This is a genomic window from Pseudomonas sp. 37 R 15, assembly GCF_900004865.1.
Lineage (GTDB): Bacteria > Pseudomonadota > Gammaproteobacteria > Pseudomonadales > Pseudomonadaceae > Aquipseudomonas > Aquipseudomonas fluorescens_AM.
Genome location: NZ_CVTV01000049.1, coordinates 332,279 through 389,949 on the forward strand (window position 1 = coordinate 332,279; position 57,671 = coordinate 389,949).

At 60.2% G+C, this 57,671-nt stretch carries 47 protein-coding genes (1 of these 47 cut by a window edge); 20 read left to right on the forward strand and 27 right to left on the reverse strand.

Going from position 1 to position 57,671, the window contains the following annotated elements:
• Positions 1-213 precede the first annotated feature (213 nt).
• A complete protein-coding gene (locus tag BFQ04_RS16835; RefSeq protein ID WP_065951776.1) occupies positions 214-1,344 on the reverse strand; it encodes an OpgC family protein in 1,131 nt (376 codons plus the stop codon).
• Between the two features lie 174 nt (positions 1,345-1,518).
• Positions 1,519-3,138, reverse strand: coding sequence for an FMN-binding glutamate synthase family protein (locus BFQ04_RS16840; protein WP_065951777.1), 1,620 nt, complete (start codon positions 3,136-3,138; stop codon positions 1,519-1,521).
• Positions 3,139-3,250: 112 nt separating this feature from the next.
• Between BFQ04_RS16840 and BFQ04_RS16845 the strand changes: the two genes are divergently transcribed.
• Complete coding sequence (locus BFQ04_RS16845; protein WP_139111939.1) at positions 3,251-3,805, forward strand: hypothetical protein; 555 nt, start codon at positions 3,251-3,253, stop codon at positions 3,803-3,805.
• 106 nt (positions 3,806-3,911) lie between these two features.
• Positions 3,912-4,184: a type B 50S ribosomal protein L31 gene (locus BFQ04_RS16850; protein ID WP_065951779.1), complete on the forward strand. Its 273-nt coding sequence runs from the start codon at positions 3,912-3,914 to the stop codon at positions 4,182-4,184.
• Positions 4,185-4,203: 19 nt separating this feature from the next.
• Here BFQ04_RS16850 and BFQ04_RS16855 read toward each other — a convergent pair whose 3' ends face one another.
• The 4 genes from BFQ04_RS16855 to BFQ04_RS16870 are packed head-to-tail and all read right to left on the reverse strand — an operon-like array spanning position 4,204 to position 10,268.
• Positions 4,204-5,583: an ATP-binding protein gene (locus BFQ04_RS16855; RefSeq protein WP_065951780.1), complete on the reverse strand. Its 1,380-nt coding sequence runs from the start codon at positions 5,581-5,583 to the stop codon at positions 4,204-4,206.
• Positions 5,580-7,406, reverse strand: a complete 1,827-nt coding sequence (locus BFQ04_RS16860) for a DAHL domain-containing protein (RefSeq protein WP_232790535.1) — start codon at positions 7,404-7,406, stop codon at positions 5,580-5,582. Before BFQ04_RS16860 ends, BFQ04_RS16855 begins: the two co-directional genes overlap by 4 nt.
• Positions 7,403-8,371, reverse strand: a complete 969-nt coding sequence (locus BFQ04_RS16865; RefSeq protein WP_065951782.1) for a cytochrome-c peroxidase — start codon at positions 8,369-8,371, stop codon at positions 7,403-7,405. Before BFQ04_RS16865 ends, BFQ04_RS16860 begins: the two co-directional genes overlap by 4 nt.
• A gap of 19 nt (positions 8,372-8,390) precedes the next feature.
• A complete protein-coding gene (locus tag BFQ04_RS16870; protein ID WP_065951783.1) occupies positions 8,391-10,268 on the reverse strand; it encodes a putative bifunctional diguanylate cyclase/phosphodiesterase in 1,878 nt (625 codons plus the stop codon).
• 201 nt (positions 10,269-10,469) lie between these two features.
• Here BFQ04_RS16870 and BFQ04_RS16875 point away from each other — a divergent pair, with 201 nt between their 5' ends.
• Entirely contained in the window at positions 10,470-11,783 is a 1,314-nt protein-coding gene (locus BFQ04_RS16875; RefSeq protein ID WP_065951784.1) for an HD domain-containing phosphohydrolase, read from the forward strand.
• Here BFQ04_RS16875 and BFQ04_RS16880 read toward each other — a convergent pair whose 3' ends face one another.
• Positions 11,784-15,887: a dermonecrotic toxin domain-containing protein gene (locus BFQ04_RS16880; RefSeq protein ID WP_065951785.1), complete on the reverse strand. Its 4,104-nt coding sequence runs from the start codon at positions 15,885-15,887 to the stop codon at positions 11,784-11,786. It lies immediately after the preceding gene.
• A 265-nt stretch (positions 15,888-16,152) separates the two neighbouring features.
• Here BFQ04_RS16880 and BFQ04_RS16885 point away from each other — a divergent pair, with 265 nt between their 5' ends.
• Positions 16,153-16,563 (forward strand): NUDIX hydrolase, encoded by a 411-nt coding sequence (locus tag BFQ04_RS16885; protein ID WP_065951989.1) that lies wholly within the window; start codon positions 16,153-16,155, stop codon positions 16,561-16,563.
• The gene (locus BFQ04_RS16890; protein WP_065951786.1) at positions 16,560-17,066 is read left to right on the forward strand and encodes a GNAT family N-acetyltransferase; all 507 of its coding nucleotides are present in this window, start codon (positions 16,560-16,562) and stop codon (positions 17,064-17,066) included. Before BFQ04_RS16885 ends, BFQ04_RS16890 begins: the two co-directional genes overlap by 4 nt.
• Positions 17,067-17,091: 25 nt before the next feature.
• Here BFQ04_RS16890 and metR read toward each other — a convergent pair whose 3' ends face one another.
• Both metR and BFQ04_RS16900 read right to left on the reverse strand, forming a co-directional pair.
• Positions 17,092-18,009, reverse strand: coding sequence for a transcriptional regulator MetR (metR, locus tag BFQ04_RS16895; protein WP_065951787.1), 918 nt, complete (start codon positions 18,007-18,009; stop codon positions 17,092-17,094).
• Between the two features lie 78 nt (positions 18,010-18,087).
• Positions 18,088-23,574 (reverse strand): dermonecrotic toxin domain-containing protein, encoded by a 5,487-nt coding sequence (locus BFQ04_RS16900; RefSeq protein WP_256544585.1) that lies wholly within the window; start codon positions 23,572-23,574, stop codon positions 18,088-18,090.
• 301 nt (positions 23,575-23,875) lie between these two features.
• Here BFQ04_RS16900 and BFQ04_RS16905 point away from each other — a divergent pair, with 301 nt between their 5' ends.
• The 5 genes from BFQ04_RS16905 (at position 23,876) to BFQ04_RS16925 (ending at position 27,522) form a co-directional block, all read left to right on the forward strand.
• The gene (locus tag BFQ04_RS16905; RefSeq protein ID WP_065951990.1) at positions 23,876-24,895 is read left to right on the forward strand and encodes an alpha/beta fold hydrolase; all 1,020 of its coding nucleotides are present in this window, start codon (positions 23,876-23,878) and stop codon (positions 24,893-24,895) included.
• A 55-nt stretch (positions 24,896-24,950) separates the two neighbouring features.
• Positions 24,951-25,604: a DsbA family oxidoreductase gene (locus tag BFQ04_RS16910; protein ID WP_065951789.1), complete on the forward strand. Its 654-nt coding sequence runs from the start codon at positions 24,951-24,953 to the stop codon at positions 25,602-25,604.
• 219 nt (positions 25,605-25,823) lie between these two features.
• The gene (locus BFQ04_RS16915) at positions 25,824-26,744 is read left to right on the forward strand and encodes an arginase (RefSeq protein ID WP_065951790.1); all 921 of its coding nucleotides are present in this window, start codon (positions 25,824-25,826) and stop codon (positions 26,742-26,744) included.
• Positions 26,741-27,121, forward strand: coding sequence for an EamA family transporter (locus BFQ04_RS16920; protein ID WP_065951791.1), 381 nt, complete (start codon positions 26,741-26,743; stop codon positions 27,119-27,121). The genes BFQ04_RS16915 and BFQ04_RS16920 overlap by 4 nt, the downstream gene beginning before the upstream one ends.
• Positions 27,118-27,522, forward strand: a complete 405-nt coding sequence (locus BFQ04_RS16925) for an EamA family transporter (RefSeq protein WP_065951792.1) — start codon at positions 27,118-27,120, stop codon at positions 27,520-27,522. The genes BFQ04_RS16920 and BFQ04_RS16925 overlap by 4 nt, the downstream gene beginning before the upstream one ends.
• A gap of 157 nt (positions 27,523-27,679) precedes the next feature.
• Here the strand turns inward: BFQ04_RS16925 and BFQ04_RS16930 are convergent, their stop codons facing one another.
• Positions 27,680-28,450: a MipA/OmpV family protein gene (locus tag BFQ04_RS16930; RefSeq protein ID WP_065951793.1), complete on the reverse strand. Its 771-nt coding sequence runs from the start codon at positions 28,448-28,450 to the stop codon at positions 27,680-27,682.
• Positions 28,451-28,679: 229 nt separating this feature from the next.
• Here BFQ04_RS16930 and BFQ04_RS16935 point away from each other — a divergent pair, with 229 nt between their 5' ends.
• The 6 genes from BFQ04_RS16935 (at position 28,680) to BFQ04_RS16960 (ending at position 36,057) form a co-directional block, all read left to right on the forward strand.
• On the forward strand, positions 28,680-29,384 hold the full coding sequence (locus BFQ04_RS16935; RefSeq protein WP_065951794.1) for an MtnX-like HAD-IB family phosphatase: 705 nt from the start codon (positions 28,680-28,682) through the stop codon (positions 29,382-29,384).
• Positions 29,377-30,771 (forward strand): aspartate aminotransferase family protein, encoded by a 1,395-nt coding sequence (locus BFQ04_RS16940; RefSeq protein WP_065951795.1) that lies wholly within the window; start codon positions 29,377-29,379, stop codon positions 30,769-30,771. The genes BFQ04_RS16935 and BFQ04_RS16940 overlap by 8 nt, the downstream gene beginning before the upstream one ends.
• Positions 30,768-31,631, forward strand: a complete 864-nt coding sequence (locus BFQ04_RS16945; protein WP_065951796.1) for an alpha/beta hydrolase — start codon at positions 30,768-30,770, stop codon at positions 31,629-31,631. Before BFQ04_RS16940 ends, BFQ04_RS16945 begins: the two co-directional genes overlap by 4 nt.
• Positions 31,632-31,767: 136 nt before the next feature.
• Complete coding sequence (locus BFQ04_RS16950; protein ID WP_065951797.1) at positions 31,768-32,892, forward strand: GNAT family N-acetyltransferase; 1,125 nt, start codon at positions 31,768-31,770, stop codon at positions 32,890-32,892.
• Positions 32,892-34,670, forward strand: a complete 1,779-nt coding sequence (locus BFQ04_RS16955; protein ID WP_065951798.1) for a sensor histidine kinase — start codon at positions 32,892-32,894, stop codon at positions 34,668-34,670. Before BFQ04_RS16950 ends, BFQ04_RS16955 begins: the two co-directional genes overlap by 1 nt.
• Positions 34,660-36,057: a sigma-54-dependent transcriptional regulator gene (locus BFQ04_RS16960; RefSeq protein ID WP_065951799.1), complete on the forward strand. Its 1,398-nt coding sequence runs from the start codon at positions 34,660-34,662 to the stop codon at positions 36,055-36,057. The genes BFQ04_RS16955 and BFQ04_RS16960 overlap by 11 nt, the downstream gene beginning before the upstream one ends.
• 121 nt (positions 36,058-36,178) lie before the next feature.
• Here the strand turns inward: BFQ04_RS16960 and BFQ04_RS16965 are convergent, their stop codons facing one another.
• From BFQ04_RS16965 to BFQ04_RS17015, 11 genes are all read right to left on the reverse strand, one after another.
• Positions 36,179-36,517 (reverse strand): GlpM family protein, encoded by a 339-nt coding sequence (locus BFQ04_RS16965; RefSeq protein ID WP_065951800.1) that lies wholly within the window; start codon positions 36,515-36,517, stop codon positions 36,179-36,181.
• Positions 36,517-37,854, reverse strand: a complete 1,338-nt coding sequence (locus BFQ04_RS16970) for a sigma-54-dependent transcriptional regulator (RefSeq protein WP_065951801.1) — start codon at positions 37,852-37,854, stop codon at positions 36,517-36,519. Before BFQ04_RS16970 ends, BFQ04_RS16965 begins: the two co-directional genes overlap by 1 nt.
• On the reverse strand, positions 37,851-39,752 hold the full coding sequence (locus BFQ04_RS16975; protein ID WP_065951802.1) for a sensor histidine kinase: 1,902 nt from the start codon (positions 39,750-39,752) through the stop codon (positions 37,851-37,853). Before BFQ04_RS16975 ends, BFQ04_RS16970 begins: the two co-directional genes overlap by 4 nt.
• Positions 39,753-39,923: 171 nt before the next feature.
• Entirely contained in the window at positions 39,924-40,658 is a 735-nt protein-coding gene (locus BFQ04_RS16980; RefSeq protein ID WP_065885987.1) for an amino acid ABC transporter ATP-binding protein, read from the reverse strand.
• The gene (locus BFQ04_RS16985) at positions 40,655-41,326 is read right to left on the reverse strand and encodes an amino acid ABC transporter permease (RefSeq protein ID WP_025856886.1); all 672 of its coding nucleotides are present in this window, start codon (positions 41,324-41,326) and stop codon (positions 40,655-40,657) included. The genes BFQ04_RS16980 and BFQ04_RS16985 overlap by 4 nt, the downstream gene beginning before the upstream one ends.
• Positions 41,326-42,072, reverse strand: a complete 747-nt coding sequence (locus BFQ04_RS16990; RefSeq protein ID WP_065951803.1) for an amino acid ABC transporter permease — start codon at positions 42,070-42,072, stop codon at positions 41,326-41,328. Before BFQ04_RS16990 ends, BFQ04_RS16985 begins: the two co-directional genes overlap by 1 nt.
• 193 nt (positions 42,073-42,265) lie before the next feature.
• Positions 42,266-43,192, reverse strand: coding sequence for a glutamate/aspartate ABC transporter substrate-binding protein (locus BFQ04_RS16995; protein WP_065951804.1), 927 nt, complete (start codon positions 43,190-43,192; stop codon positions 42,266-42,268).
• A gap of 378 nt (positions 43,193-43,570) precedes the next feature.
• Positions 43,571-45,109, reverse strand: a complete 1,539-nt coding sequence (glpD, locus tag BFQ04_RS17000) for a glycerol-3-phosphate dehydrogenase (protein ID WP_065951805.1) — start codon at positions 45,107-45,109, stop codon at positions 43,571-43,573.
• Positions 45,110-45,386: 277 nt separating this feature from the next.
• Entirely contained in the window at positions 45,387-46,142 is a 756-nt protein-coding gene (locus BFQ04_RS17005; protein ID WP_057724781.1) for a DeoR/GlpR family transcriptional regulator, read from the reverse strand.
• An 83-nt stretch (positions 46,143-46,225) separates the two neighbouring features.
• The gene (gene glpK / locus BFQ04_RS17010) at positions 46,226-47,731 is read right to left on the reverse strand and encodes a glycerol kinase GlpK (RefSeq protein ID WP_065951806.1); all 1,506 of its coding nucleotides are present in this window, start codon (positions 47,729-47,731) and stop codon (positions 46,226-46,228) included.
• Between the two features lie 81 nt (positions 47,732-47,812).
• On the reverse strand, positions 47,813-48,670 hold the full coding sequence (locus BFQ04_RS17015) for an MIP/aquaporin family protein (RefSeq protein ID WP_065951807.1): 858 nt from the start codon (positions 48,668-48,670) through the stop codon (positions 47,813-47,815).
• A gap of 326 nt (positions 48,671-48,996) precedes the next feature.
• On the opposite strand from BFQ04_RS17015, the gene ybaK reads away from it, so the two are divergent.
• Positions 48,997-49,467, forward strand: a complete 471-nt coding sequence (ybaK, locus tag BFQ04_RS17020) for a Cys-tRNA(Pro) deacylase (RefSeq protein WP_065951808.1) — start codon at positions 48,997-48,999, stop codon at positions 49,465-49,467.
• Positions 49,468-49,548: 81 nt separating this feature from the next.
• Here ybaK and BFQ04_RS17025 read toward each other — a convergent pair whose 3' ends face one another.
• Positions 49,549-50,592 carry an ABC transporter ATP-binding protein gene (locus BFQ04_RS17025; protein ID WP_065951809.1) on the reverse strand — a complete coding sequence of 348 codons (1,044 nt, stop codon included), beginning with the start codon at positions 50,590-50,592 and terminating at the stop codon, positions 49,549-49,551.
• Positions 50,589-51,509: an ornithine carbamoyltransferase gene (gene argF / locus BFQ04_RS17030; RefSeq protein ID WP_065951810.1), complete on the reverse strand. Its 921-nt coding sequence runs from the start codon at positions 51,507-51,509 to the stop codon at positions 50,589-50,591. Before argF ends, BFQ04_RS17025 begins: the two co-directional genes overlap by 4 nt.
• Before the next feature lie 433 nt (positions 51,510-51,942).
• On the opposite strand from argF, the gene BFQ04_RS17035 reads away from it, so the two are divergent.
• Positions 51,943-54,051 carry a molybdopterin oxidoreductase family protein gene (locus BFQ04_RS17035; RefSeq protein WP_065951811.1) on the forward strand — a complete coding sequence of 703 codons (2,109 nt, stop codon included), beginning with the start codon at positions 51,943-51,945 and terminating at the stop codon, positions 54,049-54,051.
• 99 nt (positions 54,052-54,150) lie between these two features.
• On the forward strand, positions 54,151-54,489 hold the full coding sequence (gene grxD, locus BFQ04_RS17040; protein ID WP_065951812.1) for a Grx4 family monothiol glutaredoxin: 339 nt from the start codon (positions 54,151-54,153) through the stop codon (positions 54,487-54,489).
• Between the two features lie 81 nt (positions 54,490-54,570).
• Here grxD and bfr read toward each other — a convergent pair whose 3' ends face one another.
• Both bfr and BFQ04_RS28680 read right to left on the reverse strand, forming a co-directional pair.
• Positions 54,571-55,041: a bacterioferritin gene (bfr, locus tag BFQ04_RS17045; RefSeq protein ID WP_065951813.1), complete on the reverse strand. Its 471-nt coding sequence runs from the start codon at positions 55,039-55,041 to the stop codon at positions 54,571-54,573.
• 200 nt (positions 55,042-55,241) lie between these two features.
• Complete coding sequence (locus tag BFQ04_RS28680) at positions 55,242-55,460, reverse strand: bacterioferritin-associated ferredoxin (RefSeq protein WP_083216687.1); 219 nt, start codon at positions 55,458-55,460, stop codon at positions 55,242-55,244.
• Positions 55,461-55,703: 243 nt separating this feature from the next.
• On the opposite strand from BFQ04_RS28680, the gene BFQ04_RS17050 reads away from it, so the two are divergent.
• Positions 55,704-56,306 (forward strand): peroxiredoxin, encoded by a 603-nt coding sequence (locus BFQ04_RS17050; protein ID WP_057724790.1) that lies wholly within the window; start codon positions 55,704-55,706, stop codon positions 56,304-56,306.
• A 62-nt stretch (positions 56,307-56,368) separates the two neighbouring features.
• On the opposite strand, the gene rnt is transcribed toward BFQ04_RS17050, so the two are convergent.
• Together rnt and pyrC are read right to left on the reverse strand one after the other, a co-directional pair.
• Positions 56,369-57,043 carry a ribonuclease T gene (gene rnt / locus BFQ04_RS17055; RefSeq protein ID WP_065951814.1) on the reverse strand — a complete coding sequence of 225 codons (675 nt, stop codon included), beginning with the start codon at positions 57,041-57,043 and terminating at the stop codon, positions 56,369-56,371.
• A protein-coding gene (gene pyrC / locus BFQ04_RS17060; RefSeq protein ID WP_065951815.1) for a dihydroorotase crosses the window boundary here: on the reverse strand, positions 57,040-57,671 show its 3' portion. It continues 415 nt past the right edge of the window; only the last 632 of its 1,047 coding nucleotides appear in the window; its start codon lies beyond the right edge, outside the window; the stop codon is at positions 57,040-57,042. Before pyrC ends, rnt begins: the two co-directional genes overlap by 4 nt.

The window sequence follows — 57,671 nt, forward strand, 5'->3', positions numbered from 1 at the left end:
TGCCGGGTTACCCACGAATTCAAGCCTGCGTTCGGCCAGCGTGGTTTAACGGGGCGCCTAAGATCAAAAGCAGATCAAGATCAAGATCAAGAGCAAGAGCGACTCGCTTCGCATCGTGGTTACGGTTGAGCGCTACGGGGTTGTCGATACCTATGTTTTGTTCGCTTAACTACTGGCATTAAGGCTTGCCCGCTCCCATTTTGGAAAGAGCCGCTAGACAGCCGGCGGCTGGAGCGCAGCGGCCCTGCGCTGGTCCAGTTGCTTGTTGAAGTCCAGCCACGCGGCAAACGCAATCATCATGGCGGCCCCGACCAGCGCGGTGAATACCTGCAGGGCGAAGGTATCGCCGGTCAGCGCATTGACCATGTCCGCCAACGGCGCCAGTACCACACCCAGGCAAAATACTTCCAGGGAATAGCGCCCCATTCGCGCCAGTTGCCGTGCCAACCACTGTTGCGTCCAGCCGACACCGGGGAGCAATTTCGCGGTGACATAAGCCAGCGCCAGGAAGTGCAGCAAACGCGCGGGTGACAGGTCGGTCTTGCTGATGGGGTACAGCCATTCGCCGATCAGGCGCGGCATCCAGGCATCGTGCACTTCGGGCCAGCGCCACGACAGGGTGATCAGGCACGTCGTCACCACATAAGCCGCAGCCGCGATGAACAACGGTTGACGCAGCAGGGGGCGCTGTTCAATCGGGCGCGCCGCACGCAAGGCCGCTGCGCCGCCAAGGATAAACAGGCATTGCCAGGTGATCGGGTTGAAATACCACACCCCGCCGTTGCTGGCCGGCAGGTTCCAGCCCTGCCAGGGCGCCAGCAGGTAGACCGTCACAGAAATGCCCACCGCCACCCTGGGCACACGCAACAGCAAGGGCAGCGTGAGCGGCAGGCTGAGAATCAGCACGATATACAGGGGCAACGGGTCGGTCAGGTTGGGTTTGAAGCGCAGCAGCAACTCATCGACCAGGGCCTGCTGGGTATTGTTGAGGAAATACTCCAGGCCCATCTCCTGCACCAGGTCACGGGTTTCGATATGGCTGTTGGCGAAAATCACGATGCCCATCAACAGCGCCAGCAGAAAAATATGCACCACGTAGAGCGTCCACACCCGGCGCAGGATTTTCAGGCAGGCGATGAGGTAGCCGTCGCGCTGCAGGATCTTGCCGTACGCCAGCACCGCCGCGTAGCCGGCCAGGAAGACGAAGATTTCGGCGGCGTCACTGAACCCGAAGTTCTGCACGGTGACATTGGCCAGGGGGTTGTGGGGCACGTGATCCCAGAAAATGAAGATCAACGCCAGGCCACGAAAAAAATCGATGCGCGGGTCGCGTCCGTTCAGCATGGCTGCGGGCTCTTGAACAAGTTGTTGAATGAAGATTAGCGAGCGCAGGCGTTTTTGTACGCCACGCGTCGGGCGGGCGCAGGTTGGCGGTATTTGTAAGCAATTGCAAAGGCTGGGTATTACCGAATGTCTCGATGGCCTGCCCGGCGTCCGGGCAGGCATCCACTGGATGAATCAGGCAGCGGCCACTTCATGCGGCTCAAAGCTATCTGCCCGCGCCATCTGCCACATCCGCGAATAGAACTCGCCGTTGACCTCGCCGGTGAGCAACTCGCCCGGTTTGAGGAACACATGCAACTGCGAGAACAGTTTGATCTCGGTTGCCGACATGCGCCGCACCAAGTGCTTGGCCGACAGCTGCGACGGATGATCCAGCCCGGCGGCGGCGAGCATTTCCGCCAGGGCATGGAGGGTGTTGCGGTGGAAGTTGAATACCCGCTGGGCCTTGTCCGGCACCACCAGCGCTCTTTGGCGCAGCGGGTCCTGGGTGGCGACACCGGTCGGGCATTTGTTGGTGTGACACGACTGCGACTGGATGCAGCCGATGGCGAACATAAAGCCGCGCGCCGAGTTGGCCCAGTCGGCGCCGATGGCCAGCACACTGGCAATGTCGAAGGCACTGACGATCTTGCCGCTGGCGCCGAGCTTGATCTTGTCGCGCAGGTTCAGGCCCACCAACGTGTTGTGCACGAATAGCAGGCCCTCGCGCAGCGGCACGCCAATGTGGTCGGTGAACTCCACGGGGGCGGCGCCGGTACCGCCTTCCTTGCCGTCGACCACGATAAAGTCCGGAAGGATGCCGGTTTCGAGCATGGCCTTGGCAATGCCCATGAACTCCCACGGGTGGCCCAGGCAGAACTTGAAACCCACCGGTTTGCCGCCGGACAGCTCACGCAGTTGGGCGATGAATTGCATCAGCTCGATGGGCGTGGAAAATGCACTGTGGCGCGACGGTGAAATACAGTCTTCGCCCATCAGGATGCCGCGGGTGTCGGCGATTTCCCGGGTGACTTTGTGCTTGGGCAAAATCCCGCCATGACCGGGCTTGGCGCCCTGACTCATCTTGATTTCGATCATGCGCACTTGCGGGTCCTGCGCTTGCACGGCAAAGCGTTGCGGGTCGAAACGGCCATCGCTGGTGCGACAGCCGAAGTAGCCGCTGCCCAGTTCCCACGTGAGGTCGCCGCCGTTTTCGCGGTGGTAGGGGCTGATGCTGCCTTCGCCGGTGTCATGGGCGAAATTACCAAGTTTGGCGCCCTGGTTCAGCGCGCGGATCGCATTGGCACTGAGCGAGCCGAAGCTCATCGCCGAAATATTGAACACCGACGCCGAGTACGGCTGTGTGCACTGCGGGCCACCGACTATCACGCGAAAGGCGCTGGGGTCGCTCAACGGTGCGGGCCGCATGGAGTGGCCGATGAACTCGAAGCCCGACTGATACACATCGATCAAGGTGCCGAATGGTTTATCGGCGGTTTCGTTCTTGGCACGCGAATACACCAGCGAGCGCTGGGCCCGGGAGAAGGGCAGGGCATCGCTGTCGGATTCGAGCAGGTACTGGCGGATTTCCGGGCGGATGGCTTCCACCAGGTAACGGATATTGCCCAGGATCGGGTAGTTGCGGCGCACGGCGTGGGGGCTTTGCAGCAGGTCGAAAATGCCGATCAGGCTGAGGAGTCCGGTGATTATCGTGATGGGCCACAGCCACTCGTGTTCGATAAAGGGCAGGCTGGCCAGGGTGAATATGATGCATGCGGCAAAGAACGCGTAACGGCTTAGTAACGACAGGCTCATACGGTTTTTTCCTTGGTTCGGACTCTTGAGGTCGATCCGGCATTCTGCGCCTGTACCCAAACAAGCGACAAGGATTGAAGGCCCTGTCGCGGCAGGCGCACAGGCGCAAGCCATGGAACTGTTGGGGGGACCGCGGCCACTATCGGTACAGGACGCCCGCTTTTTCATGCATCTGGAGTCATCGCCCATGCCGATCTCGTCTGCTGTTTCCGCCCCTCCCATTGTCAATCAAGGCCTGCCTCTGGCGATCGGCCGTGAACAGTCTGTCGCTCAACCCGAGCAGCGGAACAAACCTGCTCCAGACGAGGCTTCCCGCGTGAACCGCGACGGCACTCAACCGGGAAAACTTCAGCGGTTTGCCGCCGAGGCCGGCAAGAATCTGTGGTTTATCCCAGGCATGAGTAACGTGTTGTTGGGCATTGCAAAGGCCAAGTCCAACGGCGAAAGCGCTGTCAGTGGCGCACTGGCCGGGTTCAACAAAACCTGCGCAGATGGTTTTGACCAGGCGCTTGTCGGCGCGGCCACAGGGGATTACAAGGCCGTAGCCAAAGGCTACTTCGACGCGGTGAGAAAGAACGACGCCACGCCCAGCGCCGTCAAAACCGGATTGCACGAGGCGTCGGACGCGGTAGGCCTGGCCACTGCGCTAAGCGCCAAAAAACCGTGACAACAGGTTCGATCGGGCAATGGGCTATTGCAATCCGTTCTCGTTTAGGTGTTTAATTAGTGTTACTGTATAACATATTAAAACACCCAGACGCCCCGGAGGCCTAATGAAAGCTGGTATCCATCCCGACTACCGCACCGTGCTGTTCCACGACACCGCCGCCGACGTGTTCTTCCTGATCGGCTCCACCGCCGACAGCGATCGCACCCATCAACACAGCGATGGCAACACCTACCCGTACATCCCGCTGGACGTCTCGAGTGCTTCACACCCGATCTATACCGGCCAGCAACGCAAGACCCAGGTCGAAGGCCGGATCGCCGGGTTCAACAAGCGCTTCGCGTCGTTTGGCTCGAGCCCGAAAAAAGCCGACGAATAAGAACGGCCGGCGGCGTGCCCTACGCCGCCGTCTGCCGGATCGGCAGCACCACGCGAAATGTCGTCCCTTTGCCCAGCTCACTGCTGACCGAGATATCCCCCCGGTGTTTCTTGACGATGCCGTAGGACAGTGAAAGTCCCAGCCCAGTGCCTTCGCCCACCGGCTTGGTGGTGAAGAACGGGTCGAAAATCTTCTGCACGGTGTCGGCGGCAATGCCGCAGCCGTTGTCCGCCACTTCCAGCCAGATAGTGTCGCCCTCCACGCCGTTGCTGATGGTGATGGTGCCGCGCTCCGGCCCCATGGCCTGGGCGGCGTTGATCACCAGGTTCATCACCACCTGGTTGAGCTGCGAGGCCAGGCATTCGATGTCCGGCAGCGGCGTGTAGTGCTTGATCACATCGGCCTTGTACTTGAGTTCGCTGGCGACGATGTTCAGCGTCGAATCGATGCCGTGTTGCAGGTTGGCGAACTGCCACGTCTGGTCGTTATCCACCCGCGAGAAGTTCTTCAGGTCCTTGACGATCTGTACCACGCGGCCAATACCCTCCTTGGACTCACGGATCAGCACTGGAATGTCTTCCCTGAGAAAGTCCAGTTCCAGCGCCGTGCGCAATGCCTCGAGCCGGTCGCGCGGGTCCTGTTGCACGATCAACGCTTCGCTGTGCTGATACGCCTCCAGCATCTGTTGCAGCTGGTTGAAATAGCGCTCCAGGGTGCTGAGGTTGGATGAAATGAAACCCACCGGATTGTTGATCTCATGGGCGACGCCAGCGGCAAGTTGCCCCAGCGATGCGAGCTTCTCCGACTGCACCAGTTGGCTTTCCAGGTGCTTGCGCTCGTTGATTTCCAGTTGCAGCGCCTGGGTGCGTTGTTCCACCAGTCGCTCCAACTGCAGCGTTTGCAGGGAAGCACGCCGGGCCATGTCCCATTTATTGGCCAGGGTATTGGCCATTTGCTGGACTTCAATGTTGTCGAACGGTTTTTTCAGGATCAGCAAGCGGTCATAAGCGTGCAGGCGAGACAGCAGGTCGTCCCAGGAGTAATCCGAGTAGGCGGTGCATACCACCACTTGCAGGTCAGGGGCGACTTTCCACAGTTGCTCGATGGTCTTCACGCCGTCCCAGCCTTGGGGCATGCGCATGTCAACGAAAGCCAGCGCATAAGGGCGCTGCTGCGCCATGGCGCTCATCAGCAAACCCAGGCCCTCTTCGCCGCCATAGGCACAATGCAGTTCGAACGCCTCGGCTTGCGGTGTGGCGGTGTCGCCGAACAGCGCCAACTCCATATCGTCCAGCGCCTGGTTGGTTGGCGCGCTGGGCATCAGGATCTTGCGAAAATCCTCATGAATGGAGGGGGTGTCATCGATCAGCAGGATGCGCCGGTTGGGAGGCTGGTTCATACGGTACTTCCTGCAAGGGTCAAGGGAATCGTCAAGGTAAACACCGCGCCAAGGCCCGGCCCGTCGCTGTGGGCTGTGAGCTGGCCGTGCATTTCCACGGCGGCCAGCGCGCAGCTGTGCAGGCCGAAGCCGTGGCCTTCCTTGCGGGTGGTAAACCCGTGGGTGAAGATCCGCGTCATGTTCTCGGCCGGTATGCCTTCGCCATCGTCCTTGACACTGATCTGAAGCCTGGCGTCAGCTGTCTGCTCGACCGTCAGGGTGATTTGCCGTGGCCGTTCGGACAGCGTGGACATGGCGTACTTGGCGTTGCTGATCAGGTTGACCATGATCAGCAGCAGCCGATGTTTGTCTCCCAGGATCTGCGGCACCGGCGCGTACTGCTTGACCACCGTGACATGGTGGCGGCTCAGCGCGCCGGCGTTCATGCGCAAGGCGTCGTCCATCAGCGCGCCGATATCGACCGGTTCAAGCAACGAGGAAGCGCCGGCATAGGATTGTTGGGTTGAAACGATGTCCTTGATGTGGTCGACGCTCTTGCTCAGTTGCGTCAACTCCTCGCTCATGCCGTGCTGCTCGATGGCAATCGCCTCCACCAGTTGGTTGAGGTAGCCCGGCAGCAATTTGCCCTTTTCATCCTCGGTGAGAAAGGTGCCCAGGTCGCCCTGATGCGCGTTGATCAGTTGCATGGCTTTGCCCAGGCCCTGGGCCTTGCTGCTGCGCAGTGTGCGGCTGACCAGGTCGGCGGAAATATTCACACTGTTGAGCACGTTGCCGACGTTGTGCAGCACATTGGTGGCGATCTCCGCCATGCCCGCCTGGCGGGCACTGTCCAGCAGCTCGCTCTGGGCATCCTTGAGTTGTTGCGTGCGGCGTTCCACCCGGTGCTCCAGGGTTTCGTTGGCCGACTGCAAGGCGCGGTTGACGCGGTTGATCTCGGCGAAACTGCGCAGCAGGCGCACGGCCAGGTAGAGCAGCAGCACCACCAGCAACGTCGAGAACACTAAAAGGTAGCGATGGTATCGATGATTGACGAGGTCGGTGGCCTGCTGCTCCTGATTGAGGTGGGTGGTCAGCGCGTCGAGGCGCTCGGCCACGGGCACGGCGGCAATCCGCTCAAGCAGGCTGTTGACCACCGGCTGTTCGCGCAGGATCAGCGAAATATGGTTGCTGAGGATATCCACCGGCGCCTGGAACTCACTGGGCAGGCTCTGTTTGTTGATCGCCAGTTTGCCCAGGCCCACCAGGATATCGGCGGCGCGCTCGTCGCTGGTGACCTGGGCGAACTCCAGGCTGCTGAGCAGCAGGTCGTAGGTGTCGGTGGCCACGCCTTGCAGTTGCAGCCGGCCTTCATCGTCAATGGCGTTGAATTGGGCCTGGATGTCATCTTCGGCGGTCGGCAGAAACGCCAGTGAGTTGCGCAGCACGGCGTTGTGGGATTTGAACTGGTCCACCAGCCGGGCTTTTTCCTGGATGGCCGTCTGATACGCCGCCCGGCTGGCCTGCCAACCCGGCAGGTCGGTAGCGCTGTGGTAGGTGTCGCGACTGTCGAGTTCTGCCCAGATGCGGGTCATTTCCGTCAGTGGCATGACCAGCGGATCGTAGTCGTGAGTGATTGCGATCCGCGCCTTGAGCACTTCGCTGTCCCATTGCGCATTGAGCTGCTGGAGCTGGCGGATCAAGTCCCGTGACTGGGTGTAGGTGGCCGCCTGGTCGCGTGAGGACTTGAGGTACAAAAACACCAGCGTGGAGGCGAGCAACAAGGTCATCAGGCCCAGCAACACTTGGCTGGCGCGGCGGCGATACAGGCGTGTCAGTCGTCTCATAGCGGCTTGCCCGCCCATTCGCCGGTCAAGGTCTTGAGAAACTGCACAATCAGGTCCTTGTCTTCCTGGGAAGGGGTGCGCCCCAACTGGTACTTGAACATCACGTCAACCGCTTCTTCCAGGGTCTTGGCCGAGGCGTCGTGGAAGTAGGGGGCGGTGACGGCTACATTGCGCAGGCTGGGCACCTTGAACACATGGCGGTCCTCTTCGTCCTGGGTCAGCAGGTAGCGGCCCAGGTCCGCCTCGACCGGATTGCCGCGGGCCGTGAAGTAATCGCCCATCACGCCGAATTTCTGAAACATGTTGCCGCCGATGTTCACGCCCTGGTGGCAGGCGATGCAGCCATAGTCCTTGAAACGCTGGTAGCCGTACTTTTCCCGCGTGGTCAGGATCTCGGTGTTACCCAGCAGGTATTGGTCAAACCGCGAATTGGGCGTCAGCAGCGTGCGCTCGTAAGTTGCCAGTGCGTTTTGCACATTGGCGGCGCTGACGCCATCGGGGTACGCCTGCTTGAATGCGTTCTGGTAGGCGGGCAGGGCAGAGAGATTGCGCACTACGGTTTGCCAGTCGCTGCCCATTTCCACCGGGCTGATCACGACTTGTTCGACCTGGGCTTCCAGCGTGTCCACCCGACCATTCCAGAACTGTTTGAAGTTCAGGCTGGCGTTGAATACCGATGGGGTGTTGAGCTCCACCGGTTTGCCGTCAAAGCCGATGGAGAACGGTTTGTTGTCGGCCCCGCCCGCTTCCAGCGAGTGGCAGCTGGCGCAGGACAACCTGTTGTTGACCGACAAGCGCGGCTCGTTGAACAGCTGGCGACCCAGCTCGACCTTGGCCGGGTCCAGTACTGGCACCGTCGGCAAGGGCTTGAGCGCTTCGTTCAGCGGCGCGGCTGATAGCGGCGCGCCGGTGCCCACGCACAACACCAGCATCAGACCCAAACGGTGATTGGAAATGTTGCTCAAGCGAGCACTCCTTGCAGGCCTAGGGCGATTGATCGGGCATCAGTGTCGCGCAGTCCGCTTGCAGCAACTGGACGAAATCGTTGGACGGCAACGCCTTGCTGAAGAGAAAACCCTGAGCTTCTTCACAGTGCCTGGCTTTCAGGAAATTCAGTTGTTCGACGGTTTCCACGCCTTCGGCAATGATGTTCAGCTCCAGGTTCTTGCCCATGCCGATGATAGCGCTGATCAGTTGTTCATCCTGGTTATTTACACTGAGTCCGCGCACGAAGGACTGGTCGATTTTCAGCACATCGATGGGAAAGCGCCGCAAGTAGGTGATGCTGGAGTAGCCGGTGCCGAAATCATCCAGGGCCAGGCGCACGCCCATGGCCTTGATCTTTTGCAGGGTATCGACGGTTTCGTCGACATTCTGCATCAGCACGCTCTCGGTGATTTTCAGTTCCAGTTGAGTGGGCGGCAGGCCGGTCTCTTTCAGGATGGCAACCAGGTTATCGACGAAGTCCCGTTGGCGAAGGTCGATTGCCGAGATATTCACCGACATGCACAGCGGCGCCAGGTCCATCTCGCGCCAGGCTTGGGCTTGTAGGCAGGCCTGGCGCAGTACCCACTGGGTCAGGCGCACGATCAGACCGCTGTCTTCGGCGATCGGAATGAATTCGGCCGGGCTGACCCAGCCGGTGGGTCGGCACCAACGTGTCAGCGCCTCCGCGCCGACGATGCGCCCGGAGTCCAGATTCAGCTTGGGCTGGTAGTGCACCACGAACTCATCGCGTTCCAGCGCCTGGCGGATCGCGCTCTCCAGGTTTTGCTGGTGCCGGGCGCGCAGGTTCATGTCTTCGGTATAAAAACTGAAGTCATTCTGGCCGCGTTCCTTGCAGGTGCGCATGGCGGTTTCAGCCTGTTTGACCAACCCCACCGCGTTGCTGGCGTCGTTGGGGTAAATGCTGATCCCCACGCTCGCGGTCACGCTCAGGTCATGGCCCGCGACGTGACGCGTCGTGCTGACGGCATTGAGTACCTTTCGCGCAATAAGCTGGGTTTGCTGGGGATGCAGGATGTCGTTGAGCACAATCACGAACTCGTCGGCGCCGTAGCGAAACACCGAGTCCGACGCGCGCACCGTGGCCACCAGGCTTTGGCTCACTTGTTGGAGCACCTCGTCGCCCGCCGGGTAACCCAGGGCATTGTTGATGCGCTTGAAGCGGTCGAGCCCGATAAACATCACCGCCAGTTGCGTGTCATGCCGCCGGCCCAGGGCGATGGCCTGGGTCAACCGATCACCGAGCAGCGTGCTGTTGGGCAGCTCGGTCAAGGCGTCGTAGTGCAACAGGTGCGAGACCTTGAGCAGTTCCTGTACGCGTTCTTCGATGGTGCATTCCAGGCCGATCACCTTGAGCGCGGCGTCCTGGGCCAGTTGCCATTTCCAGGTCAGCGCATTGGCCATCTGGCGGATTTCCAGAGCGTCGAAGGGTTTTTTCAGGATCAGCCACTGATCTTCGTATTTCAGGCGCGCTTCGATGGCCTCGAAGGAGTAGTCGGAATAGGCGGTGCACAACGCTATTTGCAGGTTGGGATCGACGTCCCACAGCTGTTCGATGGTGTGCAGCCCATCCCAGCCGGGGGGCATGCGCATGTCGATAAACACCATGGCGTAGGGAGCCTTGGCCTCCAGTGCCTTGTTTACCAGCGCAAGCGCTTCCTGGCCCTGGTAGGCGGAGTCCAGCTCAAAAGCCTGGCGTACTGGCGCGGCAGTGCCGAACAGGGCTGATTCCAGGGCATCGAGGGAGGGCTCGCCATACTCGTCGGCACAGAGGATTTTGCGAAAGTCCTGGTGGATCGAAGCGGTGTCATCGACGATGAGTATGCGACGGTTGGCGCGTGCCGAGTCCGGATTCATGGCGCGCTCCGCAGCTGCAAAAGGTTCGAAGGCATAACGATTCCTTCCGTGGTGCTACAGCTGAACGACGTGCACATCTGCTGTGACAGCATAGTTGAGTTACCTTGATATCGACGCCTACTTCGCGTCAAATCGACACCGTATACGTGTTATAGCGGTTCAATTTCGCGTAACTTGATTTAATTTGAAGGCAGAGTCGCCATGGATGAACCACTCGCTACCAAGCCCGCCGTTCTGCTGGTCGACGATGAAGAGTCGATCCTCAACAGCCTGCGCCGCCTGTTGCGCAGCCAACCCTACGACGTCGTGCTGGCCACCAGCGGCGCCCAGGCGCTGGAGATCATGGCAACCCGGCCCATCGACCTGGTGATGAGCGATGCGCGCATGCCCGGTATGGACGGGGCCACACTGTTGGCCGAGGTCCACCGTCTGTACCCGGGCGCCCGCCGCATTCTGCTCACCGGTTATGCCGACTTGACCACCATCGTCAAGGCGATCAACGACGGCCAGATTCACCGCTACATCAGCAAACCCTGGAATGATGAAGAGTTGCAGTTGATCCTGCAGCAAACCCTCGAACACCAGCGGCTCGAGCGTCTCACCCATGCGCAGAACGACCAGCTCAAGGCGCTCAACGCCACGCTGGAAAAGCGCGTGACGGCGCGCACCGCCGAATTGCAACAGACCGCCGACATGCTCGACCTGGCCTACGACGAGCTCAAGCGCAGCTACGTGACCGGTACCGAAGTGTTTTCCCTGCTGGCCAACCTGCGCCTGCCCAAAGACAAGCAGACCAACCGCGCGTTGATCGAATTGATCCGCGTGTACTGCGCCGCCCAGTCCATCGATGAAGCCAGCACCCGCGACCTGACCATGGCCGCCGCGCTGTACAACATCGGCAAACTGAGCTGGAACGACAGCATGATGCTTGCGCCATCGGACAAGCTGCACAGCACCGACCGCGGCCTGTATCGCGAATACCCGACCCAGAGCGAGTCGTTGTTGATGACCCTGGAGCCGATGAAGGACGCGGCGCGCATCATTCGTCATCACCAGGAGCGTTGGGACGGCTCGGGGTTTCCCGACCACCTCAAGGGCGACGCGATCCCGCCCGGTTCGCGGTTGTTGAAGCTGGCGGTGGATTTCATCGAATTGCAGAAGGGCCTGATCCTGGAACGGCACCTGAACAGCGACGAAGCGCTGCTGTATATCCGCAAGTACGCCGGGCGCCTGTATGACCCGGAGCTGGTGGAGGATTTCGTGCAGGCCTGCGCCACCTTTCTCAGCGATGTGACCCTGGGTGATCCTACGGTCAAAGCCCTCACCACCCGCGAGTTGGAGGACGGTATGGTGCTGGCGCGCAACCTCAATGCCGACAACGGCATGTTATTGCTCAATGCCGGCAAGGTGCTGAACCTGCCGCTGGTGGACAAGCTGATCGCGTTCGAGACCATGGAGGGCGCCAAGTACACTGTATTTATCAAGACGCCCGACGAGGTGCCGCCCAGCGCGTAGCTAGACGCCCCAGGCTACGTGCTTGCTGCCGTGGTAATCAAAGATGCCCCTGATGAAGTAGACATCTTTGCCACCTTCTTTGCCGTTCCGTTCAATTGCCACGCGCCAAGGACTACGGCCCGAGCCGGCCTGTACCTGGGGTAAATCGACATAGGTGTAGTTGCCTATTCGCTTGCGGCTGAGGCGGCCGGCTTGGATATCCTGGGTGATTTCCTCAAGTTTGGCCGTGGCAGGGGCGGGCAGGAGTTTTTTCTGGGTTTGCGCCAGGTCATCCAGCTTCACCAGGTTGATGAGCGGATCGCGAGTGGGCGGCACTTGCGCAACGCCAGGCAGCGCTGGCACTGGCCTTTCAACCCTGTGGGTTTGAGCGCGGGGGACTTCAAACTCCAGGGGTGTTGAAAACTTGGGCAGGGTATTTTCGAATGCTGTGACGTCTCGACTGTCCACCATGGCTAAGCCCGCGTCTGCACCAGGCTGGCCTCGGGATAGGGCGATATAGGGAATGCCGGATTTTTTGAAATCTTCTGAAAAGGAGGCGACGTTAAGTTTGGCGATTTTTGCCTTGAAGGTATCCGTCAGGAATGCATTCAGGGTTTCTTGCGTCTCAGGCAGCAAAAAGAATCGGTGCGCTGCCTCTTGGGGGGTAACGCCCAGAGTCGAGGCGAGTTCATGAATGCGTGTGCGGCGGTCGGGGTGGTTTGCAAACGCTGAGAGCGCAGCGTCTTGCCAGGTAGGAAGTTCATATTTTGCCGAGAACTTATTCATCGCCGTCTGGTGTTTGTTCGTGATGGCGTACCCTACAAATTGTGCGCCTGTATCGGGGTCGGCAACGGCAATCGATGTTCTGATCTGTTTGTCGAAGTTGTCGTTTTTGCCAATGAGCCTTTTGACTCTTTTAAACAACTCCTCCTTGTCCAGCGCAGACAGAGGTCGCGCAAATGCGTGTGTCGACAGGTGGATATGTTCAAGCGTGGTCAGCTCGAACCGCAGGTTCAACAGGGTACTGCGTAATTTCTGTTGATTGGCTTGGCTCAAGCTTCTCTGGTTCGATAGCCAGCGGCGAAATTCAGCTTCATCCAGGGCGCCGAGTTGGTGTCGGGCGCGAGTGATCAAATCGAGTTTCTGGGAGGCGCCGGTTTGTTCTATGACGCGCTCGAAATCCCGCATTTCCCCTTCTGTTGCGAAAAGCCGCATGGCCGCGATCAGGTCCGCATCCACCTGCTGTTCAGGCGTCAGAGGACGCAGGGAGCCCAGAATAGAACCTCCGCCCCACGTGTTTTTCTCGAAACGCGGCTTCCAGCCTCTCTCGTCGCCCGGTACGACCATAAAGTCCATTCTGTTGCCGGCTGGATCTTTCACATAGCGTACGTTGTCCTCTACATAGGACTGATACAGGTGATAGTGGCCGGCTTCATCACGCATTGCGATAAATTGGTTGTTGTACTTGTCAAGAAAGTACGGTGCGCTGCCTGTTGAGTGCCTACGCAGATAATTGTTGCTTTTGGCAAACGCTCCTACGTCAAAGAATGCGTCAAGCTGATTCGGCAGTCGATACGGTTCGACATTGAGCCAGGCCGGTTCCAGCGGTCGGATTGAAGCCTCTGATAGTGCGATGTTGGGTTTTTGGCCCGCATCGATTTTTTTGACAAGCCCCGGGATCCGGCGCTTCCGCTGATGGGCCAGGTTCAACCCTCGGTTGATGCTGCGGCGCAAAAGCGCCAGGGTGGTCTTGCCGGGTATCACGCCGAGCAGGAAATCGGCGACTTCGACCCCAAACATAAAGGCGTTCACTGCCGATTCGCGGAAAATCTGCGCATTACTCCGTGAACGGTGATCGGCGTGCGCAAGTTGAAACCCCAGTTGCGCCGAATACAGGTACGCATGCAAATTGCCGGTGATCGGCGTCAAGGTATAACGGTGCACACCGCGGGTATCGTTGAAAATCCGCGTCATCTCTTTTGTATCTTTGGTCGCCATGCGCGGGATGAAATAGGCCTGCCATTCAGGTTTTGCTTTGAGCGTGTCCAGCTCCACCAACCCGTTGACCAACTCTCTGAAGGGAACGCCATCTGGAGCATCCGGGGTATACAGCACACTGACTCCGTCAGGCTTGGTGTCTTTGCGATGAATGACCAGGACGTGATGGATGACCTGCCCCCCTTGACCTCTTGCCTGCGCGGCGCCCAGCACCAGTAGGTTGACCTCTATCTCGCGCTCACTGACCCGGGGGCGGGTGGTTGAGTCGGGGTGCTCCGTGATTGCCTTTATCCAGTCAAGCCCACTGCCGGGTGTTTGGAATATAAACAGTTTGGCGGCGTCAGGGTTGAGTCGGCTCTCCAGGGCATCCTTGTTCATTTTTGCCGCGTTGGCGCGCTGCCAGGCTGTTGCGAAGGTGCTTGCCTCGCCGCCCTGCGAGAAGGTTGACCTCAGATAGGCATCGTATTTCTGGCCAATGTCGGCCTCCTGGGCGAGCGCGTGCAAATCGTCATTGCTGAGTTTGCCCCGCAGTTTTCCGGCCGTGTCGATAATGTTCGCGGTGGCGTGGATCGTTCTGTGTACCTCATGCACCGACCAAGGGTCGACGTTACGTTGGGCATAACTTCCCAGGGTTCGCAGATCCACGACGACCTGGGTACGCCAGGTGCCCCACGTCAGTTTTTTGCCCGGCAGAAACTGCGGGATGTTGATTTTGCGATCTTCGCTGATATAGACCGTGGCGCTTTCCTCGTCACGATACCCGGTCACCTCGGCTGACCGGGAGGTGGTTGACACACGCAGGTGGACCAGGCTTCTGTAAGGGGCAATATCCACGTTGGCATAGGTCGGCTTCTGGGTTTTGAGCACCTTGTCGGTTTCTATCCGAGAGAACGCTTCCAGCGTCAAGATCTTCTCAAGAAACGGCGTGAGCGCCGCATGGCTGTCAATCAGCTCTTTTTCCAGTTGCCTGTACCGGACCTGATCTTGCGAATCGGCGGTTTTCAACCACGCAGGTTCGGCTGCCAGCAGGTGCAGGCTGCGGGCCACAAAGGCCTCTGCGATATCCAATTGCGGTGCCAGGTCCGCGGCCAGGTCGAGTTCGGCTGCCGATGGCAAAGTCTCCTTGCGCATCGCCTCGCGAATGGAAAAAAACTGCCGAATCCGTACTGAGCGGACACTGTCTGCGATCACGTCAGCGGTTATCTGCGTCGGGTTGCCTGTAAGCACGGGCAAGCCGCTCAGTGCTGTGCGTGCTGCCGTCGGCAGGCTTGCGATCAGGAGCTTGCCTGCCGATCCGCCGCCCTGTACACGGGCCGCGACGGTTTCGTTCAAACGCGCCAGGCTGGCATGTTCCTCAAACCCCGTGCTCGGGCTATAAAGCATCACGCTGCCCGACACAGGCGTCTTGATCGAGGGACTCAGGATGAAGGCGCCGGCGAATTCACTGCCATCCTCCAATGCCAGTCGATACACTGCGGGCCTGTTGTCGACGCTAAACGCCCGTTCCCGTGCCGCAGCACTTGGGTACTTGAGCACGTTGTCCGCCAGCGTGCGCCCATTGGCCGACAACGTGCCATCAACTGAGCTCAATGCCAATTGATGGGCCAGCACCTGTCGGCGCAGTGCGACCAGTTGCTCCTCCCGGTTGGGTTGCGCACCCTGTCCTGTCCTCCAGAATGCATTCAGGCTTACGGTTGTCGCTAATTCCAATGCGGCGGCCAGGGTTGCAGTCGAGCCGACTGAAGCGAGGCGTTTGTCCGTTTCCAGCGTGTTACATTCGCGGAAGAACGCGCCGGTCTCCTGGGTCAGGTAGGCCTCTGCGTTGGGCGCACGCAAGGTTTTCAGGAGCTTGCCCAGTGTTTCACAGGACACAAGTTGCGTTTGCCCCTGCGTGTCCTCCCTGTATCGACTGTAGAAAATCTGGTTTGGATTGATGGGCCGATGCACGTCGGGAAAGATCCCGGCCAATTGCTCCTGGTACACGCTGCCCAGGCTCGGCTGTTGCTGCAGCAGTTGGTCGGTTTGGGCGCTGAGCTTGTCAAGCTCCCTGATCAGGTGTGCCTGCTGTTTGTCCAGCGCTAGCGAAGCAGGCACCTCCACGGGTAGCGTCATGGGCTGCAAGGACATCGAAGAAGTGCTCCCGCCCTGGAGGGGTTGCGGGTCATCAGCCTGTGGATTCATGGGGGGAGGCAATGAAGTGTGCATGGGTCGACTCTTATAACGGGGGCATGGTGCACCACAGGTGCAGCACGCCGGCTGAATAGGAGTTGGTGAGTGTGGGGGCGCCGGTATTGGCTTGAGTGGTACTTGTATGTGACTCAGCACAAGCCCGTTGCCAGCGCCTGGGATGTGTATGATCCTGGTGTTTTTTTCAATCCGAGGCGTTTATTTCATGTCCATGACAATTCGCATTGCTGCGGCCCTGTTGATCGGCCGCGACGGTCAAACCCTGCTGGTGCGCAAGCGCGGTACTCAGGCCTTCATGCAGCCCGGCGGCAAAGTTGACGCTGGCGAACAACCCATCGAAGCGTTGTCCCGTGAATTGCAGGAAGAACTGAACCTGCGTATCGATCCAACGCACGCGGTGTATCTCGGCCAATTCTCGGCGCCTGCCGCCAATGAGCCGGGCTTTACCGTACAGGCCGAGTTGTTCCAGGTGACAATCGACGCAGCCGTCTTCCCCGCTGCGGAGATTGAAGAGGTGCGCTGGATCGATCCGATGAGCGACGGTGGCTTGCATCTGGCACCGTTGACGCGTGACTTCATCCTGCCGTTCTATCGCGATTCGCTGGCGACCGCATGATGATCCGCCAGTTGCTCAGCAGCGATGCGCAAGCCTATCGCGCGTTGATGCTCCAGGCGTACGGCGCTTATCCCCAGGCGTTCACCTCCAGCGTGGCCGAACGCGCAGAGATGCCGTTGAGCTGGTGGCAGAAGCGCCTCGACAGCCCACTGGATCGGCTGCTTGGCGCTTTCGAGGACGATCAACTGGCGGGTATTGTCGGCTTGGCGTTCGAACCTCGGGAAAAGGCGCGGCACAAGGTGACCTTGTTCGGTATGTACGTGACCCAGGCTCACCAGCAAAGAGGCTTGGGCCGGCAACTGGTAGAGGCGGCGCTGGCAGAAGCCCGCCGGCATCCGCGCCTGACGTTGATCCAACTGACGGTGACTGCCGGCAACGATGCAGCGTTGGCGCTTTACCAGCGCTGCGGTTTCATTCAGTACGGCCTGGAGCCGTTGGCCGTGCGGGTAGGTGACGAGTATTTCGACAAGATCCACCTGTGGCGGGAATTGGCGGATCAGTGACCTCCCACAGGGTTGCCTGCGGCGCTTAGCGCACTGCACTGACCCCATCCAGGGTGGAAAACGACGTGTCCTTGGCCGTCAGCAAAAAGTCGCGCATGTACGGCGCATCCAGCATGTCCGCCCGAATCCCCGCATACAGCGTTGCAAACAAACCTTTCTCGCCCAACCGCTTGGCCTTCACATACCCGCGTGAGCTGTATTCATGCAGTGCCCAATGCGGCATGCCGCACACGCCACGGCCGCTGGCCACCAATTGCATCATCATCACCGTCAGTTCCGAGGTGCGTACCTGGGCCGGTTCCACATCGGCGGGCTCCAGGAAGCGGGTGAAGATGTCCAGGCGGTCGCGTTCCACCGGGTAGGTGATCAGGGTTTCAGTCAGCAGGTCTTGCGCAACGATGTACGACTTGTGCGCCAGCGCGTGCTGGTTGGCCACCGCCAGCATGGCTTCATAGGTAAACAGCGGCACATAGGTGATGCCCGGCAACTCCAGGGGGTCGGAGGTCACCACCAGGTCCAGGTCGCCACGGGCCAGGGCCGGCAGTGGGGCGAAGGCGAAGCCCGAGGCCAGGTCCAGCTCCACTTCCGGCCAGGCATCGCGGAACTGGTCGATGGTCGGCATCAGCCATTGGAAGCAACTGTGGCATTCGATGGCCATGTGCAGCCGCCCGGCGGTGCCGCCGGCCAGGCGTGCGATGTCTCGCTCGGCGCCGCGCAGCAAGGGCAGGGTGGCGTCGGCCAATTGCAGCAGGCGCAGGCCGGCGCTGGTGAAGCGCAGCGGCTTGGTCTTGCGCACGAACAGCGGCATGCCCAGGCGTTCTTCCAGTTCCTTGAACTGATGGGACAGCGCCGACTGCGTCAGGTGCAGGCGTTCGGCGGCTTCCACCAGGCTGTCGGCTTCGCGCAGGGCGTGCAGGGTTTTGAGGTGGCGGATTTCCAGCACGGCGGCCTCCATGAATAAAATTTGTGCTTAATGATAAGGCATTGAGCACTATTCATGTTGCCCGCCAGGCCATTCAACTTATTCCAGTGCCTCGAAGTGTTGCCTGGCAAGGGGTTTGTCGATATTGCCGCGCCAGATTTCAACGTCCGCGAAGGTGGCTCCGGCGCCCGCCTGGGCTGCTCGCCACTTCATGCCCAGGTATTGTTGGTCGTAGCGCTTTATGTGCGCCTTCTCAAAGCTGCCGAACGGGGATCGCGGTGTCACATAGTGAAAGTGCGCGTACCAGATCAGTTTGTCGGCCTTTCCCTGCTTGGTCGTGCTGTAAACCTCATACTCCTGCAGATAGTCGTCTTGTCCGTCAGGACGTTTGTCTCTGAGCTTTTGGCGTGTGCCTTTCTTTCGAATCACCACTCGACCTTTTTGAATCAGGTAATCCAGGTAGCCCTCGGTCGGCGTATTGCTTTCCAGGCTGCGCTGGATCCGCAGGGCTTGCCCTGACTGCTCAAGTGCACTGGCCCGGTTTCGCAGTTTTTCGACGATCGGGTTGTCGGCCTCCAGGCCTTGCACGGTCCTGGCCCGGGTCCTGAGGCCTTTGGCTTCGCTGACCAGCATATGTTCGAGGTTGACCGGCTCCATGGTTTTGTAGCCCCGGACTTTGTTTTCGACGGCATCCACCGCATCCAGCCGGGCAGAGGCTTCCGCTACGATGACCTTGACGTCAGTCGGCAGCTTCGGTGAGGCGGCCACCGAGCCGCTATGGGTCGGGTTCAAGCGAAAGGTCTCGCCATCGCCGATTTTATCCCATACCTCAATAGTCGCCCCATCGGCGTCCTGGGTCATGAATTGTCTTGGCGACTGTTGCCCTGCGGGTATTTCGGTGCCGATCAATAGTTGCCCATCTTCGGTTTCAAAGACCTTCCGAGTATCGGTGCGCCTGCGTTCGGAGGCGGGCATGGCTCGCTGAGCTTTTTTAATCAGGCTCCTGAGGTCGTCTTGCAGGAGCGAGAGGAAACGTTGGTCGAAATGACTGGGTGACCTCTCCTGCCAGGTGATCAGGTCAAGGGAAAGCTCTTGGTAGACCTCGATGCAGTTTTGCAGTACCCGGTTGCGTTCTACCACGTCGAGACCCACCTCGCGGAGGGTCATGTGTGTGGTCGAGGCACGATCGAATCTTTTTCTGGCGGTTTGCACCGCGGTCTCCAGATAGACCCAGTCAATGCTCCTGACTGTCGGTTCAGGCGTAAGGGCTTGTAAAAGGTTGCCGCTTCTTATGGAGGCGATGCGAAGATCGGTAAATTTTTTTTTCCACTCATCCAGATAGGTTGCCAACTCCGTACGCTTGCTTTTGACGGTTATGCGTTTGGTCCACGTGTTCATTTCCTTTTTAAAGGCCTCTACCCGTTTCAGTTCATCGAGCAGGTCGAGACGGCACTGTCTGATTTCAAGGGTCAGGGCTTTACGCCGACCATGCCCAAGCGACGCGCTGTTGAGTTCTTGAGTGATCGCGATTGCTCGCTCAGTCAAGGCCAGTAAGCGGTTATTGGCGTGTTCGAGTAGGCGGTTCAACCGATCTGAAACGATTTGCGCTGTTTTACTCAGTTCCTGGGGAATGTCGAATTCGGGTAAGCGGATTTGCTTCTGCCTGGCATCTTCGAACGAGGTGTGCATGTTCGTTGCATCTTCAATGTCCTTGGTCAGGGCGATATCCAGTGCTCTGCTGTCGTTGGTCTTTTGAGCAGACACCACGTTCGGGTCTGGATAGTCGTCCAAGTGTTTTTTCAGTTTTATGTCGCTCTGTGCTATCTGATCGACTAGCTCGTTGTACCGCCTTATCAGCGACCTATTGAGTTCAAGGCGCTGCATGTGGACCTCAAGCGCTGCTTGAGGAAGTTGTCGATTGACAGCCGGTGGCACGCTCGAGCCCGCACGCGATGTCCCCTGTCCGCGCCTGCTGCCGCCGCCATACCCGGTGAGATGGCCGCCATGCAATGCCGAGTAAGTGTTCCACTGCTGCGCTTCGTCAAAAGCAATGACCGGTGAGTAGAGTTTTGCCTTGGCGACCAGCCGCATTTCATGGGCCGTCGGTTCAAACCTCACCTTGAAGTAACGTCCACCGTCTGCGATGAAATGCTCGCCGGAAGTATGCCGTAGCGTATGGCGATAAGGACCGGTCTGCACCGCTTGCAGGCTACCGAGTTCGAGGGGTTGATCGAATTCGTAGCCCGCGAAACGGTGGGCGGTGGTTCTCTTCACCTCACGTGTTTTCAGGTTGCGCCAGAAGGCAGGGCGCCCTGTGTATCTGGCCTGGTGCTGGCGAGTCAGCGTGCTGGCGGTGGAGGGGCGGGCGGGGGGCAGGGCTGCAAACGTCGCGGCGTCCATGCCCGCATACACCAGGCTTTCGAACACCAAGGCCAGTTGCTCAATGCCGTGGTGCACGTCGTCCTTCCTGAAGGCATCGACGGCCGCATACAGGCTGGTGACGGCATCGGCCAGGGAGACCGCAGTGCCGATCAGCGGAATAAAACCCAGCGCGATTTTGATGCCGTTGAGCAAAACGCCCGTTTTGAGCGCGTATTTCGCGTCTGCCAGGTCCTCATTGGAACGGGCGTCATTTCGATTGCCTTCAATCAGACGGCCCATGTGCGTATCCAGCTGATGGGCTGCCAGTGAGGTAGTGACCGGCCAAGGGAAGCCGACACCGATGACCGCGTCGTAGCTTTTGACCATGGCCTGGTCGATGCGGTTGATGTGAGACTGGACCTCTGCGGTCAATGCACGGCTTGCCACGTACTTGACCATGGTGTCGAGATTGCATAGATCGAACAGTTTTTTGCGCGCCTGTTCCAGGCTGTCAAAGCGTCGCAGGCATCGCTCGTCTGGCGCATCGGGCAAGTAAAGTAACGTGACCCCGGAGGTTTTTTCCTGAATGAAACTGATGCCTGAAAGGGTGACCGTGCCATAGCGATTATTGTCGCTGTCGTCGACCAGGGTCGCCGGCAGCAGGGCAATACGTTGGGTACCGACTTGCCACGCGTTGTGCGTATCGGCGTGGATCGCGGTGGTCCATACCCGCAGATCGTCGGCGTTGATATGGCCTTGCATGAACGCCATCTGGCCCTGAATCTGGAGCATCAGGCGCAGCGGTTCGGTCAGGCATTCGCGGCGGTAGTCCCGTTGGAACGTCGACTCCTGGGAGGTGCCTCTGAAGGCTTGGTAGATTCGCGTTTCATAGGCTTTGGCCAGGTTGAGGTCGCTGACCATCTTGACCAGGTAGGCACCGTTGATGCCTGCCTTGAGCCTGTTGAGCTCGGCGGTATCGTCAGCCGTCACGTCCAGGGTCATGTAGTGCAGCCGCTTGCCCAGGCTGCTGTCGATGTTCTTCAAGGCCAGTTCATCAAGGGACATCTTGCTGCGCTTCAGGCTGGGTGCGGTGGTTACTTTGACTGCGGTTGCGCCCACGCCGCTGCCGCCGGTTACGGGGTCTTGGATATCTCTTGTCGAATCAGGCAGATCCAGTTGCAGGCTGAAACCCTGGGTGATCGAGAAGTCTTTGCGCACGCGTGAATCGATTGTGAGCCTGACGAATTCATCACGTGGCGGCAGGGATTGAGCGAGCAGGGCCTGGGCCCGAACGAGCGCCGGAATGTATGCCTTGAGCCGAGCGTTGAGGCTCTCCCGTTGTTCTTCTGTTTGGGTGACCAGCCAGGTCGGCAGTTTTTGCGCCAGGTGGCCGCTGTTGTGCTGTTCCACGATCTCCAGATAGGCCGCTTCGCGGGCGCTGTGTTCGGGCACCCGGAGGTTGTCGAGGGTTTCTTCGCGTAATTTTTGCAGGCATTCGGCCAGTTTGTCGGCATCGTCGGGGGGGGCATAGGTCGAGCGCAACTGCGCAGCGCGTTCCTCGAAATAGACTTGCTGAAGGCTGAGGCTGTGCTCAAAAGGATTGCCGGTCAGCTCCTTGAGCACCAAGGCAAGCTGGTCGTCCTGGGGGGTGATTTTGAACAAGGCCTCTTCCAATGCCTGGCGGGAGGTAAAGCGTTGCAGGGCTCCCCCGGTGCCCGGCCAGTAAACCATGTAACTGGCGGCGGTTGTCGGAGGCGATTTCAAGGCCGTTGCGGCGGTGAACACCAACGGCCCTTTGAGCTCGCTCTCAGTGATTTTTTTTGTGGCATTGGTTTGGTGGGTGACCGAGAGGGTCATCGAACAGGCCGCTACTTCTACGAGGCGGTCTGCGGCCACGGGCGAATCAAGGATGACCTCCAGCAGTTTCAGTTCATCGGCGCTGATCTGGTGCAGCGCCCGCTGAATCTGTGCTTCGATTCTCAGCCCCGCCACGCGCGCATTGTAAAGCGCGGTAAATTGGGTATTGAGGGTCGCTAAGTCGCAGGGGCGTCTTTCCAGCATGAGGCGTGCCGCGGTGCCTGACGCGTGCTGTTGTACTCGCAACTCATCAAGTTGCTGCTTGAATTGCTGCAGGCGCGTGTCCCGTTCGGCTGCAGGCGTACCTTCGCCCAGCAGGGTGTCCAGGGCGGTACGTTGTTGCAGCACTCGGGCCTGGCGTTGGCTCAATGGCAGGCCGGGGTAGAGCAGGCCGAACTGCGCAAGCGTGCCCTCCTCGAGGGGAGAGGGTGTCGGCGGTTCAGGCGCCGCGGCAAACAGCGATTGGCTCTGGCGCTGTTTGTCAAACGCTTCGATGGGCAGTCGCGCCAGGCTGGCATTATCGATTTCGATACCCGGGACAGGCTTGATCGCTTCGCGGTATTGGCCATCGGCCAATAGATTGAGCCAATGGCTGATACCGCTTTCCAGGGGGTTGGTTTTGAGGCGGTAGTCAATGGTGGCCAGGGGATCGGGGGGCGAGGTCGAAAACAAGACCTGTTGATGATCGATCAACCAGCGTTCCATGTCCGTGCGCTTGGCGAACGTGCGCCAGGCCGGTTGATGGGCGGGCAAGTACAACAACTGGCTGACCGGCTGATCGGTATCGAGGGTTAACACCCATGCTCCCGGCAGGATCAGAGCGTCGGCAGTGGGGCGCTTGAGCACGATGTGTTCGGTGCAGATCTTTTCGGCCCCTGGCTCTGCCAGCAGGGGATTGATAATGGCAAACATTGGGTTAAGCGCTGCGGCGCTGATTGCACCTTGGGCCAACAGCGCTTCGCCAGAGGCCTCGAAGTGGATCTTGTACAGCGCGGTGGCCCTTGTACGACATGACACAGGTTGGTTGGGCGCGCGGTTGTTCAAAAAGTGCCGGGTCCAGGCATCCTTGATTGCCTGCTCCAGGTCCAGCCCTTTGAGTTCATCCAGCACCATGGGCACCGTGTACCCTGAAAGCCGGTGGTTGGCCGGTAGGTAGATGAGTGTCCCCTCGGGCACTTGGGTCGTATCCAGCGAGGGGTGCTGTTGCATGTAAAGACAGGCTTCGTTTATGGAGAGGAGGCTTGATCCCCGCGTTTGGGTGGCCAGGAACTTCAGGCCGGTGCGCTCACCGTCCAGTTGTAACTGCTGCTGGAGCATCTGGTTGATCACCGTGCGCACCGATGGCGTGCCGGCCATCAGTTCGCGCATATCCTTGCAGCAGTCTTGCCAGCGCTGTGTGGCGTCCAGCAGCAGGTTTTCGTCAGTATTCGCGGGCGGTAGCAGGCGTGATACTCCGAAGTCGTTCAGATTGACGTCTGGGGTGTCGGTCATGATGGCGGCTCATTCATAAAAAACGATTAGAGAGCGATCGCCATAACCGGTGGTGGGATATAACTATCGGACGACCGTTGAGCGGCCTTCATCAAACTGTCATGCAACCGTGGCAGCACGCTTGAACAAACTTCATCAAACTCGCGCTCCACTGGGGTTCTGTGTGTTGGTGTTTTTCATGCGCGTGTTGTGTTTACTGGCCGCTCTCTTATTCGGCCTGCCGTCTTTTGCGGCGTCTCGATGTGATGTCAATGTTCCGACCCAAACGGTCGACCTGGAGCAGGTGAGCATCGCCTACCAGAGTATCGGCCGTACCTCCGACCCGGCCTTGCTGCTGGTGATGGGGCTGGGCGGGCAATTGATCCACTGGCCGGATGAAGTGGTCATGGCCCTGTGCGAACAAGGGTTTCGGGTCATCCGCTATGACAACCGTGACGTGGGCCTGTCCACTTGGCGCCAGGCTCCGGCCAGTGCCAACCTGACCTTTGAAGTGCTGCGCTACAAGCTCGGCCTGCCGGTGGCGGCGCCCTATACGTTGACGGATATGGCCGACGACGCCCTGGGCTTGATGGATGCGCTGCAGGTTCGCCAATTTCACGTACTGGGCGCGAGCATGGGCGGCATGATCGCCCAGCATCTGGCGGCGATGGCGCCGCAGCGGGTGGAAAGCCTCACGCTGATCATGACCAGTTCCGGCGCCGAAGGCTTGCCCGCCCCGAACGCTGCGCTGGTGCAGTTATTGTCGCGACGCAGTGCGCCGAATCGTGAGGTGGCGCTTGAACAACAGGCTGATTTGCTTGCGGCACTGGGCAGCCCGGATGTGAAGGATGATCGCCAGGCCCTCTTGCGCCAGGCCGCACAGTCCTATGACCGCGCCTTCAACCCCGAAGGCGTCAAGCGCCAGATCATGGCGATCCTCGCCGAACCGAGCCGCGTGCCGTTGCTCAACCAACTGCGCGTGCCGACCCTGGTGGTGCACGGCACCGCCGACCCGCTATTGCCGGTGATGCATGGCGTTCATTTGGCTGCGCATATCCGGGGTAGCCAGTTGAAGTTGATTCCGGGCCTGGCCCACCGATTTCAGGAAGTATTCAAGGCGCCCCTGCTGGCGGCGGTGCTGCCTTACCTGCAAGCCCATCGCGATGATGCGGCGCACTGGGCGCGGGTTGACGTGGGTGCGCCTTCGAAGCTGTTGTAAAGGTGGTGTATCGTGTGGCTTTTGCAGCGCATGAATGCCAGCGAGGTTGCCCACCATGAGTACTGCCCTGAAAATCGATTTCATCAGCGACGTGTCCTGCCCCTGGTGCATCATCGGCTTGCGCGGCCTGACCGAAGCCCTCGACCAGCTTGGCGCCGACGTGCAGGCCGAGATTCATTTCCAGCCGTTCGAACTGAACCCGAAGATGCCCCCTGAAGGGCAGAACATCGTTGAGCACATCACTGAAAAATACGGCTCCAGCGCCGAAGAGTCCCAGGCCAATCGTGCGCGTATCCGTGACATGGGCGCGGCGTTGGGCTTTGCCTTTCGCACCGACGGCCAGAGCCGCATCTACAATACCTTCGACGCGCACCGTCTGCTGCATTGGGCCGGGTTGGAAGGTTTGCAGTACAACCTCAAGGAAGCGCTGTTCAAGGCCTACTTCACCGACGGCCAGGACCCTTCCGACCACGCGACCCTGGCGATCATTGCCGAAAGCGTCGGCCTGGACCTCAAGCGCGCCGCCCAGATTCTTGCCTTTGATGAATATGCCGCCGAGGTGCGCGAACAGGAGAAATTGTGGATCACCCGCGGCGTGACCTCGGTGCCGACCATCGTGTTCAACGACCAGTATGCGGTCAGCGGTGGTCAGCCGGCCGAAGCCTTCGTTGGCGCGATTCGCCAGATCATCGAAGAAGCCAGGAAGTAACCGCCAGGCAAAGATCCAAGTGTGGGAGGGGGCTTGCCCCCGATAGCAGTATGTCAGCCAACGGATTGGTTGCTGACACACCGTAATCGGGGGCAAGCCCCCTCCCATATTTTTTGATCTGTGCAGGTTTGAATATCTCGCTGGCCCATCCCTTGCATTGACCCCTTAAAGCCCATCCGGCCTGCGGCTGGGCGCTGCCATTAGGGGTGAAACATTACCTTGAATATTCTTGACCTCGACCACAGCCTCACCGGTCAGGCGCCGATTGCCCGGCGGTTGGCCAGCGGCCGGGCAACGCGCCTCGATCTGCTGGACCTGGGCCCGAAACTGCGCCTGTGGTCCACCGAAAAAACCTGGAAACGTTTCGTCGAGCGCCTGGCCCAGCGGCCACGGCCCAGCGATGCGCGCCCTGAGATCCTGTTCGTCGGCTCCGGCGACTATCACCACCTCACGCCGGCGTTCCTGGCCGACCTGAAGGAGCCCGTCAGCCTTATCCACTTCGACAACCACCCCGACTGGGTGCGCTTTGCGCCCAAGCGTCACTGTGGTTCGTGGGTCAACCGTGCGCTGAAGATGCCGGCGATCAAACGCATCGTCACCCTCGGCCCGTGCAGCGATGACCTGCATAACCCGCAACTGCGCGGCGGTAACCTTGGCGCTCTCAAGCGCGGGCACTTGCAGTTGTTTCCCTGGCAGCACCCGCCGTCGAAAGTCTGGGGCCGGGTTGGCGACGGTGCCGGTCACCAGCAGCAGGAAAACCACCTGCACTGGCGCAACCTGGCGGAGCTGGACTGGGCAGCCTTCCTCGACCAGATGATCGCCAGCCTGCCTACCGAAGCGATCTGGATCACCCTCGACAAAGACGTGCTGGCCAGCGAAGACGCCGCCACCAATTGGGACCAGGGTGGCATGCGCCTGAGCCACTTGCTCCAGGCCCTGCGGGCGTTGGCGGCGCATAAACGCATCATTGGCATCGACGTGTGCGGCGAGTTTGCGGCGCCGGCCTTCAGCAACGCCTTCAAGCGCTGGGAGGCCAAGTCCGACCAGCCACCGCCCGAGCGTTGGAGCGCGCAGGATTTGCAGCGCAATGCGGCGACCAATGAAGCCCTGATCGACCTGTTTGAGGAGCTGTTCCCGTGACCCTGACCGTGGTGCTGTTGCTGGCGTTTTCCATTGTGCTCGATGTGATTGGCCAGTTGTGTTTCAAGCTGGGTGTGGACCGTTTACCGCAACTCGATGGCGGCTTTCGTCTGCGCGCGTTCTGGGGCCAGGTGTTCAATGCGCCGCTGCTCTGGGCCGGCGTCGGGGCCTATGTGATCGAGTTTTTCGTCTGGCTCGAAGCTTTGTCCCGTGCGCCGTTGAGCCTGCTGTTTCCGCTGGCGGCGTTGGCCTATTGCCTGGTGGTGCTGGCGGGCCGGGTAGTGCTCAAGGAAACCGTCAGCCGACGGCGTTGGCTGGGCACGCTGGTGATTACCCTGGGCGTGATGTTGGTGGCGATTGCGGGAGGCCAGGCATGAGTACGCAAACCCTCGATACGGGCTGGCTGCATGGGCGTTTCGGCACGTTGGTGCTGTGGGCGCTGTTGATCGCCACTGAAAGTGCCGGGCAGTTGTTTACCAAAGTGGCCGGTGATCAATTGGGCCAGATGGATTTCAGCTGGCAGTGGCTGACGCAGGTCGCGCACAACCCCGGGATCCTGGCGGCGATTGCCAGTTATCTCGGCGCATTTTTTGTGTGGATGCTGATCCTGCGGCGCAGCAGTTTGTCTTTGGCCTTTCCATTGAGTTCGCTGGTATTTGTGGCGGTGCTGCTGGGGTCCTGGCTGGGACTGGGGGAGCACATCAGCGTTTTGCACTGGGTGGGTGTGGCGGTGATTGTGGCGGGGATTGCGTTGTTGGCGGAGGGAGAAGAAAACTGACCGGACCGGTATGTCAGACTCGGTTCAAAATGTAGGAGGGGGCTTGCCCCCGATGAGGGCGTGTCAGTGAGTACATGTGCGACTGACCCACCGCTATCGGGGGCAAGCCCCCTCCCACATTTTGATCTCTATACATCAGGTGGATAAGGGGTGGCTTTTAATTGAAGGAGTAGCTGAGCGCCGTCTGCACCTGGCCCTGGTTGACGCTGCCGGCCTGCCTGACAATGCTGCTGTTGGCTGCCGAGCCGACCAGGTGGACCCAACTGGCGCTGGTCAGCAATGACCAGTGCGTTGCCAGCGGGAACGCGAAGCTCTGGCTCAGCGTCACGTTCTGCAAGCCACCGCTGGCGTTGTAAGGCCGAAAGCCCGTGGCGGCGGCTTCGTTGTTGTCCACGCCGAAGAAGGTATTGGCCTGGCGTGCATCGGCAAAATGCGCGACCAGCCCGGTGCTGCCGATAATCCCGCCACCCAGTGGATAGCCCAGTTCGCCGCCCAGTTTGCCGAGCGCGCCACTTTGCGTATGCCCACCGCCCACGGCCTGGCCCAACTGCGCGTAGACCCGCCAGAAATCGGCCGGAGCGTATTGGACGAACCCGCCGACCTCGGCCATGTCCGACACATTGCGCAGACCTTGCAGCGCGCCGTTGGATGTACGGCCCGACAGGTAATTGATGTACGGGCCGGCTGTGATGCCATGGGCGTTCAACGCGCTCCAGGTCAAGCCGTCATCGGTACTCAGGCTGACGTCGCCCCAGTCCAGGTCCAGATAGGGCACGGGGCGGGTTTCGTAGCGGCTGCCCGTCGGGTCATGGGGCTGGTAACTGAGACCGGCACCCACGTCGCCGCTGATGCCTTGTGCCCAGGCGGTACTGGAGATGCCGCACACCCCCAAAAAACTGGCGAATACAACGGACGTGAGTTTGGACATGGTGCGCTTTCCTGGTGAATTCATGCGCGCATGAACGCGCAGACCCCGGCTCCCACGCAAGCACTCATCTTGTTTGTAGCAAGCTACAAAAATTGTAGCTTGCCGAACACATATTCGCCCCAACCCCTGAGAAAGCCCCAGCCCCGCTGGGCTTTGGCCTGTTGGCACGCTCCCTGCTCTACCGGTAATGCAAGCGCATACAGCGCGCCTCTTTCCAAAGGTAGACGCAATGAACCAATGGCATATCGTGTGTGACTTCGACGGGACCATCACCCCTACCGATGTCATCGACAACGTCCTCCAACGCTTCGCCGGCCCCGAGTGGGAAACCATCGAACAGCAATGGCTGGATGGACATATCGGTTCACGCGAATGCCTGAGCCGCCAACTGGCGCTGATCAAGGCCACCCCCAGTGAACTGCTGGCGTATTTCGACAGCGTCGAGATTGACCCGGACTTCCCGGATTTCATCGATCACGTCATGGACCTGGGCGCGACCCTCGAAGTGGTCAGCGACGGCATCGAGCAGGGCATCGCGCGCATTCTGTCGCGCAACTACGTGACCTTGCTGCCGATCCTCGCCAACCGCCTGCGCCAGGTCGACCAGAACAGCTGGCGCATCGACTTCCCGCACGCCAGTGATGCCTGCCGCGCCGCTTCCGGCAACTGCAAGTGCAAGTCCACACCGCGCAACAAGCGCGTGCTGGTGATCGGCGACGGTAAATCCGACATGTGCGTGGCCTCCACCGCCGACTTCGTGTTCGCCAAGGGCAGCCTCGCCGAGTATTGCGTCGCCCACCGCATTCCTCATGCGCGCTTCGACACCTTCGCCCAGGTGCCTGCCTTGCTGGCTCAACTGCCGCAAGGCATCGCCGCCAACGCCACCACGTTCAACACCTCTTTTGACACTCAGGAACTCTTCCATCATGTCTGATATCCGCATCGCCACCGCCGAAGACCAGATCCTTCTGGATAAAGAAGCCAAGTACTGCTCCTACGGCGACACCGTTCACTACATCGAGCCGCCGCGTATTTTCAGTCGCTGCGAAGGCTCCTACGTGTGGGACACCGAAGACCAGGCCTACCTCGACCTGCAGATGTGGTACTCGGCCGTCAACTTCGGTTATGCCAACCCGCGCCTGAACAATGCGCTGAAACAGCAGATCGACACCCTGCCGCAGATCGCCAGCCAGTACCTGCACAAAGGCAAGATCGAGCTGTCGGAAATGATCGCGGTCGACGCCAAGAAAAAATTCGGCCTCGACGGCCGCGTGCACTTCAACGTCGGCGGTTCGCAATCGATTGAAGACTCGTTGAAGGTGGTGCGCAACGCCAGCAACGGCAAGAGCCTGATGTTCGCCTTCGAAGGCGGCTACCACGGCCGTACGCTCGGTGCCTCGTCGATCACTTCCAGCTTCCGTTACCGTCGTCGCTACGGCCACTTTGGCGAGCGCGCCAACTTCATTCCGTTCCCGTATCACTTCCGCGGCCCGAAAGGCATGACCAAGGAAGAATACGGCAGCCACTGCGTGCAGCAGTTCGCGCGCTTGTTCGAGACCGAATACAACGGCGTCTGGGACCCGAAAACCAACCAGTGCGAATACGCGGCGTTCTATGTGGAGCCGATCCAGGGCACCGGCGGCTACGTGATCCCGCCGATGAACTTCTATCGCGAACTCAAGCACGTCCTGGACCAGCACGGCATCCTGATGGTCTCGGATGAAATCCAGATGGGCTTCTACCGCACCGGCAAACTCTGGTCGATCGAGCACTTCGACGTGCAGCCGGACGTGATCGTGTTCGGCAAGGCGCTGACCAACGGCCTCAACCCGCTGGGCGGCATCTGGGCCCGTGAAGAGCTGATCAACCCGAAGGTGTTCCCGCCAGGTTCGACCCACTCTACCTTCGCCTCCAATCCGTTGGGCACGGCGGTGGGCCTGGAGATGTTCAAGATGACCAACGAAGTCGATTACGGCGCGATGGTCATGGCCAAGGGCAAATACTTCCTCGAAGGCCTGCAGGATTTGCAGAAGCGTTTCCCGATCATCGGCGACGTCGACGGCCTGGGCCTGGCGCTGCGCTGCGAAATCTGCGGGCCGGATGGCTTCACCCCGGACAAGGCGACCCTGGACTACATGGTCGAGGAAGGCATGAAAGGCGACATGGTGGTGGATGGCCAGAAACTCGGCCTGATCCTCGACGTGGGCGGTTACTACAAGAACGTGATCACCCTGGCACCGTCCCTGGAAATCAGCTACCCGGAAATCGACCTGGGCCTGAAGCTGCTCGAGCAACTGCTGGTGCGAGCGACCAACCGGTGAACAGCGCTGTTCTAAATAGCCAAGGGATCGACCTCGGTGAAGGCGATGCCGGCTTCGTTCTCGGTGAGGGGCCGGTCGGGATCCTGTTGATCCATGGCCTGACCGGCACTCCGACGGAATTGCGCCAGGTCGCCAAGGGGCTGGTCAAGGCGGGCAACTGCACGGTGTACGTGCCCACCCTGGCCGGGCACTGCGGCGATAACAGCGACCTGCAGGCCACCGGCTGGCGCGACTGGTACGAAGGGGTGCGCAAGACCTTCGTACAGGTCAAGCGGCGTCACGCGCAGGTGTTCGTCGGCGGCTTGTCCATGGGCGCGGTGATGTCGATGTACGTGGCGGCCGAGCACCCGGGGCAGGTCGCCGGGCTGCTGATGTATTCCACCACCTTGAAGTACGACGGCTGGAGCATCAACAAGCTGGCCTTTCTCACGCCGTTGCTGATGAAGATTCCGTTCGGCGTGCACGTTTGCAGCTTCGAAGAAAAGCCGCCCTATGGCATCAAGAACCAACGCCTGCGGGCCATCGTCGAGCGGCAGATGAAGGAGGGCGAGACCAGCGAGGCGGGGCTGTTGACCATGGAAGGCATCACCGTGCGCGAGTTGCATCGCCTCAACGCCGTGGTCAAGAAACGCATGCCGGCTATCAAGACACCGGCGCTGGTGTTGCACTCCATCGAGGACGATATCACCAGCCGTTGGAACGCCGATTACGTGGAGCGCCACCTCGGTGGCCCGGTGACCAAAATCCTGCTGGATAACTGCTATCACATGATTACCGTCGACCTGCAATACCGCCGTGTGATCGAGTTGAGCGCCGAGTTCGTCGAGCGGCATTCGATGCATCTCAATCGTGTGGCCTGATGCGCTTACCTGTAGGCGCGAGCTTGCTCGCGACGGTCGTTCGCGATAACGCGTAGCCAGGCTGAACGCGTTCTCTGCGCGATTTTCGCGAGCAAGCTCGCTCCTACAGTGGGGGCGGTGTTGATAAGGAAAAACTGTGATAACCACCCAAGCCTACCCGACCATCCGGGCTATCCAGCGCGATGCCTGGAATGACTGTTTCCCCGGTGCCCTGGAGGACTGGGACTACTACCTGGCCGTGGAAAACGCCGCGATCGATGACTTCCAGTGGCGCTATCTGGCCGTCTACGAAGATCAAGCGCTGGTGGCCGTGGCGCCCGCGTTCATTACCCATTATCGCCTCGACACCACGGTGTCCGGAGCCGGCAAGCGCTTGACCGAGCGCTTGCAACGCCTGTGGCCGGGTGCCTTGCAGTTGGCCCTGTACGCGATCGGCTCGCCGGTGGCCGAGCGGTGTGACGCGGGGATCGCCAGCCACGTGCGCGCGGGGAGCAGGCCCCTGTTGCTTCAGCAATTGCTCATCGCCGCGCGGCGCGATGCCGACGGGTTCGGCATCGGCCTGCTGGCGGTCAAGGACGCACCGACCAACGATGCGCACTGGGCCGAGAGTTGTCGCGCCGCAGGCTTTCAAAGCATGCCGAGCCTGCCCTCCGGCGTGCTGCCGGTGCCCTATGGTTCGGTGGAGGCTTACCTGGGCTCGTTGGGCAAATCCACGCGCAAAGACCTGCGCCGCAAACTGCGTGCGCCGGGGCCACGGGTGGAGTGGCGACACAACATCGATGATGTGCTGCCCGAGGTCATGCGCCTCTATGAAGCCACGCTCACGCGCGCGGACTTGCAGTTCGAACGCCTGCCCGCCGGTTACTTCACGGGGATTCTTGAGCAACTGCAAGCGCGTGCGGTGTGTGTTCTTTACTGGGTGGACGAGCACCTGGTGGCGTTCAACCTGATCCTGCTCGACGAGCATCGGCTGATCGACAAGTTTTTCGGGCATGACATCGCGTTCAGCCGTGAATACAACTTGTACTTTCGCAGTTGGCTGACCAATGTCGACTACTGTATTCAACACAATATTGCGCTGTACGAATGCGGCCAGGCCGGTTATGCCAGTAAACTGCGCCTGGGTTGCGAGTTCCAGGGCAACAGCCTGTTTTTCCGCCACCGCAATCGGCTGGTCAACAGCCTGCTCAAGCTTGTAAAACTGTTTATCCGACCGGACCGTTCCGACCCTGCCATGGCTGCTGCGATAAGCGAAACCTGATGATTACCAAGACCCGCCAGAAAGCCCGCCCCTTTGCCATTTCGCGCTGGAGCGTGCAGCGCAAGCTGGTGCTGGCCTTCTGGCTGGTCAGCGTGATTCCGACCATGATCGCGGCGGAACTGGCCGCCACCACGCTGTCGCAGATTTTCGACAGCAACGTGCGTATCTGGCTGCAGGAGTCGACCAAGATCGTCAAGGACGAGATCGGCGACATCCTTCACGATAACGCGCGCATGGCCAAGCTGTTCCTGCGCTACACCAGCCCACCCTCATCCAGGCAGGCTGAACGGCATGACCAGCTGACCGCCGACATCGCCAGCGCCACCGACATCGATGTGGTGGCACTGATTCGTACCAGCGACCGCAAGGTGCTGTTCAGCACCGCCGCCGACGATATCGTCAAGCAAATCAGCCTGACCAGCAATGCGGTGCTGCAGACCGTACAGGTGGCCGGCGTGAGCACAGGCCTGGTGGTGTCGACCTTCGAGACCACCCGCGATGGGGTCGATTATCTGCTGCTGGTAGCGACTTACCTGGACAGCAGTTTCCTCACCAGCGTGGCCGATGTGCATTCCCTCGACCTGCGTTTGTACCTGGCCAACCCGGCGGGTTTTTCCGAGATATTCTCGACTCAGCGCTTTGAAAATCACCCGTCGCGCATTCCCAAAGACGTCGAAGCCGAGCTGCGCAGCACCCGGCAGCCGAGCGAGCAGTTCACCAATCAGTACAGCGGCTTGTACTGGCCGATATTCAACGACGCCGGCGAGCTGCAAGGCGTGATCTTCAGCGGCCTGCTGCGCCACACGAGCCTGGTGGGGCTGGTGAACCAGAGCAATTTGTTCGTGCTGATTTTCCTCGTCAGCTCGGCGCTGTCGCTGGCTGCGGGCATGTGGGTGTCGCGACGCCTGACCCAGCCGCTGCGCGACTTGTCCCAGGGCGTGAATGCGGTGATCTCCGGCAACTACACTCACCGCGTGGTGGTCAGCGGCGGCGACGAGCTGGCGCAACTGAGCAGCACGTTCAACCACATGACTGAACGGCTGGGCGAATTGCATCATCTGGAAGCCCAGCTACGCCGGCGTGATCGCCTGCATGCCCTGGGTGAAGTCGCCATGGGCCTGGCCCATGAAATCCGCAACCCATTGGGCATCATCAAGACCGCCACCCAACTGTTGCACCGTCGCGCCGACCTGCCGGACACCGACAAGCGCCACCTGGAGTACGTCATCAGCGAGGTCAGCCGGATCAACGAACTGATCACCGAATTCCTCGATTTCGCCAAGCCCAATCCGCCGATGCGCGTCCTGCAACCGGCACGCGCGCTGGTGGAGGAAATCCTCGGTTTCTGCGGCCCGGAGTTGAGTACCCACAACATCGACGCCCAGATTGACGACCAGGCGCCCGACGCCACGATCTACGCGGACGCCAAGCAGCTCAAGCAGGCCTGTCTCAACCTGATTCTCAACGCCATCGACGCGATGCCCGAAGGCGGGCGCCTCACCCTGGGTATCCGCAGCGCGGGCGACAATACCGTGATCAGCATCGCCGATACCGGCGAGGGCATCCCGGCGGGTATGGTCGAGCGCATCTTCACTCCGTTTGTCACCACCAAGGCCTCGGGCACCGGCCTGGGTCTGGCCAAAGTCTATTCGATCATGGAAAGTCACGACGCCAGCATCGAGTGCGTCACCGAGAAAGATGCTGGCGCCACCTTCAACCTGTACATTCCAGCTAACGGTGAAGACGACGGCGAGGGTGAGGACGGGCATGACGCATAACGTATTGGTGGTCGACGACGAGCCCAAGCTCTGTGACCTGCTGTCGTCCGCCCTGGGCCAGAACGGCATCCAGGTGTTCACGGCCGGCAATGGCCTGCATGCGCTCAAAGTGCTGGAGCAGGAGGACATCGACCTCGTCATCAGCGACTGGCGCATGCCGGGCATGGACGGGCCGGCGTTGCTGGCCGAGATCAAGCAGCGTTATCCAAACGTGCCGGTGATCGTGATGACGGCCTACAGCACGGTGAAAAATGCCGTGCAGTCGATGCGCAATGGCGCCTACGACTACATCGCCAAGCCGTTCGATATCGACGAGCTCGACATCACCGTGGCCAAGGCCCTGCAGTTTCGCGACATCATGCGCGATAACGCACGCCTGCGCGCCGAGCTGGATGAACACGCCCAGTTCGACAGCCTGGTGGGCGACAGCCCGGCGTTTCGCAAAGTGCTGCAAGCGGTGGACTCGGTGCGCGACAGCAGCGCAACCATCCTGCTGACCGGCGAAAGCGGTACCGGCAAGGAAATGGTCGCCCGCGCCATTCACAAGCACGGCAGCCGTGCCGACCAGCCGTTCGTGGCGGTCAATTGCGCGGCGATTCCTGAGGGTTTGCTGGAAAGCGAGATGTTCGGTCATCGCAAAGGCGCGTTCACCGGCGCCGTGGCCGACCGGGTAGGGCGCTTCATGCAGGCCGACAAGGGCACGCTGTTCCTTGATGAAGTTGGTGATATGCCGTTGGCCTTGCAGGCCAAGATCCTGCGCGCCTTGCAGGAACGGGTCATCGAACCGGTGGGCGATCCCCGTGAGCGCAAGGTGGACGTGCGGGTGATCGCCGCCACCAACAAGAACCTGCTGGACGCAGTGGCCAACAAGGAGTTTCGCGAAGACCTGTATTACCGCCTGAATGTCTTCCCGATTCCTCTGCCGGCCCTGCGCGAGCGTGTGGAAGATATCGCGCCCCTGGCCCGGCATTTCGCTCGCACCCTCAGCGCGACCGCCGGCAAACGCATCAGCGGGTTCAGCCCCGAAGCCTTGCAGGCCATGGCGGCGTATCACTGGCCGGGCAATATCCGCGAGCTGCAAAATTGCGTGGAGCGGGCGACCATCGTGGCGGCGTCGCCGGTGATCGAAGATATTGATTTGCCGGGGTATCTGTTCGCCTCCAGGCCCGCCGAGGCTGGCGCGGCGGCAATCCTGAGTGATGGGCCGGGTGTACCGCAGGACCTGGATGCGGCGCTGGCGGAGGTGGAGAAGGCATATATTCTGGCGGCCTTGCAAGAAAGCAACGGGGTACAGGCTGCGGCTGCGGCGAAGATCGGGATCTCGGAGAGGAGCTTCTGGTATCGCCTGAAGAAGCTCGGCATCCAAGTCGACAAAATAGTCCGCTGACACAGCATGGTTAACATGTGGGAGGGGGCTTGCCCCCGATAGCGGTGGGTCAGTCACCTTATCTTTAACTGATCCACCGCTATCGGGGGCAAGCCCCCTCCCACATTTGGACTGTGGTGTGTCAGGTGTGGACGCGTACCCACACGCTGACCAGCACCGTTGCCGCCATCAACCAAGCGACTGCCGCGACTGCCAGCGACGCTTCCAACCGCATCCGATCCACCATCACATACAACGTCGCCAGATACACAAAGTACGGAATGATCGACCACATCCCGAACAGTATCGTGGTTTTCAGGTCCTCCACCGAGCGGCCCTTGCCGACGATGTAGTGAGCAATCAGCGCAAAGGTGGGAAACAGCGGCACCAGGCCTGCGATGTAATAATTTTTGGTCTTGGCCAGCGCCGCCAATATCAGCACTACCGCCGCGCCAAGCGCGGCTTTCAAGAATAGAGCCATCAGTGACTCAACCCGTATTTCTTGACCTTGTCGAACAGCGTGGTCTTGGCCATCCCCAGTTCCTGGCTGGCCTGGGTCAGGTTGCCGCCGCTGCGTTGCAGGGCATCGTTGAGCAGGTTGCGCTCGAAGGCTTCCACCGCCTCGGTGAAGGCCAGGCCTTGGGTGCTGCCGCCCGTGCCGCTTTTCTTGAACGCGGGCAGGCCCAGGGCGAAGCGTTCGGCGACGTTGCGCAGTTCGCGCACGTTGCCCGGCCAGTCGTGGCTCATCAGGCTCGACAGCGTCTGGTTGTCCAGCTCCGGCGCGGTGCGATCGAAGCGCAGTGAGGATTGCTGCAGGAAGTGTTCGAACAACTGCAGGATGTCTTCACGGCGCTCGCGCAGGGGCGGCAGTTCCAGGGTGACCACATTGAGCCGGTAGTACAGGTCGCTGCGGAATTGGCTGGCGCGGCTCAGTTCGTCGAGGTCGGACTTGGTGGCGGCAATCACCCGGCAGTCTACGGCCACGCTCTGGTTCGAACCCAGGCGCTCGAGGGTACGTTCCTGCAGCACCCGCAGCAGTTTGATCTGCAGGTTGATCGGCATGCTTTCCACTTCGTCGAGAAACAGCGTGCCCTCATGGGCGTGCTCGATCTTGCCGATGCGGCGCTTGCCGGCGCCCGTGAAGGCGTTGGCTTCGTGGCCGAATATCTCGCTTTCGAACAGGTTCTCCGGCAGCCCACCGCAGTTCAGTGCGACGAACGGATGGGAATGGCGCCGGCTGAAATCATGCAGGCAACGCGCGACCAACTCCTTGCCGGTGCCGGTTTCGCCTTCGATCAGCACGTTGGCCGAGGTGTCGGCGACGTTGGCGATCAGTTCGCGCAGGTTCTGCATCGCCGGCGAACGCCCGATGATGCGACCCTCCAGTGAGTCGCGCTCGGCCAGCTGGCGGCGCAGCGACCAGACTTCCCGCGCCAGTGCGCGCTGCTCCAGGGCGCGACGGGCAACATCCACCAGGCGCTCGGGGGAGAAGGGTTTTTCCATGAAGTCGTAGGCGCCGTTGCGCATGGCGCCGACGGCCATGGAGATGTCGCCATGCCCGGTGATCAGCACCACCGGCAGGCTTTTATCCAGCGCCTTGAGGCGGGTCAGCAGCTCCAGCCCATCGATGCCCGGCAGGCGGATATCGCTGATGACAATGCCGGCGAAGTTCTCGCCGATGTGCGTCAAGGCTTCTTCGGCGCTGCCCACGCCAACGCTGGGAATGTCTTCCAGCGCCAGGGCTTGCTGGCAACCCAGCAGCACATGGGGGTCATCTTCGACGATCAGGACAGTGAGGTCTTGGGCTTGCATATTCATGTCGACTCAACTTTTTCGGCGCCCGCCAACGGCAGGTTCAGGACAAACGCGGTACCACCACTGGCCGGATGTTCCACCGCCAGGCTACCGCCGGTGGCCGCCGCGAGGCTTGCAGACAAGGTAAGGCCCAGGCCCAGGCCTTGCTCGCCGGGTTTGGTGGTAAAGAACGGCTCGAACAGATGCTTGCGGGCCTCGGGATCGATGCCGTGGCCATTATCGCGCACCCTCAAGCGATATTTGCCCTCGGCGCTCTGGCCTTCGAGCCACAGTTGCGGCGCCGGTTGCGCCTGCATCGCGTCGAGGGCGTTGCCGATCAGGTTGACCAGAATCTGCTCCAGGCGCGTCTGGTCGATCTGCAATTGGGCATTGGCGAACTCACGGTGCACGGCCAGCGGCACGCTGTCCAGACGCGCGCCGAGCACCTGGAACGCGGCGTCCACGGCCTTGGCCAGGCTTGCCTCGCCCTGGTCGTCACCGCGCCGGGCAAACGAGCGCAGGCTGGCGGTGATGCGGCCCATGCGGTCGATCAGTTCGTTGATGGTCTTGAGGTTGGCGCTCGCGGTGTCCAGGGCCCCGCGTTCGAGGAAGCGCACGGTGTTGCCGGACAAGGTGCGCAGCGCGGCCAGGGGTTGGTTCAATTCGTGGGCGATGCTGGTGGACATCTGGCCGATCGCCGCGAGTTTGCCGGCCTGCACCAGCTCGTCCTGGGCGTGGCGCAAGGTCTCTTCGGCCTGGCGCCGTTCGCGGATCTGGCCCTTGAGGCGATCGTTGCTGGCGCGCAGGTCGGCGGTGCGTTCGGCAATCCGTCGCTCCAACTGGCTGTTGGCTTCCTGCAGGGCTTCCCGCGCGGCGAGGCGGGTGGCGATGACCTTGCGCCGCTCGTTCCAGGCAATCAGCAAAAACGCGACCAGGCCGAACGCGACGGCGACCAGAATGCCCTGGTTGATCGCGGCGCGGCGCAGCTCATTGAGCGGGGTGAGCAGGGTGAAATTCCACGGCGTGTCGTTCAAGGGACGGGTTTGCGCCAGGTAGCTGACTTCGTGCTTGTCGCTGACCACTTCGCTGTTGGCCGGGAAGGTCAGCTTTTCGCTGCCTTCGTTCAAGCGCTCGCGGGCCAGGGGTTCCAGCGCGTTCAGGGTCGCCCAGTAATATTGCAGGCTGTGAGCCAGTCGGTCCCTGGTGTCATCGCTCAGGGGGCGCACCGCCTTGAGGCGGCGGGCCGGGTCGCTGGACAGGATAATGATGCCGTTTTCGTCGCTGACAAAAGCTTCGAGGCGCGCGCGCTGCCAGCGTTCCTCAAGCGCTTCCAGGCGGACCTTGACCACGGCGACGCCGATGATCTTGCCGTGCTCTTCCAGGCCGTGGGCCAGGTAATAGCCGGGTTCGCCGTTGGTGCTGCCGATGCCGTAGAAACGACCGGGTTGGCCGCGTACGGCGTTCTGGAAATAGGCGCGAAAGGACAGGTCTTCACCCTGGTAACTGTCGGCGTCGCGCCAGTTACTGGTGGCCAGCACCCGACCGGTCGTGTCCATGACGTAGATGGCTCGGCTGCGGCTGCGGCGGTTCAGGCCTTCGAGGTAATCGTTGACGGTCTTGCGGGTTTCCTGGTTGGGATTGGCCAGGAGCAGGGAAACACTGGATTCCAGCTCGAGCAGGCTGGGGAGGTAGGTGTACTTGCTCAGTTCGCTTTCGACGGTGCGGGCATGCAGCTCCAGCTGGCGTCCGCCATTGTCGCTGAGGGTGCGGATGCCGTAGTACTCACTGACCCAGAAGCCGATATAACCCAGGCCGATCATCAGGGCGATGATCAACGGCGGCAGGAACAGTTGGCGTATCAGACGAGGCTTCACGGCAAGTGATGGCGGCGCGGCGCGATATTGAGTGGGGTCGCATTTCATCACAGATGCCTTGGGTCAACCAGCGCTGCCAGCCTGTGCAGTCCAGTGTGGGAGGGGGCTTGCCCCTGATAGCAGTGTGTCAGTCGGTACATCTGTTACTGATCCACCGCTATCGGGGGCAAGCCCCCTCCCACATTGACCACTGTTTCTACAGTGGAAGCGGTTTATTGCTTAGTGCTGCAGGATTTTCTCAAGGAAGTGCTGTGCACGTTCGGAGCGGGCGCTGATGTCGCCGAAGAACTCTTCTTTCGGGCAGTCTTCGATGATCTTGCCGGCGTCCATGAAGATCACGCGGTCGGCCACTTTGCGCGCAAAGCCCATTTCGTGGGTCACGCACATCATGGTCATGCCTTCATGGGCCAGTTGCACCATCACGTCGAGCACTTCGTTGACCATTTCCGGGTCCAGCGCCGAGGTCGGCTCGTCGAACAGCATGACGATCGGGTCCATGGCCAGGGCGCGGGCAATCGCCACACGTTGCTGCTGGCCGCCGGAGAGTTGGCCAGGATGTTTGTGGGCGTGTGCCGACAGGCCCACGCGCTCAAGCAGTTGCAGACCCTTCTGGGTGGCTTCTTCCTTGCTGCGGCCCAGCACCTTGATCTGCGCGATGGTCAGGTTTTCGGTGATGGTCAGGTGCGGGAACAACTCGAAGTGCTGGAACACCATGCCCACGCGCGAGCGCAGTTTCGGCAGGTTGGTCTTCGGGTCGGCAATCGAGGTGCCGTCCACGACTACGTCGCCCTTCTGGAACGGTTCCAGCGCGTTGACGCACTTGATCAGGGTCGATTTGCCCGAGCCCGACGGCCCGCACACCACGATCACTTCACCTTTTTTAACCTCGGTGCTGCAGTCGGTCAGCACCTGGAAGTCGCCATACCACTTGTTGATGTTCTTGATAGAGATCATACGGCAAACCTTTTTTGCAGACGCTTGACCAGCAGCGAGGCGGAAAAGCTGATGATGAAGTAGACGACACCGGCGAAGATCAGGAACTCATTGGAGCGGCCGATGATGTCGCCGTTGGAGCGGGCGGAGTTGAGGAAATCCACCAGGCCCACGGTGTAGACCAGCGAAGTGTCCTGGAACAGGATGATCGACTGTTGCAGCAGCAACGGCGTCATCTTGCGGAACGCCTGGGGCAGGATGATCAGGCGCATGGTCTGGCCGTAGGTCATGCCCATTGCCTGAGCGGCGGCCATCTGTCCCTTGGGGATCGACTGCACACCGGCCCGTACGATTTCACAGAAGTACGCGGCTTCGAACATCATGAACGCCACGACGCAGGAGGTGAACGCGCCGATCGGCGTGTCTTCGCCGGTGATCCAGCGCAGCACGAACGGCACCGCCAGGTAGAACCAGGTGATGACCAGCAGCAGCGGGATCGAACGGAAGTAGTTCACATAGGCGCCGGCCACGCGGGACAACAGCTTGCTGGACGACAGGCGCATCAGCGCGAGGATCGTGCCCAGGACGATGCCGCCGACCACGCCCATGACCATCAACTGCAAGGTCATGACCATGCCGTTCCACAGGCCCGGGATCGCGGGGATGATGCCGCTGAAATCGAAGTCCATTATTTACCCCCCACGGAGATCAGGCCGGGCACTGCGACTTTCTTCTCGACCACGCGCATCAGCAGCATCAGGCTCATGTTCAGGGTGAAGTAGATCAGCGTGGCCAGGGTGAAGGCTTCAAACAGGTTGGCCGAAAACTCGGCGGTCTGCTTGGTTTGCGCCAGCAGTTCCATCAAGCCGATCAAGGACGCCACGGAGGAGTTCTTGAACACGTTGAGGAATTCCGAGGTAAGCGGCGGGATGATGATGCGATAAGCCTGGGGCAGCAGCACGTTCCAGTAGATCTGCGGCAGCTTGAAGCCCATGGCGCGGGCTGCGGCTTCCTGGCCACGGGGCAGCGCCTGGATGCCGGTGCGCACTTGTTCACACACACGGGCGGCGGTGAACAGGCCCAGGCATACGACGACGCTCAGGTAGGCCGAGGTGGTCGGGTTGAGGTCTTGCTTGTACCAGTCCTGCAGGTTCTGCGGCAGCAGGTCGGGTACCAGGAAGTACCAGATAAACAGCTGAACCAGCAGCGGCACGTTACGAAACAGTTCCACGTAGCAGGTCGCGATGCCCGATACGAGGCGGTTCGGTACGGTGCGCATGACCCCCAGAATGGAGCCCAGCAACAAGGCGATAATCCATGCCACGACAGCGATGGCGATGGTCCAGCCCAGGCCGGCGATGTACCAGTCGAGATAGGTCTCGCTGCCAACGCCGGTGGACTTGAAGAACACGCCCCAGTCCCAGTTGTAATTCATTAGGGTCTCCCCCGAAATCGATCGATGTACAAGCACCCGCTTGGGGAATGCCATTTCCCACCTGACGTTGAACGCCAGGCACACACGATCGGCTCGAAAACCGCCAGGTCGAGTGTTCCAAGTTAAAGCCAGCAGGTAGTAACAGACGCCTGAGGGAGGGTTGGCTCCCTCAGGAGATAAGCTTAGTCAGGTATCAGATTTTTACTTCAGGCGCTGGTTTGTCGCTTGGGTTGGCGATCAGCTCCTTGACCTTGTCGCTCATCGGGAAGTTCAGGTTCAGGCCTTTCGGTGGGATCGGGCTTTCGAACCATTTGGCGTAGATCTTGTTGATCTCACCGGACTTGTACAGGGCAACGATGGCGTCATCCACGGCTTTCTTGAAGTCCGGGTCGCCTTTGCGAACCATGCAGGCATAGGCTTCAAACGACTGCGGAGTACCGGTGATGACCCAGTCGTCCGGCTTCTTGGCCTTGGCTTCTTCACCGGCCAGCAGGGCGTCGTCCATCATGAACGCGACGGCACGGCCGCTTTCGAGCATCTGGAAGGATTCGCCGTGGTCTTTGGCGGAGATAACGTTCATGTCCATCTGCTTGTCGGCGTTCATCGCCTTGATGATGCGCTCGGACGTGGTGCCGGCGGTGGTCACGACATTTTTGCCTTTCAGGTCAGCAAAGTCAGCGTAGGACGGCTTGCCTTCCTTGTCTTTCTTGACCAGCAGACGGGTGCCGATTTCGAAGATGTTGACGGTGAAGTCGACTTGCTGGGCGCGTTCGGCGTTGTTGGTGGTGGAGCCGCATTCGAGATCCGCGGTGCCGTTCTGGATCAGCGGGATACGGGTTTGCGAGGTCACCAGGTTGTACTTGGCTTTAAGGTCGGGTTTGTTCAGGTCTTTTTTCAGTTGTTCAACGACGGCCAACTGAATGTCGTGGGAGTAGCCCACAGGCTTGCCCGAGGCATCCGCGATGTAGGAAAACGGGATGGAGCTGTCGCGGTGAGCGAGAGTGATAGTGCCGGAGTCGTTGATTTTCTTCAGCGTGCCGGTGAGTTCGGCGGCGAAAACTGGAGTGCTGATCAGAGCAGCAGCGATAGCTGCGCCCAGGATATGGGGAACGATGCGCATCAATACTTCCTCGACATTTGTTTTTTTTATGAAGCCAGCTAAACGGCTCTGTTGTGCAGCGAATGCCTTGACGGCTCCTGAAGCGTGTCAGGCAATCGTCAGGAAGTGTAGAGCATGAGTCGTGCCACACCGCAAATAAAAGATTAAGTGCATGATTTATATGAGTATTAACTTTGTATGACGGTTGCGGTTTGCACCGTAGGTACGGCTAACCGAATAGAGAGGTTGTGAAGCGTTCGGAAAACCGAATCTCATGCCTGCTGACGGTAGGAGCGAGCTTGCTCGCGAAAAACGCAAAAGCACCGCGGTTATTCTGGATAAACGCGGTGCTCTCGGGTCTTTCGCGAGCAAGCTCGCTCCTACGGTGTCGGGAGGGTGTCAGGCCGCTTCGATCTTGCTGCGGTTCTGTTCAACCTTGGACAGGTAGCGTTGCAGGTTGTCCTGTTCCGCCGCCGTGGTGAACAGGCCCAGCTTGGTACGGCGCCACAGCACGTCCTGAGGCTGCGTCACCCATTCTTCAGCGCACAGGTAATCGACTTCACGGGTGTATAGCCCGCCTCCCAGGTGCTCACCCAGATCAGCCAGGGTCTGCACACCTTCGAGCAGGCGCCAGGTGCGGCTGCCGTAGGTGGTCGACCAGCGACGGGCGATCTCGCTCGGCACCCAGTCGAACTTGCTGCGAATGGCCTCGGCCAAGGCTTCTGGCGTGGTCATGTCTTCGCCGCCGGGCAAGCTGGCCTTGGCGGTCCAGCTGGGGCGCATTTGCGTGAAGTATGGCGCCAGTTGCGCCATGGCCGATTCCGCCAGCTTGCGATACGTGGTCAGCTTGCCGCCGAACACCGACAGGATCGGAGCCTCGCCGGCAGCGCCGGACAGCGACAGGGTGTAGTCGCGGGTAATGGCCGACGGGTTATCCGATTCGTCGTTGCACAACGGGCGTACGCCCGAGTAGGTGTGGACGATATCGTCACGGCTCAGCTGTTTCTTGAAGTGCGCGTTGACCACCTTGAGCATGTAGTCGGTTTCACCTTCGGTGATCGCAACTGCAGCCGGGTCGCCGGTGTATTCACGGTCGGTAGTGCCGATGATGGTCAGGTGATTCAGGTACGGAATAGTGAAGACGATGCGCTGGTCTTCGTTCTGCAGAATGTGCGCATGCGCCCCTTCGTAGAGTTTCGGCACGATCAGGTGGCTGCCCTGGATCAGGCGGATACCGTAAGGCGAATCCAGCTTCAGATCCTCCTTGATGAACTTGGCGACCCAAGGGCCTGCAGCGTTTACCAACGCCCGGGCGCGGATCGAGAACAGGCTGCCATCGGCGCGCTCCATGTTCATTTCCCACAGGCCGTTACTGCGGTGTGCGCTGATGCAGCGGGTCTGGGTGTGGATATGGGCGCTTTTCTCACGTGCGGCCATGGCGTTGAGCACCACGAGGCGGGCGTCGTCAACCCAGCAGTCGGAGTATTCGAAGCCTTTGGTGATTTCGCTTTTCAGCGGGCTGTCGGCACCGAACTTGAGGCTTTTGGAGCCGGCCAGTTTCTCGCGCTTGCCCAAGTGGTCATACAGGAACAGGCCGGCACGAATCATCCAGGCCGGGCGCAGGTGCGGACGGTGCGGCAGCACGAAGCGCATCTGCTTGACGATGTGCGGGGCCTTCGCCAGCAGCACTTCACGCTCGGCCAGGGCTTCGCGTACCAGACGGAACTCGTAATGCTCCAGGTAGCGCAGGCCACCGTGGATCAGCTTGCTGCTGGCGGAGGAGGTGTGGCTGGCCAGGTCGTCCTTTTCGCAAAGGAATACCGACAAACCGCGACCGGCTGCGTCTGCTGCAATGCCGACGCCATTGATCCCGCCGCCGATAACGGCGACATCATAGACTTCGGCAAGCGGTGGGGCAGGCAAGGTAGAAGGGTTCATCGGCTTGGCCTCGCGATCTTTTCGTATTGGAATTCGAACATTAATGTTCATTTGCGAAAATGGTAGCTGATAAACGCGGGCACAGCCAGCCGACTTCGATTGAAAAAACTCATCGAAGGGCGGGAAAAGGAAAATTTGTGAACATGAGCCGGGGGAAGGCGCAAGAAACTGAGTGCGGGATAAATCGCCATCGGGGGCAAGCCCCCTCCCACACTCGGATGTGCGACGCCATTGAAATGTGGGAGGGGGCTTGCCCCCGATGGGGACCGGCCAGGCGCTAAACGACTTCCAGACGAACCTTATGCTCATTCAGCACTTGCACCAGCGCCGGCACCGGCTGCTGGTCCGTCACCAGGCAATCCACCAGGCTGATCGGCCCCAAACGAATCATGGCATTGCGCCCGAATTTGCTGGAGTCCGCCGCCAGGATCACTTGCCGCGCATTGGCGATAATCGCCTGGGAGACCCGCACTTCCTGATAGTCGAAGTCGAGCAGGCTGCCATCTTCATCGATGCCGCTGATACCCACCAGCGCAAAGTCGACCTTGAACTGGTTGATGAAATCGACGCTGGCCTGGCCAACCACACCGCCGTCGCGACGCACATTGCCGCCGGTCAGCAGTACGTCGAAGTCGTCCTTGGCACTGAGCATGGTGGCGACGTTGAGATTGTTGGTGATGATTTTGAGGTGATGGTGATTGAGCAACGCCCGGGCGATGGATTCGGTGGTGGTGCCGATATTGATGAACAACGAAGCGTGATCGGGAATCTGCGCCGCGATGGCTTCGCCGATACGCTGCTTTTCATCGCGCATCTGGTCGGCTCGCATGGCGTACGCGGTGTTCTCGACGCTGGAGTCATAGGCCGCGCCGCCGTGGTAGCGGCGCAGCAGATTGGCGTCCGCCAGCTGGTTGATATCGCGGCGGATGGTTTGCGGGGTGACAACGAACAGCTGCGCCATTTCCTCGATACTGACGTAGCCGCGTTCGCGGACCAGTTCGAGGATTTGTTGTTGGCGGGGAGGCAGATTCATGGGGCGTCCTTTGGGCTGCCATACAAAAGTGGCCCATGATGACGCAGGAATCCGCTCCCTGCCAGTTACAACCTGACGTTGGCTTATTCAGCGCCTTCGTGCGGCTCCCAGTCACGGGTGCGGCTGACCGCTTTTTGCCAGCCGGCGTAGAGTTTCTCTTTGGAAGCCTCATCCAGCTGCGGTTCGAACTCGCGCTCGATTACCGCCTTGCCGCGCAACTCGTCCAGGCTGCCCCAGAAGCCGCATGCCAAGCCTGCCAGGTAGGCCGCGCCCAATGCGGTGGTCTCGCGCATTTGCGGGCGCTCGACCTGGGTGCCGAGGATGTCGGCCTGGAACTGCATCAGGAAATTGTTGGCCACCGCACCGCCGTCCACGCGCAGTGCTTTGAGGCGTTCGCCGGAGTCCTGTTGCATGGCGTCGAGCACGTCACGGGTTTGGTAGGCAATCGACTCCAGCGCTGCGCGAATAATGTGGTCCACGCGTACGCCACGGGTCAGGCCGAACAGTGCGCCACGGGCATACGGGTCCCAGTACGGCGCGCCCAGGCCGGTGAACGCGGGCACCAGGTACACGCCGTTGCTGTCCTTGACCTTGCCGGCGAAGTATTCGGTATCGGTGGCATCGGCGATGATCTTCAGTTCGTCACGCAACCACTGCACGGTGGAGCCGCCGTTGAATACCGCGCCTTCCAGGGCATAAGCCACTTCGCCACGTGGGCCGCAGGCGATGGTGGTGAGCATGCCGTGCTTGGATTTCACCGCTTTGTCGCCGGTGTTCATCAGCAGGAAGCAACCGGTGCCGTAGGTGTTCTTGGCTTGACCGGCTTCGACGCACATCTGGCCGAACAGTGCAGCCTGTTGGTCACCCGCGATGCCGCCAATGGCGATGCCGCTTTTGGTACGGCCATAGATTTCCGAGGAAGACTTCACTTGCGGCAGCATTTCGCGCGGTACGTCGAGGATCTCCAGCATCTTCGCATCCCACTCCAGCGTGTGGATGTTGAAGAGCATGGTGCGCGAGGCGTTGGTGTAGTCGGTGACGTGGGTCTTGCCGCCGGTAAATTTCCAGATCAGCCAGCTGTCGATGGTGCCGAACAGCAGTTCACCGTTACGCGCACGCTCGCGGCTGCCTTCGACGTTGTCGAGGATCCACTTGAGCTTGGTGCCGGAGAAGTACGGGTCGGTGACCAGGCCGGTGGTGTCATTGATGTATTGCTCGTGGCCGTCGCGTTTGAGCTGCTGGCAGATCTCGGTGCTGCGGCGGCATTGCCAGACGATCGCGTTGTAGATCGGGCGGCCGGTGACTTTGTCCCACACGACGGTGGTTTCACGCTGGTTGGTGATGCCGATGGCGGCGACCTGGTCATGGTGCAGGCCGGCCTGCGCCAGCGCTTCGACCATCACCGCGCTCTGGGTCGCGAAAATTTCCATCGGGTCATGCTCTACCCAGCCCGCTTGCGGGTAATGCTGAGTGAATTCACGCTGGGCGGTGCAGGCCACGTTGGCGTCGCGATCGAAGATGATCGCGCGGGAACTGGTGGTGCCCTGATCAAGGGCAATGATGTAGTTCTTATTCTGAATGTCGGTCATGTCGATTGCCTTGGACGGAAAATAAGGAAGTAAGGAATCAGCCGGGTCCGCAAAGAGGCAGTGCGGGCCAGGCCGGCGCTATCAGGAAATACGCGTCTTGCCGTTGACAGCCGTGTCAGTTGTTTCTTCAGCAATAGCAGGTGCGGCGCTCGGCAGATGACGGGCAATCAGCCCGCGATACGCGGCAGCGCCAAGGCATGCGCCGACAATCGGCGCGAAAATCGGTACCAGGAAGTAAGGAATATCGCGGCCGCCAGTAAAGGCCATTTCACCCCAGCCGGCGAAAAAGGTCATCAGCTTGGGCCCGAAATCCCGCGCCGGGTTCATCGCAAAGCCGGTCAACGGCCCCATGGCGCTGCCAATCACGGCGATCAACAGGCCGATCAGCAGCGGAGCCAACGGACCGCGTGGCAGGCCATTGTTATCGTCCGTCAGGGCCATGATCACGCCCATCAGAATTGCCGTGATGACCATTTCCACCAGGAATGCCTGGGCCGTACTCAGCAGTGCATGAGGATAGGTGGAAAACACCGAGGCCAATTCCAGGCTGGCCTGGGAGCCACGCACCATGTGGTGAGTTTGTTCGTAATCGAAAAAAAGATTGCTATAGAGCGTGTACACCAGCGCGGCGGAACAGAAGGCCCCGGCGATTTGGGCGAGGATATAGAAAGGCAGTTTACGTTTTTCGAAGTCGGCGAAAATGCACAGGGCGATACTCACCGCCGGATTGAGGTGAGCCCCGGAGATACCGGCACTCAGGTAGATCGCCATGCTGACGCCGACGCCCCAGATGATGCTGATTTCCCATAAGCCAAAGCTCGCACCCGCGACCTTGAGCGCAGCGACGCATCCGGTACCGAAGAAGATCAGCAGCGCAGTGCCGAGGAATTCGGCCATGCATTGGCTCGAAAGTGAAGGCTGTTGAAGAGCAGTTGTCATGGAAAACCTCAGTTGTTGTTCTTGTCTGGCGCACCGTCTCAACGGGCGGTTGCGCGATTTTCACCGTGACGAGGATCCCCATCCTGCGCCACGGCTTACTGCTCGAGTACTGGGGAGCTATTCCTACAGTATTCGGAAACGAAAAAATATAGACAAGAATGACCGCTGTCAAAGGTCGAAAGTGAACGGTAGGTCATTTCATAACTATTGGTAGGGTGAATGATCATGGGGTGGGCCAGGTATCCGCGCGCGTAAACGACTGCGCTAGAGCGTTTTGTGCGAGCTTGGCCTAGAATTGAGCGTCAGTTTGCACTCTCGGAGCCCACATGACCCCTGCCTTGGACTTGTTGAAAAAAGTTCGCGCCGAACATCGTATCCATAGTTATGAACATGATCCCAAGGCGGCGTCGTACGGCCTGGAGGCCGCGGAAAAATTGGGCCTCGACCCGGCGCAGGTGTTCAAGACGTTGCTGGCCAGCAGTGAGAAGGGCGAATTGCTGGTGGCCGTCGTGCCGGTCGTCGGAAGTCTGGATCTCAAAGCCCTGGCGAATGCGGCAGGCGTGAAAAAAGTCGAAATGGCTGACCCGGCGGCCGCGCAGCGTTCCACCGGGTATCTATTGGGCGGTATCAGCCCCTTGGGGCAAAAGAAGCGATTGCGCACGTTCATCGATGTGACGGCGCAGCCGTTTGCGACGATTTTCGTCAGTGCTGGCCGGCGCGGGCTTGAAGTCGAGCTGCCGGCCGGTGTGTTGGCTGAGCATACCCAAGCGAAGTTCGCGCCGATTGGCAGGGCCTGATGATCAGCCCTGTAGAGATCCAAATGTGGGAGGGGGCTTGCCCCCTCCCACATGTTCAAGCCGGTTTCGCCAGCTGGCTGCTTACGCCTGGAACAGCACCAGGTGCTCGGCAGCCACTCGAATGCCCACATCCGCGCCGACCTGCTGATCGACATGGCTGGGAAAAATCGACTCCAACTGCGCGCCCGTCGCAAGTTGCAGGCGGTATAGCGTTGATGCGCCGAGGAAGGTCTTGCCGACAATCCGCGCTTTCAGCGCACTGTTCGGTGCGTAGACGATGTCATCCGGTCGCAGCAATACATCCACCGCGCCACCGGTCGGCCAGGTATAGGCACGGTTGCCACGCAGTTCGCCCAGCTCGGTGCTGACGGACTCGGGCGAGCTCAATTGGCCGCGAATGAAGTAGCCCTGGCCGATAAAGCTGGCCACATAAGGCGTCTGCGGCTCGTGATAGAGGTTGTAGGGCGTATCCCATTGCTCAAGACGACCCTCCTTGAAAACGCCCACATGGTCGCTGACGGCGAAGGCTTCCTCCTGATCATGGGTGACCAGGATCGCACTGGTGCCGCGCGCCTTGAGAATGTCGCGCACTTCATGGCTGAGCTTGCGCCGCAGTTCGCCATCCAGGTTGGAAAAGGGTTCGTCCAGCAGCAGCAGTTGCGGCTCCGGCGCCAAGGCGCGGGCGAGGGCAACGCGTTGTTGCTGTCCACCGGATAGCTCGTGGGGGAAGCGTTTGCCCAGGTCTTTGAGGTTGACAAGTTCCAGCAACTCGGCGACCACGCGGTCTTTGTGCGGGTGCTTGCGGATTCCGAAGGCGATGTTGTCGGCCACGCTCAAATGAGGAAACAACGCGTAATCCTGGAACACCATGCCGATGCGACGTTTCTCCGGTGCCAGTGTGAAACCGGCACTGGAGATCACTTCGCCCGCCAGGCTGATTTCGCCTTCGTGCACCGGCTCAAAACCGGCAATGGCGCGCAGGGTGGTGGTCTTGCCGCAGCCCGAGGAGCCGAGCAGGCAGCCGATGTCACCCGCGTTGAGGTGCAGGTTGAGGTTCTGCACCACTCGTTGATCTTGATAGCCGCATGCCAGATTGCGCAGGTTCAGCAGTAATGGCTGGCTCATGCGTGGTGATACGACGGCGGGACGAGAAATTCGAGCAGGGCCTTTTGCGCATGCAGACGGTTTTCGGCCTGGTCCCAGGCGACCGAGCGCGGGTCATCGAGCAGGTCGAGGCTGATTTCCTCGCCACGGTGGGCGGGGAGGCAGTGCATGAACAACACGTCCGGCGCGGCCAGGTCGAGCAGGGCGCGGGTCACCTGGAATGGCGCGAACAGGGCCAGGCGCTTGGCGGTTTCATCTTCCTGGCCCATGGAGGTCCAGACGTCGGTGCTGACCAGATGGGCGCCGACCACCGCATCCTTCGGATCGCGCAGCAGTTGCACGCGGCCATCAGCCTTGGCCATGAACTCGGCGGTGGGTTCGTAACCCCCGGGACAGGCGATGCGCAGGTGGAAGTCGAACTGGATGGCGGCTTCTATATAGCTGTTGCACATATTGTTGCCGTCGCCGACCCAGGCCACGGTCTTGCCCTGGATCGAGCCGCGGTGTTCGAGGAAGGTTTGCATGTCGGCCAGCAACTGGCACGGGTGCAGGTCATCGGACAGGCCATTGATCACCGGCACGCGCGAGTTGGCGGCAAACTCGGTCAGGGTGCTGTGGGCGAAGGTACGGATCATCACGGCATCGAGCATGCGCGACATGACGATGGCGCAATCGCTGATCGGCTCGCCACGGCCCAATTGGGTATCGCGTGGCGACAGGAAGATAGCCTGGCCACCCAGCTGAATCATGCCGGCTTCGAAGGACAGGCGGGTGCGAGTCGAGGACTTCTCGAAAATCATCCCGAGCACGCGATTTTTCAAAGGCTCAAACAGTACGCCGCGGTTACGCAGGTCTTTAAGCTCAATGCCTCGACGGATCACGCTGACCAGCTCTTCGGGCGTGCAATCCATCAGGGAGAGAAAGTGCCTTGCGCTCATCATTAACTACCTTTTTGCAACAGACCGCAGATACTCAAAGCCTTGTTTATTGTGACAACGGGCGAGACCTGCGGCGAAAGCCGCACGGGGCGACGAAATAGGGGAAGGCGCGATATTGACATTAAATGTCGCGTCTTACCAATAGGGCTACGGTTTTTAGAGGTGTTCAAGCAGGGCGCCGAAGCGCGTTTGAAGACGGTTTCCTGACAGCAGCGGCCCATTTGTACACTGGCCCCGAGACCTTTGGCAATGCGCAGAGGCGCCCGCGGGCCCGGTGTATCGGATTACAGCGCCTGCAGGAGGGTTTCTGAAACATTTACTAACGTTTAGCCATGTCCTGGCCTATATCCGCCGATTCACCGCGCGAACGTTGCTGGCGCACCGCGTGGGCGCGGCCCATAGTTGAACAAAGCCCTTATAAAAGAGACTGGCCATGACCAAGACTCTCCATCACCGTGCCTGCCACCTGTGCGAAGCCATTTGCGGCCTGACGCTGGAAACCACCCGAGGCGACGACGGCGGCCTGGCGATCACCTCAATCAAGGGCGACCCGCTGGACACGTTCAGTCGCGGGCACATCTGTCCTAAAGCCGTGGCGTTGCAGGATATCCAGAATGATCCGGACCGCCTGCACCAGCCCATGTTGCGCGTGGGCAGCGAGTGGCAACCGATCCCGTGGGAAGACGCGTTTGCGCTGGTAGCCGAACGCCTTGCGGGCATCCAGGCCAGGCATGGGCAGAATGCGGTGGCGGTGTATCAAGGCAACCCCAGCGTGCATAACTACGGGCTGATGACCCACAGCAATTACTTTCTTGGCCTGCTCAAGACCCGCAACCGATACTCCGCAACGTCGGTGGACCAACTGCCCCATCACCTCTCGAGTCACCTGATGTACGGCCATGGCCTGTTGCTGCCCATTCCGGACATCGACCACACCGACTTCATGTTGATCCTGGGCGGTAACCCGCTCGCCTCCAATGGCAGCATCATGACCGTGCCCGATGTAGAGAAACGCCTCAAGGCGATTCAGGCCCGGGGCGGCAAAGTGGTGGTAGTTGACCCGCGACGCAGTGAGACGGCGGCGATTGCCGATCAGCATCTGTTCGTACGTCCCGGCGGCGACGCGGCCTTGTTGTTCGGGCTGCTCAACACACTGTTTGCAGAAGGGTTGACCCGCGACAGCCATTTGCCGGTCGAGGGGCTTGAAAGCGTGCGCCAGGCGATCGCCGGGTTCACCGCCGAGGCCATGAGCCGTCAGTGCGCGGTGCCTGCCGAGCAGATCCGCCAGTTGGCGCGTGACTTCGCTGCAGCGGACAAGGCTGTGTGTTATGGGCGCATGGGCGTCTCGACCCAGGCATTCGGTACGCTGTGTCATTGGCTGGTGCAGTTGATCAATCTGGTCACCGGCAATCTGGACCGCGTGGGCGGCGCCTTGTGCACCACGCCGGCGGTGGACCTGGTGGCGTCGACCGGAGGCGGGCATTTCAACCGCTGGCAAAGCCGCGTGTCCGGACGGCCTGAATACGGCGGCGAGCTGCCGGTGTCTGCGTTGGCCGAGGAGATGCTCACCGAGGGTGAAGGGCAAATCCGCGCCCTGGTGACGGTGGCCGGCAACCCGGTATTGTCGACGCCCAACGGCCGTCAGCTGGAGCAGGCGCTGGACGGGTTGGAGTTCATGGTCAGTGTCGACCTCTACATCAACGAGACCACGCGCTATGCCGACCTGATCCTGCCGTCCACATCGGCATTGGAGAATGATCACTACGACACCACCTTCAATATGTTCGCGGTGCGCAATGTCACGCGCTTCAACCGCGCGATCCTGCCCAAACCTGAAGGTGCGCTGCACGACTGGGAAATCTTCGTCGGCCTGGCCAAGGCGTTTGCGGCACATACCGGCGTGGTGCTCAAGCCGACGATGCCGCCCGCGCAGATGATCGACTTTGGATTGCGCGCCGGGACTTACGGGGATGCCTCTGCGCACCAGCTGTCAGTGGCGATGCTGGCCGATCATCCCCATGGCGTGGACCTGGGGCCGCTCAAGCCAAACCTGGCCGAGCGGCTGAAGACCGCCGACGGCAAGGTGCAGGCGGCGCCGGCGGTGATCCTGGCTGACCTGGCGCGTTTTGCCGCGCAACCGGCGCCGGTGGCTGACGAACTGCTGCTGATTGGCCGTCGTCATGTGCGCAGTAATAATTCCTGGATGCATAACTATCACCGCCTGGTGAAGGGCAAGCCGCGCCATCAACTGCTGATGCACCCCGACGACCTGGCCAGTCGACAATTGAGCGACGGTCAGCGGGTACGGGTCAGTTCGCGCATCGGCATGGTCGAAATCGAAGTGGTGGCCAGCACGGACATGATGCCTGGCGTGGTCAGCCTGCCCCACGGCTGGGGGCACGGGCGCCCGGGTGTGCAGATGAGCATCGCCAGCAGCCAGCCCGGGGCGAGTGCCAACGACTTGACCGACGAACGGCAATTGGACGAGCTGTCGGGCAATGCGGCGCTCAACGGCGTACCGGTGAACGTTTCGGCAGCTTGAGGTTGGCTGTCGGCGCGCCCGAGCATCCTGCAGGTTTTTTGCGTTACAATGCGCCACCGTGCCGACCCGTGAGTCGCAAAGTTCCTGCAGAGGTGTTCCATGGATATCATCGAAACGATCAAAGAGCAGATTGCCAACAACACCATTCTGCTTTACATGAAAGGCGCGCCAAACGCTCCCCAGTGCGGTTTCTCCGCGAAGGCTTCCCAGGCTGTGATGCAGTGTGGCGAGAAGTTTGCCTACGTGGATATCCTGCAAAACCCTGAAATCCGCGCGAACCTGCCCAAGTACGCCAACTGGCCGACGTTCCCGCAGCTGTGGGTAGCCGGTGAACTGGTCGGCGGTAGCGATATCATCACTGAAATGGCAGCTGATGGCTCGTTGCAAGCGCTGATCAAAGACGCGGCGCAAAAAGCGGCAGCCAAGACTGAAGCGTGATGCCCTTGTAAAAAAGCCACGCAATAAAAAGCCCCGCTTCTCACTGGAGAGCGGGGCTTTTTTGTACCCGAACGCTTGGGGTTATTCGCCCATCTGCGACTGCAGGTAGTTTTCCAGGCTGACTTTGTCGATCAGGCCCAGTTGGGTTTCGAGCCAGTCGATGTGCTCTTCCTGGTCTTCCAGGATATCTTCCAGCAATTCGCGGCTGCCATAGTCGCCAGTGGCTTCGCAGTGCGCGATGGCGGCCTTGAGGTCGCTGTGGCTTTTGCGTTCAAAGCCCAGGTCGCTGCTGATCATTTCCCGGGTGTGTTCGCCGATATTCAGCTTGCCCAGGTCCTGCACATTCGGCAGGCCTTCCAGGAACAGGATGCGCTTGATCAGCGCATCGGCGTCCTTCATGGCCTTGATCGATTCTTTGTATTCGCGCTTGCCCAGCTTTTCCAGGCCCCAATCGTCGTACATGCGTGCATGCAGAAAGTACTGATTGATCGCGACCAGTTCATTGGCAAGGATTTTATTGAGTTGCTGGATGACTGAGATGTCGCCTTTCATGACTGGGGTCCTGCCCTGTAATCGCTGTGTATGGGCAGAGTTTGAGCGGCGACAATCCTGGTGTCAAACCTAAGTTATTGAATAATAAATGAAAATTAATCGGAATAAGAATGTTTGTGTTCCGCGTCTTGGCGCTAACTAATTGAATTGCAGACATAAAAAAACCGGACACAGGGTCCGGCTCTCTAAAACACGCCTATTTAAGCGTGTGTAAATTCTGCTGAATACGGCGCCGCAGCCTGGGCTGTCTGCAACTGCGTGAGGGTTTCCCGTACCACTTGCTTGGCGAGGCATGCGCATTTACCGCACTGGCTGGCAACACCGGTGGTTTCACGCACTTCCTTGTAGCTGCAGCAACCTTCATAGATTGCTTCGCGGATTTGTCCGTCGGTGACGCCAGTACAGAGGCACACATACATAAGGAGAACCGTCGCGGGTTAGGGCTTAAGTGGGATGGATCTTAATGTTAACGAGAATGATTGTCAAAGTGGTTTCGTCAACTGTCCCTTGGGTATTGCCTGCGCGCTGACGAACGGTTTTTTCGGTGTATGATGGTCGGTCTTTACGAAGCGTGACCGCGTCACAGGTCTGTCGCCAATGCATGGCAGACTCGACGCTGGTCCTGTTACTTCAATCGTCACCCCTTCATCAGGAGATATCCAATGAGCGTACTCGTCGGCAAACAAGCCCCGGATTTCGACGTACCTGCCGTCCTCGGCAATGGCGAAATCGTAGACAGCTTCAAACTGTCTGAAGCCATCAAAGGCAAATACGGCCTGGTGTTCTTCTACCCGCTGGACTTCACCTTCGTCTGCCCATCCGAGCTGATCGCTCTGGATCACCGCATGGACGATTTCAAGGCACGCAACGTTGAAGTGGTCGCCGTTTCCATCGACTCCCACTTCACCCACAATGCCTGGCGCAACACGGCCATCAACGATGGCGGCATCGGTAAAGTCAAATACACCATGGCTGCCGATATGAAGCACGATATCGCCAAGGCGTACGACGTCGAATCCGAAGGCGGTGTGGCTTTCCGTGGCGCGTTCCTGATCGACGACAAGGGCGTTGTGCGCTCGCAGATCATCAACGACCTGCCGCTGGGCCGTAACATGGAAGAGCTGATTCGCCTGGTCGACGCGCTGCAATTCCACGAAGAGCACGGCGAAGTCTGCCCTGCCAACTGGAAGAAAGGCGACAAAGGCATGACCGCTTCCACCGAAGGTGTGGCGGCTTACCTGACCGAGAACGCCGGCAAGCTGTAAGCCGGATTCAAGGTAGAAAAAAACCGGCCTGAGAAGGCCGGTTTTTTTATGGGCGGGGAGTCTCAGTCGCCGAAGTCTTCCCAGCCGCCCATCTGTTTCCATCGATTGACGATGCCGCAGAACAGCTCGGCGGTCTTCTCGGTGTCGTAGCGGGCCGAATGAGCTTCGCGGCCGTCGAAGTCGATACCGGCTGCCTGGCAGGCTTTCGCCAGCACGGTCTGACCATAGGCCAGGCCGGCGAGCGTGGCGGTGTCGAAACTGGAGAACGGATGAAACGGGTTGCGTTTCATGTCCAGCCGCGCCACGGCGGCGTTGAGGAAGCCCAGGTCGAAACTGCTGTTGTGCCCCACCAGGATCGCACGCTTGCAGCCATTGGCCTTCAGCGCCTTGCGCACGCCACGGAAGATGTCGGTCAGCGCGGCTTCTTCACTCACCGCCATGCGCAGCGGGTGATCGAGCTTGATGCCGGTGAACTCCAGGGCCGCCGCTTCGATGTTGGCACCTTCAAACGGCTCGACGCGAAAGAAGTGGGTGTGGTCCGGGTACACGAACCCCTGCTCGTCCATGCCGATGGTTGTCGCGGCAATTTCCAGCAACGCGTCGGTGGCGCAATTGAAACCGCCGGTTTCTACGTCGATAACGACAGGCAGGTAGCCGCGGAAACGCTCGGCCATCGGGTGACGCGAACCGCCGCCACCGCTGTGTTCCTGTTCATCATCGTAATGGTCTTCACTCACTTGCTTTCCTCCAGCAGGCGCCAGCGCAGTGTTTCACCGGCGCGCAGCGGGATAACGGTCAACTCGCCAAAGGGCAGGCTGGCGGGGGCGGTCCAGTCTTCACGAACCAGGGTGATGCGGTCGGTATTGGCCGGCAGGCCATAGAAACGCGGGCCGTTGAGACTGGCGAAACCCTCAAGCTTGTCCAGGGCATTGCGTTGTTCGAACGCTTCAGCGTACAGCTCGATGGCGGCAAACGCGGTGTAGCAACCCGCGCAACCGCAGGCGGCTTCCTTGGCGTGCTGGGCGTGGGGCGCGGAATCGGTGCCGAGGAAGAACTTCGGGCTGCCGCTGGTCGCGGCGTCCAGCAAGGCCACCTGGTGGGTGTTGCGCTTGAGGATCGGCAGGCAATAGAAGTGCGGCCGAATCCCGCCCACCAACATGTGGTTGCGGTTGTACAACAGGTGGTGTGCCGTGATGGTCGCGCCGACGTTGGCCGAAGCCTCGGTGACGAACTGCACGGCGTCGGCGGTGGTGATGTGTTCAAACACCACCTTGAGGGTCGGGAACAGCTCGACCACGCGGCGCATATGTTCGTCGATGAAGATCTTTTCGCGATCGAATACGTCGACATCGCCACGGGTGACCT

Excerpts from the sequence above, each read along its gene's own strand:
- BFQ04_RS16935 (WP_065951794.1), top strand. The coding sequence starts at position 28,680 with ATGAACCAATGGCATATCGTGTGTGACTTCGACGGGACCATCACCCCT.
- BFQ04_RS16940 (WP_065951795.1), top strand. The coding sequence starts at position 29,377 with ATGTCTGATATCCGCATCGCCACCGCCGAAGACCAGATCCTTCTGGAT.
- BFQ04_RS17015 (WP_065951807.1), bottom strand. The coding sequence starts at position 48,670 with ATGACAACTGCTCTTCAACAGCCTTCACTTTCGAGCCAATGCATGGCC.
- BFQ04_RS16930 (WP_065951793.1), bottom strand. The coding sequence starts at position 28,450 with ATGTCCAAACTCACGTCCGTTGTATTCGCCAGTTTTTTGGGGGTGTGC.
- BFQ04_RS16975 (WP_065951802.1), bottom strand. The coding sequence starts at position 39,752 with ATGAAATGCGACCCCACTCAATATCGCGCCGCGCCGCCATCACTTGCC.
- BFQ04_RS16995 (WP_065951804.1), bottom strand. The coding sequence starts at position 43,192 with ATGCGCATCGTTCCCCATATCCTGGGCGCAGCTATCGCTGCTGCTCTG.
- BFQ04_RS16970 (WP_065951801.1), bottom strand. The coding sequence starts at position 37,854 with ATGAATATGCAAGCCCAAGACCTCACTGTCCTGATCGTCGAAGATGAC.
- BFQ04_RS16870 (WP_065951783.1), bottom strand. The coding sequence starts at position 10,268 with ATGAATCCGGACTCGGCACGCGCCAACCGTCGCATACTCATCGTCGAT.
- BFQ04_RS16890 (WP_065951786.1), top strand. The coding sequence starts at position 16,560 with ATGATGATCCGCCAGTTGCTCAGCAGCGATGCGCAAGCCTATCGCGCG.
- BFQ04_RS16910 (WP_065951789.1), top strand. The coding sequence starts at position 24,951 with ATGAGTACTGCCCTGAAAATCGATTTCATCAGCGACGTGTCCTGCCCC.
- glpD (WP_065951805.1), bottom strand. The coding sequence starts at position 45,109 with ATGAACCCTTCTACCTTGCCTGCCCCACCGCTTGCCGAAGTCTATGAT.
- BFQ04_RS16985 (WP_025856886.1), bottom strand. The coding sequence starts at position 41,326 with ATGGACTTCGATTTCAGCGGCATCATCCCCGCGATCCCGGGCCTGTGG.
- argF (WP_065951810.1), bottom strand. The coding sequence starts at position 51,509 with ATGAGCGCAAGGCACTTTCTCTCCCTGATGGATTGCACGCCCGAAGAG.
- BFQ04_RS16875 (WP_065951784.1), top strand. The coding sequence starts at position 10,470 with ATGGATGAACCACTCGCTACCAAGCCCGCCGTTCTGCTGGTCGACGAT.
- BFQ04_RS16900 (WP_256544585.1), bottom strand. The coding sequence starts at position 23,574 with ATGCGCGAACTGATGGCCGGCACGCCATCGGTGCGCACGGTGATCAAC.
- BFQ04_RS16880 (WP_065951785.1), bottom strand. The coding sequence starts at position 15,887 with ATGTCCTTGCAGCCCATGACGCTACCCGTGGAGGTGCCTGCTTCGCTA.
- BFQ04_RS17035 (WP_065951811.1), top strand. The coding sequence starts at position 51,943 with ATGACCAAGACTCTCCATCACCGTGCCTGCCACCTGTGCGAAGCCATT.
- ybaK (WP_065951808.1), top strand. The coding sequence starts at position 48,997 with ATGACCCCTGCCTTGGACTTGTTGAAAAAAGTTCGCGCCGAACATCGT.
- BFQ04_RS16980 (WP_065885987.1), bottom strand. The coding sequence starts at position 40,658 with ATGATCTCTATCAAGAACATCAACAAGTGGTATGGCGACTTCCAGGTG.
- grxD (WP_065951812.1), top strand. The coding sequence starts at position 54,151 with ATGGATATCATCGAAACGATCAAAGAGCAGATTGCCAACAACACCATT.
- BFQ04_RS28680 (WP_083216687.1), bottom strand. The coding sequence starts at position 55,460 with ATGTATGTGTGCCTCTGTACTGGCGTCACCGACGGACAAATCCGCGAA.
- BFQ04_RS17050 (WP_057724790.1), top strand. The coding sequence starts at position 55,704 with ATGAGCGTACTCGTCGGCAAACAAGCCCCGGATTTCGACGTACCTGCC.
- BFQ04_RS17025 (WP_065951809.1), bottom strand. The coding sequence starts at position 50,592 with ATGAGCCAGCCATTACTGCTGAACCTGCGCAATCTGGCATGCGGCTAT.
- BFQ04_RS17005 (WP_057724781.1), bottom strand. The coding sequence starts at position 46,142 with ATGAATCTGCCTCCCCGCCAACAACAAATCCTCGAACTGGTCCGCGAA.
- BFQ04_RS16960 (WP_065951799.1), top strand. The coding sequence starts at position 34,660 with ATGACGCATAACGTATTGGTGGTCGACGACGAGCCCAAGCTCTGTGAC.
- BFQ04_RS16885 (WP_065951989.1), top strand. The coding sequence starts at position 16,153 with ATGTCCATGACAATTCGCATTGCTGCGGCCCTGTTGATCGGCCGCGAC.
- BFQ04_RS16855 (WP_065951780.1), bottom strand. The coding sequence starts at position 5,583 with ATGAACCAGCCTCCCAACCGGCGCATCCTGCTGATCGATGACACCCCC.
- BFQ04_RS16845 (WP_139111939.1), top strand. The coding sequence starts at position 3,251 with ATGGAACTGTTGGGGGGACCGCGGCCACTATCGGTACAGGACGCCCGC.
- BFQ04_RS16840 (WP_065951777.1), bottom strand. The coding sequence starts at position 3,138 with ATGAGCCTGTCGTTACTAAGCCGTTACGCGTTCTTTGCCGCATGCATC.
- BFQ04_RS16860 (WP_232790535.1), bottom strand. The coding sequence starts at position 7,406 with ATGAGACGACTGACACGCCTGTATCGCCGCCGCGCCAGCCAAGTGTTG.
- BFQ04_RS16850 (WP_065951779.1), top strand. The coding sequence starts at position 3,912 with ATGAAAGCTGGTATCCATCCCGACTACCGCACCGTGCTGTTCCACGAC.
- glpK (WP_065951806.1), bottom strand. The coding sequence starts at position 47,731 with ATGACCGACATTCAGAATAAGAACTACATCATTGCCCTTGATCAGGGC.
- BFQ04_RS16955 (WP_065951798.1), top strand. The coding sequence starts at position 32,892 with ATGATTACCAAGACCCGCCAGAAAGCCCGCCCCTTTGCCATTTCGCGC.
- BFQ04_RS16905 (WP_065951990.1), top strand. The coding sequence starts at position 23,876 with ATGCGCGTGTTGTGTTTACTGGCCGCTCTCTTATTCGGCCTGCCGTCT.
- BFQ04_RS16835 (WP_065951776.1), bottom strand. The coding sequence starts at position 1,344 with ATGCTGAACGGACGCGACCCGCGCATCGATTTTTTTCGTGGCCTGGCG.
- bfr (WP_065951813.1), bottom strand. The coding sequence starts at position 55,041 with ATGAAAGGCGACATCTCAGTCATCCAGCAACTCAATAAAATCCTTGCC.
- BFQ04_RS16990 (WP_065951803.1), bottom strand. The coding sequence starts at position 42,072 with ATGAATTACAACTGGGACTGGGGCGTGTTCTTCAAGTCCACCGGCGTT.
- BFQ04_RS16925 (WP_065951792.1), top strand. The coding sequence starts at position 27,118 with ATGAGTACGCAAACCCTCGATACGGGCTGGCTGCATGGGCGTTTCGGC.
- BFQ04_RS16965 (WP_065951800.1), bottom strand. The coding sequence starts at position 36,517 with ATGGCTCTATTCTTGAAAGCCGCGCTTGGCGCGGCGGTAGTGCTGATA.